This is a genomic window from Aeromonas sp. 604282, from assembly GCF_049170575.1.
Classification (GTDB): Bacteria; Pseudomonadota; Gammaproteobacteria; order Enterobacterales; family Aeromonadaceae; genus Aeromonas; species Aeromonas veronii_A.
In genome coordinates, this window is the sequence record NZ_JAAKMV010000021.1 from 1 (window position 1) to 57598 (window position 57598).

General features: G+C 59.8%; 54 protein-coding genes. 23 read left to right on the forward strand and 31 right to left on the reverse strand.

What is annotated here, in order from left to right:
• The 3 genes from G5367_RS19310 to trhA form a co-directional block, all read right to left on the reverse strand.
• The coding region (locus G5367_RS19310) for a retention module-containing protein (RefSeq protein WP_421294888.1) at positions 1–2003 on the reverse strand (2003 nt) is incomplete at its 3' end.
• Positions 2004–2232: 229 nt separating this feature from the next.
• Positions 2233–3894, reverse strand: a complete 1662-nt coding sequence (locus G5367_RS19315) for a putative transporter (RefSeq protein WP_216952965.1) — start codon at positions 3892–3894, stop codon at positions 2233–2235.
• Between the two features lie 127 nt (positions 3895–4021).
• A complete protein-coding gene (gene trhA / locus G5367_RS19320; protein WP_005335337.1) occupies positions 4022–4657 on the reverse strand; it encodes a PAQR family membrane homeostasis protein TrhA in 636 nt (211 codons plus the stop codon).
• A 174-nt stretch (positions 4658–4831) separates the two neighbouring features.
• On the opposite strand from trhA, the gene G5367_RS19325 reads away from it, so the two are divergent.
• The 3 genes from G5367_RS19325 to G5367_RS19335 all read left to right on the forward strand — a co-directional run bounded on the left by G5367_RS19325 (position 4832) and on the right by G5367_RS19335 (position 7330).
• Positions 4832–6355 carry an aminotransferase class V-fold PLP-dependent enzyme gene (locus G5367_RS19325; RefSeq protein ID WP_421245028.1) on the forward strand — a complete coding sequence of 508 codons (1524 nt, stop codon included), beginning with the start codon at positions 4832–4834 and terminating at the stop codon, positions 6353–6355.
• A 90-nt stretch (positions 6356–6445) separates the two neighbouring features.
• Entirely contained in the window at positions 6446–7009 is a 564-nt protein-coding gene (locus tag G5367_RS19330) for a septation protein A (RefSeq protein WP_337073317.1), read from the forward strand.
• Positions 7010–7033: 24 nt separating this feature from the next.
• Positions 7034–7330, forward strand: coding sequence for a YciI family protein (locus tag G5367_RS19335; RefSeq protein ID WP_033112808.1), 297 nt, complete (start codon positions 7034–7036; stop codon positions 7328–7330).
• Between the two features lie 80 nt (positions 7331–7410).
• On the opposite strand, the gene cysQ is transcribed toward G5367_RS19335, so the two are convergent.
• The gene (gene cysQ / locus G5367_RS19340) at positions 7411–8166 is read right to left on the reverse strand and encodes a 3'(2'),5'-bisphosphate nucleotidase CysQ (protein ID WP_421245027.1); all 756 of its coding nucleotides are present in this window, start codon (positions 8164–8166) and stop codon (positions 7411–7413) included.
• Positions 8167–8213: 47 nt separating this feature from the next.
• Positions 8214–9074 carry a DeoR family transcriptional regulator gene (locus G5367_RS19345; RefSeq protein WP_203975054.1) on the reverse strand — a complete coding sequence of 287 codons (861 nt, stop codon included), beginning with the start codon at positions 9072–9074 and terminating at the stop codon, positions 8214–8216.
• Between the two features lie 274 nt (positions 9075–9348).
• Between G5367_RS19345 and kbaZ the strand changes: the two genes are divergently transcribed.
• The 10 genes from kbaZ to G5367_RS19395 all read left to right on the forward strand — a co-directional run bounded on the left by kbaZ (position 9349) and on the right by G5367_RS19395 (position 19312).
• A complete protein-coding gene (gene kbaZ, locus G5367_RS19350; RefSeq protein ID WP_421245026.1) occupies positions 9349–10662 on the forward strand; it encodes a tagatose-bisphosphate aldolase subunit KbaZ in 1314 nt (437 codons plus the stop codon).
• Between the two features lie 12 nt (positions 10663–10674).
• Positions 10675–11844: an SIS domain-containing protein gene (locus tag G5367_RS19355; RefSeq protein WP_421294892.1), complete on the forward strand. Its 1170-nt coding sequence runs from the start codon at positions 10675–10677 to the stop codon at positions 11842–11844.
• Positions 11844–12317, forward strand: a complete 474-nt coding sequence (agaV, locus tag G5367_RS19360) for a PTS N-acetylgalactosamine transporter subunit IIB (protein WP_005340902.1) — start codon at positions 11844–11846, stop codon at positions 12315–12317. Before G5367_RS19355 ends, agaV begins: the two co-directional genes overlap by 1 nt.
• A gap of 15 nt (positions 12318–12332) precedes the next feature.
• A complete protein-coding gene (agaW, locus tag G5367_RS19365) occupies positions 12333–13106 on the forward strand; it encodes a PTS N-acetylgalactosamine transporter subunit IIC (protein WP_421245024.1) in 774 nt (257 codons plus the stop codon).
• The gene (gene agaE, locus G5367_RS19370; RefSeq protein WP_005354370.1) at positions 13096–13974 is read left to right on the forward strand and encodes a PTS N-acetylgalactosamine transporter subunit IID; all 879 of its coding nucleotides are present in this window, start codon (positions 13096–13098) and stop codon (positions 13972–13974) included. Before agaW ends, agaE begins: the two co-directional genes overlap by 11 nt.
• Positions 13975–14022: 48 nt before the next feature.
• Positions 14023–14463 (forward strand): PTS galactosamine/N-acetylgalactosamine transporter subunit IIA, encoded by a 441-nt coding sequence (agaF, locus tag G5367_RS19375; RefSeq protein WP_421245023.1) that lies wholly within the window; start codon positions 14023–14025, stop codon positions 14461–14463.
• A complete protein-coding gene (gene nagA / locus G5367_RS19380) occupies positions 14463–15662 on the forward strand; it encodes an N-acetylglucosamine-6-phosphate deacetylase (protein WP_421245022.1) in 1200 nt (399 codons plus the stop codon). The genes agaF and nagA overlap by 1 nt, the downstream gene beginning before the upstream one ends.
• Positions 15653–16507, forward strand: coding sequence for a tagatose bisphosphate family class II aldolase (locus G5367_RS19385; RefSeq protein ID WP_041210622.1), 855 nt, complete (start codon positions 15653–15655; stop codon positions 16505–16507). Before nagA ends, G5367_RS19385 begins: the two co-directional genes overlap by 10 nt.
• A gap of 104 nt (positions 16508–16611) precedes the next feature.
• Positions 16612–18081, forward strand: coding sequence for a maltose/glucose-specific PTS transporter subunit IIBC (gene malX, locus G5367_RS19390; RefSeq protein WP_421245021.1), 1470 nt, complete (start codon positions 16612–16614; stop codon positions 18079–18081).
• Positions 18068–19312: a MalY/PatB family protein gene (locus G5367_RS19395; protein ID WP_421245020.1), complete on the forward strand. Its 1245-nt coding sequence runs from the start codon at positions 18068–18070 to the stop codon at positions 19310–19312. The genes malX and G5367_RS19395 overlap by 14 nt, the downstream gene beginning before the upstream one ends.
• A gap of 95 nt (positions 19313–19407) precedes the next feature.
• On the opposite strand, the gene pdxJ is transcribed toward G5367_RS19395, so the two are convergent.
• The 10 genes from pdxJ to rpoE all read right to left on the reverse strand — a co-directional run bounded on the left by pdxJ (position 19408) and on the right by rpoE (position 28112).
• The gene (gene pdxJ / locus G5367_RS19400; RefSeq protein ID WP_005335389.1) at positions 19408–20145 is read right to left on the reverse strand and encodes a pyridoxine 5'-phosphate synthase; all 738 of its coding nucleotides are present in this window, start codon (positions 20143–20145) and stop codon (positions 19408–19410) included.
• Positions 20146–20229: 84 nt separating this feature from the next.
• On the reverse strand, positions 20230–20940 hold the full coding sequence (gene recO, locus G5367_RS19405; protein WP_421245019.1) for a DNA repair protein RecO: 711 nt from the start codon (positions 20938–20940) through the stop codon (positions 20230–20232).
• Positions 20941–21840 carry a GTPase Era gene (era, locus tag G5367_RS19410; protein ID WP_005335393.1) on the reverse strand — a complete coding sequence of 300 codons (900 nt, stop codon included), beginning with the start codon at positions 21838–21840 and terminating at the stop codon, positions 20941–20943. It abuts the gene before it with no gap.
• The gene (gene rnc, locus G5367_RS19415) at positions 21837–22508 is read right to left on the reverse strand and encodes a ribonuclease III (RefSeq protein WP_005335394.1); all 672 of its coding nucleotides are present in this window, start codon (positions 22506–22508) and stop codon (positions 21837–21839) included. The genes era and rnc overlap by 4 nt, the downstream gene beginning before the upstream one ends.
• Positions 22509–23432 (reverse strand): signal peptidase I, encoded by a 924-nt coding sequence (lepB, locus tag G5367_RS19420; RefSeq protein ID WP_005335395.1) that lies wholly within the window; start codon positions 23430–23432, stop codon positions 22509–22511. It lies immediately after the preceding gene.
• Between the two features lie 3 nt (positions 23433–23435).
• Positions 23436–25229, reverse strand: coding sequence for a translation elongation factor 4 (lepA, locus tag G5367_RS19425; protein ID WP_005335396.1), 1794 nt, complete (start codon positions 25227–25229; stop codon positions 23436–23438).
• A 116-nt stretch (positions 25230–25345) separates the two neighbouring features.
• Positions 25346–25807 (reverse strand): SoxR reducing system RseC family protein, encoded by a 462-nt coding sequence (locus G5367_RS19430; protein WP_421245030.1) that lies wholly within the window; start codon positions 25805–25807, stop codon positions 25346–25348.
• A gap of 93 nt (positions 25808–25900) precedes the next feature.
• Complete coding sequence (locus tag G5367_RS19435) at positions 25901–26881, reverse strand: MucB/RseB C-terminal domain-containing protein (protein WP_005340930.1); 981 nt, start codon at positions 26879–26881, stop codon at positions 25901–25903.
• Between the two features lie 21 nt (positions 26882–26902).
• Positions 26903–27508 (reverse strand): sigma-E factor negative regulatory protein, encoded by a 606-nt coding sequence (locus tag G5367_RS19440; protein WP_421245018.1) that lies wholly within the window; start codon positions 27506–27508, stop codon positions 26903–26905.
• Between the two features lie 22 nt (positions 27509–27530).
• A complete protein-coding gene (gene rpoE / locus G5367_RS19445; RefSeq protein WP_042062096.1) occupies positions 27531–28112 on the reverse strand; it encodes an RNA polymerase sigma factor RpoE in 582 nt (193 codons plus the stop codon).
• Between the two features lie 182 nt (positions 28113–28294).
• On the opposite strand from rpoE, the gene nadB reads away from it, so the two are divergent.
• Positions 28295–29902: an L-aspartate oxidase gene (gene nadB, locus G5367_RS19450; RefSeq protein ID WP_216980204.1), complete on the forward strand. Its 1608-nt coding sequence runs from the start codon at positions 28295–28297 to the stop codon at positions 29900–29902.
• 154 nt (positions 29903–30056) lie between these two features.
• Here the strand turns inward: nadB and G5367_RS19455 are convergent, their stop codons facing one another.
• Positions 30057–30449, reverse strand: a complete 393-nt coding sequence (locus G5367_RS19455) for a protein YgfX (RefSeq protein ID WP_421294899.1) — start codon at positions 30447–30449, stop codon at positions 30057–30059.
• Between the two features lie 19 nt (positions 30450–30468).
• On the reverse strand, positions 30469–30738 hold the full coding sequence (locus tag G5367_RS19460; RefSeq protein ID WP_236348725.1) for a succinate dehydrogenase assembly factor 2: 270 nt from the start codon (positions 30736–30738) through the stop codon (positions 30469–30471).
• 111 nt (positions 30739–30849) lie between these two features.
• On the opposite strand from G5367_RS19460, the gene ygfZ reads away from it, so the two are divergent.
• Positions 30850–31758, forward strand: coding sequence for a tRNA-modifying protein YgfZ (gene ygfZ, locus G5367_RS19465; protein ID WP_421245016.1), 909 nt, complete (start codon positions 30850–30852; stop codon positions 31756–31758).
• 6 nt (positions 31759–31764) lie between these two features.
• Here the strand turns inward: ygfZ and G5367_RS19470 are convergent, their stop codons facing one another.
• Entirely contained in the window at positions 31765–32646 is an 882-nt protein-coding gene (locus G5367_RS19470; RefSeq protein WP_021229472.1) for a LysR family transcriptional regulator, read from the reverse strand.
• Positions 32647–32771: 125 nt separating this feature from the next.
• Here G5367_RS19470 and G5367_RS19475 point away from each other — a divergent pair, with 125 nt between their 5' ends.
• Entirely contained in the window at positions 32772–33218 is a 447-nt protein-coding gene (locus G5367_RS19475; protein WP_421245015.1) for a PACE efflux transporter, read from the forward strand.
• A gap of 162 nt (positions 33219–33380) precedes the next feature.
• On the opposite strand, the gene G5367_RS19480 is transcribed toward G5367_RS19475, so the two are convergent.
• Positions 33381–33737, reverse strand: coding sequence for a hypothetical protein (locus G5367_RS19480; protein WP_216980201.1), 357 nt, complete (start codon positions 33735–33737; stop codon positions 33381–33383).
• Between the two features lie 245 nt (positions 33738–33982).
• Between G5367_RS19480 and cutA the strand changes: the two genes are divergently transcribed.
• The 3 genes from cutA (at position 33983) to G5367_RS19495 (ending at position 36629) form a co-directional block, all read left to right on the forward strand.
• On the forward strand, positions 33983–34300 hold the full coding sequence (gene cutA, locus G5367_RS19485; RefSeq protein WP_337073329.1) for a divalent-cation tolerance protein CutA: 318 nt from the start codon (positions 33983–33985) through the stop codon (positions 34298–34300).
• Positions 34297–36084: a protein-disulfide reductase DsbD gene (locus G5367_RS19490; RefSeq protein WP_337073330.1), complete on the forward strand. Its 1788-nt coding sequence runs from the start codon at positions 34297–34299 to the stop codon at positions 36082–36084. Before cutA ends, G5367_RS19490 begins: the two co-directional genes overlap by 4 nt.
• A 131-nt stretch (positions 36085–36215) precedes the next feature.
• Positions 36216–36629 (forward strand): hypothetical protein, encoded by a 414-nt coding sequence (locus G5367_RS19495; protein WP_058058537.1) that lies wholly within the window; start codon positions 36216–36218, stop codon positions 36627–36629.
• Between the two features lie 54 nt (positions 36630–36683).
• On the opposite strand, the gene G5367_RS19500 is transcribed toward G5367_RS19495, so the two are convergent.
• The 11 genes from G5367_RS19500 to G5367_RS19550 form a co-directional block, all read right to left on the reverse strand.
• On the reverse strand, positions 36684–37271 hold the full coding sequence (locus G5367_RS19500; RefSeq protein WP_337073331.1) for a hypothetical protein: 588 nt from the start codon (positions 37269–37271) through the stop codon (positions 36684–36686).
• Positions 37272–37500: 229 nt separating this feature from the next.
• A complete protein-coding gene (locus tag G5367_RS19505) occupies positions 37501–38805 on the reverse strand; it encodes an NAD(P)/FAD-dependent oxidoreductase (RefSeq protein WP_421245014.1) in 1305 nt (434 codons plus the stop codon).
• 159 nt (positions 38806–38964) lie between these two features.
• Positions 38965–40044 (reverse strand): class II fructose-bisphosphate aldolase, encoded by a 1080-nt coding sequence (fbaA, locus tag G5367_RS19510; RefSeq protein ID WP_005340963.1) that lies wholly within the window; start codon positions 40042–40044, stop codon positions 38965–38967.
• Between the two features lie 115 nt (positions 40045–40159).
• Positions 40160–41323 carry a phosphoglycerate kinase gene (locus G5367_RS19515; RefSeq protein ID WP_120415498.1) on the reverse strand — a complete coding sequence of 388 codons (1164 nt, stop codon included), beginning with the start codon at positions 41321–41323 and terminating at the stop codon, positions 40160–40162.
• 61 nt (positions 41324–41384) lie between these two features.
• Entirely contained in the window at positions 41385–42395 is a 1011-nt protein-coding gene (gene epd, locus G5367_RS19520; protein WP_421245013.1) for an erythrose-4-phosphate dehydrogenase, read from the reverse strand.
• Positions 42396–42455: 60 nt separating this feature from the next.
• On the reverse strand, positions 42456–43385 hold the full coding sequence (locus tag G5367_RS19525; RefSeq protein ID WP_421245012.1) for an ROK family protein: 930 nt from the start codon (positions 43383–43385) through the stop codon (positions 42456–42458).
• Between the two features lie 110 nt (positions 43386–43495).
• The gene (hemE, locus tag G5367_RS19530) at positions 43496–44563 is read right to left on the reverse strand and encodes a uroporphyrinogen decarboxylase (protein ID WP_005335440.1); all 1068 of its coding nucleotides are present in this window, start codon (positions 44561–44563) and stop codon (positions 43496–43498) included.
• Positions 44564–44743: 180 nt separating this feature from the next.
• Positions 44744–45523, reverse strand: coding sequence for an NAD(+) diphosphatase (gene nudC, locus G5367_RS19535; protein ID WP_421245011.1), 780 nt, complete (start codon positions 45521–45523; stop codon positions 44744–44746).
• A 246-nt stretch (positions 45524–45769) separates the two neighbouring features.
• Positions 45770–48934, reverse strand: coding sequence for a bifunctional proline dehydrogenase/L-glutamate gamma-semialdehyde dehydrogenase PutA (putA, locus tag G5367_RS19540; RefSeq protein WP_042053897.1), 3165 nt, complete (start codon positions 48932–48934; stop codon positions 45770–45772).
• A gap of 332 nt (positions 48935–49266) precedes the next feature.
• Positions 49267–49872: a TIGR04211 family SH3 domain-containing protein gene (locus G5367_RS19545; protein WP_005340977.1), complete on the reverse strand. Its 606-nt coding sequence runs from the start codon at positions 49870–49872 to the stop codon at positions 49267–49269.
• Between the two features lie 145 nt (positions 49873–50017).
• Complete coding sequence (locus G5367_RS19550; protein WP_005340978.1) at positions 50018–50767, reverse strand: potassium channel family protein; 750 nt, start codon at positions 50765–50767, stop codon at positions 50018–50020.
• Between the two features lie 101 nt (positions 50768–50868).
• On the opposite strand from G5367_RS19550, the gene G5367_RS19555 reads away from it, so the two are divergent.
• Positions 50869–52119: a methyl-accepting chemotaxis protein gene (locus G5367_RS19555; RefSeq protein WP_005340980.1), complete on the forward strand. Its 1251-nt coding sequence runs from the start codon at positions 50869–50871 to the stop codon at positions 52117–52119.
• Between the two features lie 131 nt (positions 52120–52250).
• Here G5367_RS19555 and gltX read toward each other — a convergent pair whose 3' ends face one another.
• Complete coding sequence (gltX, locus tag G5367_RS19560; protein ID WP_421245010.1) at positions 52251–53666, reverse strand: glutamate--tRNA ligase; 1416 nt, start codon at positions 53664–53666, stop codon at positions 52251–52253.
• A gap of 260 nt (positions 53667–53926) precedes the next feature.
• On the opposite strand from gltX, the gene G5367_RS19565 reads away from it, so the two are divergent.
• From G5367_RS19565 to G5367_RS19575, 3 genes are all read left to right on the forward strand, one after another.
• Positions 53927–56029, forward strand: coding sequence for a methyl-accepting chemotaxis protein (locus G5367_RS19565; RefSeq protein ID WP_421245009.1), 2103 nt, complete (start codon positions 53927–53929; stop codon positions 56027–56029).
• A 99-nt stretch (positions 56030–56128) separates the two neighbouring features.
• Positions 56129–56797, forward strand: a complete 669-nt coding sequence (locus G5367_RS19570) for a LysM-like peptidoglycan-binding domain-containing protein (RefSeq protein WP_236348708.1) — start codon at positions 56129–56131, stop codon at positions 56795–56797.
• A 275-nt stretch (positions 56798–57072) separates the two neighbouring features.
• On the forward strand, positions 57073–57282 hold the full coding sequence (locus G5367_RS19575) for a cold-shock protein (RefSeq protein WP_005338972.1): 210 nt from the start codon (positions 57073–57075) through the stop codon (positions 57280–57282).
• Positions 57283–57598 lie beyond the last annotated feature (316 nt).

A 57598-nucleotide genomic window follows, 5' to 3' on the forward strand; every position in this document is an offset into this window, starting at 1 on the left:
ATGGTGGCGCTATCGCTGCCCGGCAGGGAGACGTTGCCCGCCGCGTCGACGATGGTGGCCGTCACGGTGAGCTGCACCCCGTCCGCCGGACGGTCAAACTCGTAGCCCACCTTGCCGGCAGTGATGTCGGCATCGGTCAGCACCCGGTCGGCCTGGCCGCTCACCTTGAGGGTGTCCCCCGCCTTGGCATCGCCCGGCAGGCCCACTTCCACGTTCACCTTGCCGCTGATCTCGGTGCGGTCGATGGTGCCGTCGTTATTGCTGTCTTCGGTGATGACCACGGTCGGCGCACCGGTCGCGGTGGTGTCGGTGGCCGCGCTGTCGCTGCCACCGGTGCCCTTGTTACCCGCCAGGTCGCTGTAGCTGTTCTCTTTCACGGTCACGCTGGCGTCGCCGGTATAGCCCGGGGTCGGCGTGAAGGTACCGGTCCAGGTCTTGCCGCCATCGGCGGAGGTCAGCCCGGTCACGGTGCCACCCACCACGGTCAGGCTGTTCTCGTCAAAGCCGGTGACTTGTTCACTGAAGGTGAAGGTGACCTTGCTGGTCTCACCCACTGTCAGCTGCTCGTCAACGATGTCGACCACCACGCTCGGGGCCTGGGTGTCCACGCGATAACCTTCGCTGTCGGTCGCGGTGGCGCTGTTGCCCGCCACGTCGGTGCTGGTCACGCTGGCATCGATGGTGCGGTCGCCATCGGCCGCCAGGTCGCTGCCCGCCACCAGGATGGTGAAGCGGCCATCGGCATCCACCGGACCGGTGAACGGTTTACCGTTGACGGTCAGGGTGACGATGTCCCCTGCCTTGAACTCGCCCGTCACGGTGCCGCTGACCGGGATCTGCTGACCCGCTTCGGCGGCGTTGATGACGTCGTCGGCGGTGATGTCGGCATCCAGGGTGATGGCCAGGTCAGGGGCCTTGCTATCAACACTACCATCGTCGGTAGAGGTACCTGTGTTGCCGGCCGGATCGGTGATGCTGGCCGTCACCTTATAGCTGCCTTCGGCCAGCGGAGTAGTGACATCTACGCTGTAGCTGCCACCAGGTTGTACCGTGGCGGTCAAATTTTGCTGGTTACCATTGGCATCGGTCACGACCAGAGTGACCGTGCTGCCAGCAGGTGCATCCGTAGTACCCGTGATGGTCGGGGTGGTGTCATTGGTATTGTCAGGTGCATCAACAGTAATCACTGGAGCGGTTACATCCACACTGCCATCATCACTTGCACTGCCGGTATTCCCCGCAGGATCGGTCACTGTGGCGGTGACGGTATAAGAACCCTCGGCCAATGGGGTGACCACATCCACGGTGAAGGTGCCATTAGGTGTGACAATAGCGGTCAGGGTCTGCTGATTGCCGTTAGCATCGGTCACCACCAGGGTCACCGTGCTGCCAGCAGGCGCATCCGTGGTTCCGGTCAGGGTCGGTGTGGTGTCATTAGTGTTATCTGGCGCAACAACGGAAATGGTGGGTGGAGTCAGGTCAAATACTTCATCCTCGCCAGCAGCACCAAGCGGTGGCTCGCCATTGGTGTTGTAAGTGGTATCGAAGGTCGCTTCGGCAATGGTTGCGGAGCCGGTACGGTCGATGGTGACAAAACCGCCGTTGCCACTGGCTCCGGCGACACCACCAACCCCGCCACCACCGGCAGCAGGTGCACCGCCTGCGGCGGAGGCTTCAAAGGCCCGGGTCGGGTCAGCGCCACCCAAAATGGCTTCTTGCAGGGCACTGATATCATCGGGTGTGCCTGCGGCACTGTTTTGCGCCAGCTGGGAAGCATCTTCCTCTTCGGCAGGCTCACTCTGTTCGCTGGCCGGTTGCACATTGAAAGAGTGTCCGCCGCCCATGAAACTGGCGCCATCCGGCGACATGATCACCGCCCCTTTCGGCAGCACATCCCCTTCCACCAGCAACTTGCGGCTACCATCTGCAGCCACCTGATAAACTTGACCTTTGAGCTGGGTGACGGTTACGCCCTGTTCCAGAGTAACGGAATTGGTAATCATGTTCTCTCCTGAATCCTGATTTGCATGCAAAAAGCCACAGCCTACTCTGCACAGAGAGAGAGCAAATAACCAGTTCGAAAATTCGAAAGAATAGACTGATTTGAGGCTGGACCGTTCAGCCAGGCTGAAGGGTGGCGAGGGGATTACCGAAAAATAAAAACTAAAATTATCAATACATTACATTATCATGACAGGAGCATGACAAGGCATGCTCCTGTCCGGTTTAACCCTATGCACCGGCCCAGAGGATGATGGCCAGCAGTTGCGGCGAGATGATCCGCAAGAACATCACCAGCGGGTAGACAGTGGCATAGGAGAGCGCACTGGCACCACTGGTCGGGTGCATGGCGTTGGCAAAGGCCAGCGCGGGAGGATCTGTCATGGAGCCGGCCAGCAAGCCGCACAGGGTCAGATAGTTCATCTTGCCATAGAGACGTGCCAGCACCCCGACCACCAGCAAGGGGATCAGGGTAATGGCTGCCCCATAGAGCATCCAGGAGGGGCCATCGCCGTTGATCAGGGTATCAACGAAACCCGCCCCCGACTTGAAGCCGACCACCGCCAGAAACAGCACGATGCCGATCTCCCGCAGCGCCAGGTTGGCACTGGGGGGCATGAACCAGTAGAGCTTGCCGATGCTGCCAATCCGCGACAGGATCAGCGCCACCACCAGCGGCCCACCCGCCAGACCCAATTTGAGAGCGGCCGGGAAACCGGGCAGGTAGAAGGGGATGGAGCCGAGCAATACGCCTAGGCCAATCCCGATAAAGACCGGCAACATCTGCACCTGTTGCAGTTTTTGCTGCACGTTGCCGACCACATTGGTCACCGCTTCGATGGCATCGAGGCGCCCCACCAGATTGAGAATATCGCCAAACTGCAGGCTGGTCTGGCTGGTCGGTACCAGCTCGATACCGGCCCGGTTGAGGCGCGAAATCACCACGTCATAACGCTGTTTGATGTCAAGATCGCGGATCTTCTTGCCCAGCACTTGCTCGTTGGTCACCACTACCCGCTCCACCCTCAGGTCGGTACCGCGAGTCGAGAGGGAGGTGTCGACCTCTTCTCCCAGCACCAGCAACACCTTGTGCAAGGCATGGCGCTCACCAACTAGGTGGAGCAGGTCGCCCAGCTCGATACGGGAATCAGGGCGCGGCACCATCAGCTCGTCGCCACGCTTGAGGCGTGAGCAGATGACATCAGACTCGTCGAGACTCGGGATCTCGCTCAGCATCAGGCCATGCATGTTTGGGTTGCGTACCGCGATGTTGATGGTCTGCAGGCTCTCCTTGGTTTTACCTGTCTGCAACTCGAACTGGGCGGCTTCATCGTCAATCTTGATGCGAAAGAAGACCCTGACCAGCCACATGGTGAGCAAAATGCCGCAGATGCCGAATGGATAGGCCACTGCGTACCCCATCCCCATCAGCCCGGTTGACCCATGAGGAGCTCCCAGCTCCGCCAGGATCTGCTGACCCGCACCGAGGGATGGCGTATTGGTCACGGCACCGGAGAAGACCCCGAGGATCACCGGTAGCGGCACATCAAACAGTTGATGAAGTGCCGCCGCAACGATACACCCTAGGATCACCAGCAAAGCAGCAAAAGCATTGAGCTTGAGTCCGGAGCTGCGCAATGACGAGAAAAAACCGGGGCCGACCTGAATGCCGATGGTATAGACAAACAGGATCAGGCCAAACTCTTGAATAAAATGAAGTGTTTGCTCATCGAGCGCCAGCTCTGACACACCGGCAAAGTGACCCACTATGATGCCGCCGAACAGTACCCCCCCTATCCCCAAGCCAACGCCATAGACTCGCCAGTTTCCCAGCCAGAGTCCCAGCACTGCCACCAGCGACAACATGCTGATGGAAAGCGCGATTTCACTCATTTCGTGCATCCTTTGCGAATTGAACTGGCCCTAGCTTGTCAGCAAACTCAGTCGCCAACTGTGTGATACCGCACGAATTTATCCTTTTACGCGCTAAAAATACCAATTAAGGGCTAGTTGCAAGACGTTAGGCGACGTAGCCGTAAATGGCCATAAAGTGACAAACGCTGCCACCCAGCACAAAGAGATGCCAGATGGCATGGTTATAGGGGATCTGCTTGGCCACATAGAAGATGACTCCGAGGCTGTAGATAAGGCCGCCAAGCCCGAGCAGCAACAGCCCCTCACCGGCCAGATGGATGTAGAGCTGGTAGATGACCACCAGCGACAGCCAACCCAGCATCAGGTAGGTAAAGAGCGACAACTTCTTGAAGCGGTTGATAAATACCAGCTTGAACACCACGCCAGCCAGCGCCAGGGCCCAGATCACCACCATCAATCCCTTCGCCAGCGGCGTGTCGAGTGCAACCAGCAGGAAGGGGGTATAGGTGCCGGCAATCAGCAGATAGATGGCGCAGTGATCAAACACCTTGCACCAGCGTCTGGCCCGCCCTTCCGCCATGCTGTGGTAGAGGGTAGAGGCGAGATAGAGCAATACCAAACTGCCGCCATAGAGGCTGTAGCTCACCAGCGCCTGCGTACCCTGTCCCCATCCCTTGATGAGCAACAGCACCAGCCCGACAATCCCCAGCAACAATCCCGCACCGTGGCTCAGTCGGTTGGCCAGCTCTTCCCGGGGGGAGTAATCCATCACACCACTCATAACTTTCACTCCGTCATCATTGGCGACACTCTACCCAGCGCCATTTCAGAGTACAAGTGTTCGCTTAAAAAATGGGGTGGCTGTCACCCGCCCCCCTTTGGTGTATGCTCTGCCGCCGATGCCCGACAGAAGCGGCATAGACACCAACACCGGTGACCTGGTCTGGAGAACCTGATGACGTTGACTGAGCTGTTTACACAAGCGGATCCCGCCTTTGGCGAGGCGATGAACACCTTGCTGGAGAGCTTCCACCACTCCGACGACAGTCAGGCTCTCTACCAGCGCGACCAGTTCACCCACCAGCTCGCTCAATCCCGAATGCCTGCGGTCGGTCTCTCCATCGATGAGTATCTGGCGCGGCTGGCCACCCTGGTACCCGGCGCATCCCATCTCACCTCGCCACGCTACATGGGTCATATGACAGCACCATTGCCGGCCTTCACTGCCGAGCTGTCGCGCCTGCTGGTGATGCTCAACCAGAATCCGATGAAGATGGAGTCCTCCCGACTGCTCAGCTTTCTGGAGCGGGAGGTGCTGGCCAAGCTGCACCGCCTCATCTATGGCAGGGACGATGCTTTCTACGGCGAGCAGATGCATGCCAAGGATGCCGCCCTCGGCGTCATGACCAGCGGCGGCACCATCGCCAACGTCACGGCGCTGTGGCTGGCCCGCAACCGTGCCTGCGGCGACAACCTGTTCGCCCTCTATGAGCAGGGCTATCGCGGCGCCGTCATTCTGGGCTCCCGGCTGATGCACTACTCCTTCGACAAGGGGATGGATCTGTTGGGACTGGGCGCCCGCAGCGTCTGGCGCCTCGAGACCGACGAACAGAACCGGCTCAGTCTGGCCGCGCTGGAGCAGGCGCTGATCCAGTGCAAAGAGCAAAAATTGAAAGTACTGGCGCTGGTCGGCGTGGCGGGCAGCACAGACTTTGGCTCCATCGATCCCCTGCCGGAGCTGGCGGCCATCGCCGAACGCGAGCAGATCCACTTCCACGTGGATGCTGCCTGGGGTGGCCCGACCCTCTTCTCCCCCCGCTATCAAACCCTGCTGGCCGGGATCGAGCGAGCCGATACCGTCACCCTGGATGGCCACAAACAACTGCTGGTGCCGCTCGGTACCGGCATGCTGCTTTGCCGCCAGCCAGACCTGATGATGGCGGTCAAGCGGGAGGCCCCTTACGCCATCCGTGCCACCTCGTTCGATCAGGGCCGCTTTACCCTGGAGGGCACCCGCCCGGCCAACGCCCTCTATCTGGATGCCGCCTTCCAGCTGTTCGGCCAGCAGGGCTATGCCGACCTGATCGAGGCCAACTACGACCGGGCCAGACTGATGGCCGAGCTCATCGAAAGTGACCCCGCCTTCGAGCTGATGTCTGCTCCGGTGATGAACCTGCTCTCCTATCGCTGCATCCCGCCCCATCTGCAGGGCAAGGTGCTGGATGAAGCGGCCAACACGCAGATCAACGACTTCAACGTGGTGCTGCAAAAAGCCCAGCGGGCCGAGGGACACAGCTTTGTCTCCCGTACCCAGCGGGCGGTGGTACGCTACGGTGCCCAACCGCTCACCCTGCTGCGCGCCGTGCTGCTCAACCCGCTTATCGAAGAGCGCCATATCCGCGACCTGCTGGCCGATCAGCAGCGACTGGGGATCTCGATTGCACGCCAACTGTTTGGCGACAGCGCGGAACCGGCGTAAAAATGAGCGGTCTTATTCATTTGCCGTTGTCCACCGTACAGGTAGACTGGGCAAAATTTGCAGGCCATCTTTGAGGACTAGGCGCCAACAATGAAGCAATTTATTGAATTTATTCCACTTATCGTTTTCTTTGCGGTCTACAAGTTCTACGACATCTATACGGCCACCGGCGCACTGGTGGTGGTCACCGGTCTGCAGCTCGCCTATAGCTGGATCCGCTATCGCAAAGTCGAGAAGATGCAGCTATTCACCTTCCTGCTGGTTGGCTTCTTCGGCGGCCTCACAGTTTTCTTCCACGATGACACCTTTATCAAGTGGAAAGTGACCGTCATCAACGCCCTGTTTGCGCTGGGTCTGCTCATCAGCCGCTACGGCTTTGGCAAGAATCTGATCAAACAGATGCTGGCCAAGGAGCTGCAAGCCCCCGATGCAGTCTGGGACAAGGTCAATCTCGGCTGGGTCGGCTTCTTTACTGTTTGTGGCCTGCTCAACCTCTACGTGGCGTTCAACATGCCGCAAGAGATGTGGGTCAACTTCAAGGTATTCGGCCTGCTGGGGATGACGCTGGTCTTTACCCTGCTGAGCGGCGTCTATCTCTATCGCCATATCCCTGCCGAGCAGTTGTCCCAGCAAAAAGACGAACCCAAAAAATAACCCTCATCAGAAAAGGATTGTCTCATGTGGTATCTCATCTACTCCGAAGATGTTCAGGGCAGCCTGCCGCTGCGCAAGCAGGTTCGCCCCGCCCATCTGGCTCGCCTGCAAGCCCTGCAGGATGAGGGTCGGCTGCTGACTGCCGGCCCCAACCCGGCCATCGATGCCGAGGATCCGGCCGATGCCGGCTTTACCGGCAGCACCGTCATCGCCGAGTTTGCCTCGCAGGCGGACGCCCAGGCCTGGGCCGATGCCGATCCCTATGTGGCAGCTGGCGTCTATGCCAAAGTGACCATCAAGCCGTTCAAGAAGGTCTTCTGACCGCAAAGCGCATAGCGAAATAAAAAAGGCCGGACTGGAAGTTCATTCCAGTCCGGCCTTTTTGCATCCCGATATCTCGTTTATGCCTTGGCGACAAACCAGGGATTGAGGATATCGGGCTTGTTGTAGGCAAGGGGTGAACCATCGAGTTGGGTGACGCTGCCCCCCGCCCCCTCCAGCACCGCCTGCGCCGCGCCGGTATCCCACTCGCAGGTGGGTGCGAGGCGCGGATAGAGCTCGGCGCCCCCCTCGGCGATGATGCAGAACTTCAGCGAACTGCCCATAGAGACCAGCTCGATTTCACCAAAGGGAGCCAAGAAATCGAGGGTCTCCTGCGACAGGTGGTTGCGACTGCCCACCACTCGCCATGCAGTTCCTTCACGATGAGGCCGGGTCTGGATGGACTCGCGCTTGCCACCAGCGATACGCCAGGCCCCCGCGCCCTTGCCGCCATACCAGAGCTTGTCCAGCACCGGCGCATAAACAAGTCCCCAGCGCGGCGCCCCCTCTTCAATCAGGGCGATATTGACGGTGAACTCGCCGTTGCGGGAGACAAACTCCTTGGTGCCATCGAGGGGATCCACCAGCCAGTAACGGGACCAGCCGTGGCGCGCCGCCATCACCTCGGGCCCCGACTCCTCGGACAATACAGGGATGTCGGGAGTCAGCCGTGCCAACGCCTGAACGATCACCTCATGAGCCCCCTTGTCGGCCGCGGTCAGAGGACTCTCGTCGCTCTTGTACTCCACCGCGAAGGGCTGGCTGTAGATGGCCATGATGGCCGCCCCCGCCGCGCGGGCGACAGGTTCAAGTTCGGTGATATCGGGGTGGTACATAACAGGCTCGATCAGTGAGTGAGAAACTCAGTCTATCGCGTTTGTCATCAACCGCTTATAGCTGATTGCACTGGATTATATTGCCCCCGCGTCTCTTGTCCCGTGCTGCCATCGGCCGGTACCAGCAGCACTTCGATACCGGCATTGCGCAGGCCGGAAAGGATATCGGCAGGCACGGCATCGTCGGTGATCAGGGTGTGAATACGCAGGGTATCGATGATCTTGTGCAGGCTGCGCCGGCCAAACTTGCTGGAGTCGGTGACCACCACAATCCGCTCGGCCACCTGACACATGCAGCGGTTGAGGCGTGCCTCATCCTCATGATGGGTGCTGACGCCGCGCTCCAGATCGATGCCATCCACCCCGAGAAACAGCATGTCAAAGTGGTAGTTTTGCAGGGACTGCTCCGCTTGCGCACCGTAGAAGGAGAGCGACTTGCGGCGCAGATGTCCGCCTGTCATCAGCAGCTCCACCCCTTCTGCTTCGAGCAGTTCATTCGCCACGTTCATGCCGTTGGTCATCACCAGGATCTCCTGATGTCCCTTCAGATGTCGCGCCACCTCCAGTGTTGTCGTCCCCGAATCGAGGATAAGGCGACAACCTGAGGGCACCAGGGTCGCCGCCAGCGCGCCGATCCGCTGTTTCACGGGAGTATTGAGCACACTCTTGTCGGCAATAGTGCGCTCCGGCACCGTCTGGCCCGGCTCGCACAGCAGGGCGCCGCCATAAGCGCGCACGGCCACCCCCTGCTTCTCCAGAAAGGCCAGATCGTTGCGGATGGTCACGGTAGAGACCTGATAATGAGTCGCCAACTCGTTGACCTGAACGCTGCCATTGCTGCGCAGCTGCTGAATAATCCGCTCCCGCCGCTCGCTGGTTCCGAGCGCACCTTTTTCGCTTGTTTGCATAGTTCTTCTGCCGGAATGCTGTAGTGAAAGATCGCTTTCACTTCGTTACGTTTGCATATTAACGCTCAGCGAAGGTGCCAAATCAAGCCTTCATTACGCTTTACCACCACGCTACCCATCTTTACTCATCATTCACAGCCTTTCGATATCTTTCTTTTTGTGATCCCTTTCAAGATCTGGCGACTCTTTTGTTTCGTTTTCTTTTCCTCCCCACTACCGTAAAGAAAAGAAATCGAAAGAACATTTCCATACGCAGCAACCAAGGGACATCAAAATGAAATCCATGCTGGCACTGGTCGAAAGACATAAACAGGGAGAACAGACCGGGATCTACGCCGTCTGCTCCGCTCACCCGCTGGTGCTGGAGGCCGCGCTGCGGCTGGCCGCCGAAGGGGATGAGCTGCTGCTGGTCGAGGCCACATCCAATCAGGTGGATCAGTTTGGCGGCTATACCGGCATGACCCCCGCTGACTTTCGCGATCGCCTCTACGAGCTGGCGGCACAGTGTCACTTTCCGGCGCAGCGCCTCATTCTGGGGGGCGACCATCTGGGCCCCAACCGCTGGCAGGGGGAACCGGCCGAGCAGGCCATGGCACATGCCGAAGATCTCATCGCCAGCTATGTCGTTGCCGGGTTCAAGAAGATCCACCTCGACTGCAGCATGTCCTGTCAGGGCGATCCCGTTCCCCTGACCGACGAGCTGGTCGCAGAGCGAGCAGCACGGCTGGCGCAGATCGCCGAGCAAACCTGTCTGGCCACTTTTGGCGAGAGCGATCTGGTCTATGTGATTGGCACCGAGGTGCCGGTGCCGGGCGGTGCCCATGAAGATCTTGCCGAGCTGGCGGTCACCACGCCGGAGGCGGCACGCCACACCCTCGAGGCCCATCAAGAGGCCTTCAGCAAGGCGGGGCTGGCCCATATCTGGCCCAGAGTGATCGGTCTGGTGGTGCAACCCGGCGTCGAGTTTGACCATACCCGCGTCATCGATTACCGGCCCGAAAAAGCGGCGCCCCTTAGCCGGATGATCGAAGCCTATCCCCACATGGTGTTCGAAGCCCACTCCACCGATTACCAGACTCCCGAGGCCTACCGCCAGCTGGTACGCGACCACTTTGCCATTCTCAAAGTCGGCCCCGCCCTCACCTTCGCCCTGCGCGAAGCGTTGTTTGCCCTCGCCGCCATCGAGGAGGAGCTGGTGGTGGCCAAGGCCTGTTCAGGTCTGCGCAAGGTGATGGAAGAGACCATGCTGGAGCGCCCCGACTTCTGGCGCAGCCACTACCAGGGCAGTGCCAACGAGTGCCGGCTGGCCCGTGGCTACAGCTATTCGGATCGCATTCGCTACTACTGGCCCGATAGCCGGGTCGATGAGTGCTACGCCAGATTGCTGGCCAATCTTGCGGCGGAGCCCATCCCGCTCCCCCTGCTGAGCCAGCATCTGCCCCTGCAGTATCGCAAGGTGCGTCAGGGCGCGCTCTCGGCCAATCCCCATGACCTCATTCTCGATCAGGTGCAGGAGGTGCTGCGGCACTACGCCAGCGCCTGCACTGCGGCCTCTCGCCGCCATTCCCAGCTCGACCCTGTTGTATAAGGAGTTGCAGACATGATCCTTGCTTATTCAGAAGAGATGTTGCGCAGTGCCAATGGCTTGGCGACTGCCCGTGAAATTCGCCAGCAACCCGACACCTGGCGCGAGACCCTCGCCATGGTCGAGGAGTGCCGTCCAGCATTGACCCGTTTTCTGACCCCCCTGCTCGCCCGGCAAGAGCTGCGCATTATCCTGACCGGGGCTGGCACCTCCGCCTTTGCCGGTCGGGCGCTCGCCCCCTACCTCTCGGCCCACCTGCATGCCCGGGTCGAGGCGATCGCCACCACGGATATCGTCACCGATCCGGCCGAGTATCTGGCCGAAGATTGCCCGACCCTGCTTATCTCCTTTGCCCGCTCCGGCAACAGCCCCGAGAGCGTGGCGGCGGTCGAACTGGCCAGCCAGCTGCTCAGCCACTGCCACCATCTGGTGCTGACCTGCAACGGTGAAGGGGCGCTCTATCGCCGCTGCCAGCAAGATGCCCACTCTCTGGCCCTGCTGATGCCACCCCAGACCAATGATCGCAGCTTCGCCATGACCAGCAGCCTGACCAGCATGATGCTGAGCTGTCTGTCTCTCTTCCTGCCAGAGCGGTTCAACCGCCAGCGCTGCGAGCAACTGGTCACCACCAGCGACGCCATTCTGGAGCAGGTTGTGCAGCGCGTACCGACATGGAATGAGCCGTTGCCCGAACGGGTCATCTATCTTGGCAGCGGCAGTCTGCAAGGGGTGGCGCAGGAGGCGGCCCTCAAGCTGCTGGAGCTGACCGCCGGCCATCTGGTCGCCATGTTCGACTCCCCCACCGGCTTTCGCCACGGCCCGAAATCGGTCGTCAACGAACAGACGCTCATCGTGCTGCTCATTTCCAACGACCCTTACACCCGACAATACGATCTGGATCTGCTGCGCGAGCTGCGAAGCGATGGCAAGGCCGCCCGGGTGGTCGCCATCGCCGACCAGCACCATCCTGCCATCGAGGAGGGGGAACATATCTACCTACCCCACACCCTGCATGGCGACGATGCCCAGCTCGCCTTCTGCTACCTGCTCTATGCCCAGTACTACGCCTTCCATACCTCGCTGGGACTGGGGATCAGCCCGGACAATCCCTGCCCCACCGGTCAGGTCAACCGGGTCGTACAGGGGGTCAATATCTATCCGTTCCACCAAGAAGGAGTGCTGTGATGCCCAATATCGTATTGAGCCGGATCGATGAGCGCCTGATCCACGGTCAGGTCGGTGTCCAGTGGGTCGGTTTTGCCGGTGCCAATCTGGTGCTGGTCGCCAACGACGAAGTGGCAGAGGACCCCATCCAGCAGAACCTGATGGAGATGGTGCTGGCCGAAGGTATTGCGGTGCGGTTCTGGCCGCTCCAGAAGGTGATCGACAACATCCACAAGGCGGCGGATCGCCAGAAGATCCTGCTGGTCTGCAAAAACCCGACCGATTTCAACACCCTGGTTCAGGGAGGTGTCCCCATCTCCCGGATCAACGTCGGCAACATGCATTACGCCGACGGCAAGCGTCAAATCCACAAGACCGTATCCGTGGACGAACAGGACATCACCGCATTTCGCGCCCTACGGGACGCCCATGTCGAGTGCTATGTCCAGGGCGTGCCGACCGAACCGGCACAGGACATTTTCAATTTGCTCTGATTAAGGACAATTGTGATGGAAATCAGTTTGTTACAAGGTCTGCTGCTTGGCATCCTGGCGTTATTCGCCGGACTCGACCTGTTCAACGGTCTGACCCACTTCCACCGTCCCGTGGTGCTGGGGCCGCTGGTTGGCCTCATCCTCGGCGACCTGCCCACCGGTATTCTGGTGGGCGGTACTCTGGAGCTGGTCTGGATGGGGTTGGCCCCGCTAGCGGGGGCGCAACCGCCCAACGTCATTATCGGCACCATAGTCGGCGCCACCTTCGCCATCACCACCGGGGTCAAACCGGATGTGGCGGTCGGGGTTGCCGTTCCCTTCGCCGTTGCCGTGCAGATGGGGATCACCTTCCTCTTCTCGGTGATGTCGGGGGTGATGTCCCGCTGCGATCGCATGGCCGAAGCGGCTGACGTGCGCGGTATCGAGCGGGTCAACTACCTGGCGCTGCTGGCTTTGGGCACCTTCTACTTCCTATGTGCCTTCCTGCCAACCTACTTCGGGGCCGAACATGCCAAGGCGGCCATCGACGTGCTACCTGCCCGCCTCATCGACGGCCTCGGCGTTGCTGGCGGCATCATGCCCGCCATCGGTTTTGCAGTGCTGCTCAAGATCATGATGAAGAACGTCTATATCCCCTACTTCATCCTCGGTTTCGTCGCTGCCGCCTGGCTCCAGTTGCCGGTGCTGGCCATCGCCGCCGCCGCGCTGGCCATGGCCCTGATCGACTTCATGCGCACCACCACCCCGCAAGCTCGTCCTGTTCAGGAGGAAACCGAAGATGGCATCTAACAACACAGCTGCGCGGATCATCTCCAGCGCCGAACCGCACAATACCCGGCCACAATCCGACGACACCTATGAAGATCAGCAGCTTGGCGCCGAGCTGACCAAGCAGGATATCAACCGCTTTGCCTGGCGCTCCCTGCTGCTGCAGGCCTCCTTCAACTATGAACGGATGCAGGCCTCCGGCTGGCTCTATGGATTGCTGCCGGCACTGCAGAAGATCCACACCAATCCGCGGGATCTCTCCCGGGCCATGAAAGGGCACATGGGCTTCTTCAACACCCACCCCTTCTTGGTCACCTTCGTGATGGGGATCGTGCTGGCGATGGAGCGCTCCAAACAGAACGTCAACAGCATCCAGAGCACCAAGATTGCCGTCGGTGCACCGCTTGGCGGGATTGGCGATGCCATGTTCTGGCTCACCCTGCTCCCCATCTGTGGCGGCATAGGGGCAGATCTGGCACTGCAAGGCTCCATCATGGGTGCCGTGGTCTTCTTCCTGCTGTTCAACGTGGTCCACTTCGGCCTGCGTTTTGGTCTGGCGCACTACGCCTACCGCATGGGGGTAGCGGCCATTCCGGTCATTAAGGCCAATACCCGCAAGGTGGGCCATGCCGCCTCCATCGTCGGTATGACGGTGATCGGCGCGCTGGTCGCCACCTATGTGCGCCTTGGCACCACGCTGGAAATTACTGCTGGTGATGCAGTCGTCAAACTGCAGGCTGATGTGCTCGACAAGCTGATGCCCGCCTTCCTGCCGCTGCTCTACACCCTAGCGATGTACGCCCTGATCCGCAAAGGCTGGAGCCCGCTGCGCCTCATCGTCATCACGGTGGTACTCGGTATCGTCGGCAAGTTCGCCGGTTTCCTCTAATCCGGAGCCGGCAGTAAGCCGGCCCCCTTTGCAGTAAAGGAACAGACTATGTTGGGCATCATCATTTGTGGTCATGGCGGTTTCGCCAGCGGTCTGGAGCGCGCCATGCTGCAGATCCTCGGCGAACAGGGAGCGGTTATCGCCATCGACTTTCCCGAGAGCTCCACCACCGCCCTGCTGCAGGCACAGTGCGAAGCGGCGCTGGCAGAGGTCGACAAGGGGGATGGCGTGGTCTTCCTGACCGATCTGCTCGGCGGCACCCCGTTTCGGGTCGCCTCAACCCTCTCACTGCACCAGCCAGAGCGGGAGGTTATTACCGGTACCAACCTGCAACTGCTGCTGGAGATGGCGCTGGAGCGCGATGGCCTCAGCGCCAGTGAATTCCGCAGGCAGGCCCTTGATTGCGGCCACCGGGGGCTCACCTCGCTGGCAGATGAGATGAGTAAAGAGCGTCAGACAGATGTCGCTCTCGCCGAGGAGGGCATCTGATGGCCTCACGGATCCGTGCCCGTCGCCTGCTGACCGAACAGGGTTGGCTGGAACATCAGGAGCTGACCCATGAAGGGGGCATCATCACCGCTATCGACCCCATCACTGATGGCGATCCGGCGCGGGATGTCGAGCTGCTGGTGCCAGCGCTGATCGACGGTCATGTCCACGGCGGTGCCGGTGTCGATGTCATGGATAGCGATGGCAATGCCTTGGCTACCTTGTCGATGGCCAAGGCGGCAGAAGGGGTCGGCGCTTTTCTTGCCACCACGGTCACAGCCCCACTCCCCGAGATAGAGCAAGCCCTTGCCCGCATTGCCGATGGCGTTGCCCGCGGCATGCCGGGCGCAGAGCTGCTCGGCTGCTATCTGGAAGGCCCCTACTTCACGCCGGACAACAAGGGCGCCCACGATCAGGCGCTGTTTCGGGAGCTGGATATAGCCGAACTGACCCACCTGCAACAGCTGGCGCGCGGCAGCCTGAAGGTGGTCGCACTGGCACCGGAAAAGCCCAACGCCATCGCGGCCATTCACCATCTTGCCGCAAACGGCATACGGGTGATGCTGGGCCACTCGGCGGCGGATCACGACACCACCATGACAGCGCTGGCGGCGGGCGCCTCCGGGCTGGTGCACTGCTTCAACGGCATGCGCGGCCTGCACCACCGCGAACCCGGCATGGTCGGTGCAGGTCTTGTCCATCCCGCAGCCTGGCTGGAGCTGATCGCCGATGGCCATCATCTCCACCCGAGCGTGCTCAAGCTCTGTCACTGCTGCGCCGGCCAGCGCCTGCTCTTGGTTACCGATGCGATGCGCGCCGCCGGTATGCCCGACGGTCACTATCTGCTTGGCAACTATCGGGTCGAGATGAAGAACGGCGTGGTACGCACCGACACCGGCGGTCTGGCGGGCAGCACCCTCACCCTGCTTGGCGCCGTACGCAACATGGTGCAGCTGGCGGATGTGCCGCTCGATGAAGCCATCGCAATGGCCTCGCTGGCACCAGCAAAGATGCTCGGTATTGCCGATCGCCTCGGTTCACTGGCAGTTGGCAAACAGGCCAACCTGCTCGCCCTCACCACTGAACTCAATCAACAACATATCTGGGTGGCTGGCCGGGAGATAAACCCGACCCAGCTCTCCTCCCTTTTCTCAGGATCTCGCGTCAATCAGGACGCTCAGGAGTCACTATGTATCTGATCTCTTCCCATGAAATGCTCAAAGATGCCCAGCGCCGCGGTTATGCGGTACCGGCTTTCAACATCCACAACCTGGAAACCGTGCAGGTGGTAGCCCGCACCGCCGCTCGCATGCGCTCTCCGGTTATTTTGGCTGGCACCCCGGGTACCTATCGCCATGCCGGGGTCGAGTATCTGGTCTCCATCTGTCAGGCTGCCGCCCATGAATATCGCATCCCACTGGTGCTGCATCTGGATCACCACGAAGACGAGCAGGACATCCACAACAAGGTCGAAGCGGGGATTCGCTCTGCCATGATCGATGCCTCGCACTTTCCGTTTGAAGAGAACATCGAGAAAGTGCGCAGCGTGGTGACCTTCTGCCATCGCATGGGTGCCAGCGTCGAAGCGGAGCTGGGCCAGCTGGGCGGTCAGGAGGATGACCTTATCGTCGATGCCGCCCATGCCAAATTTACCGACCCGCTCAAGGCGGCCGAGTTTGTCCGTCGCACCGGTATCGACTCGTTGGCGGTGGCCATCGGCACCGCCCACGGCCTCTACAAGGAAGAACCCCGTTTGGACTTTGCCCGCCTCGCCGCCATTCGCGAGCAGGTGGATATTCCGCTGGTACTGCACGGCGCCTCCGGCGTACCGGAAGCCGATGTGCGCCGTTGTATCGAACTCGGAATTTGCAAGGTCAACGTAGCGACCGAGCTGAAGATCGCCTTCGCCGATGCGATGAAAGCCTTCCTTGGCTCTCATCCGGATGCCAGCGACCCGCGCCAGTATCTGGTTCCCGCCATGGCCGCCATGGAGGAAGTCGTCGAGGCGAAAATCCGTATGTGTATGAGCAATAACAAGATTTGATAACAATAAAATGACGGTAACAGGTCTGGGAGATAATAATGATGGCTCGCGCATCCTTGCGAAATAAGGTATGGGAATTTGCCCAGAGTTTGGGAAAAACATTTATGTTTCCCGTCTCTCTGATGGCATTCATGGGATTACTGCTGGGGGTGGGATCATCCATAACCAGCCCCTCCACCATAGATAATTTTCCTTTTCTTGGTGGGGAATATACCCAGCTCCTCTTCAATCTGGTGGCAACCGTAGGCAGCTTCGGCTTTACCTATCTGCCCATCATGTTTGCCATCGGTATTCCGATGGGATTGACCGAGAAGAACAAGGGTGTCGCGGCCTATTCCGGTTTCGTCGGCTATATGGCGATGAATATCGGGATCAACTTCTATCTCGCCAGTACCAATCAACTGGCGTCGCCGGAAAATATCAAACTGGCGGGGCAAGCCATGGTCATGGGGGTTCAGACTCTCTCCATGGGTGTGCTGGGTGGCATAGTGTCGGGGATCGTGACCTACTTCATCCATCGCCGTTTCTATAACCTCAAACTGCACGACGCCTTCTCGTTCTTCAGCGGCCTGCGCTCTGTGCCCATCATCACCGTGCTGGTCATGTCGCTGATAGGTCTCGCCATGCCGCTCTTCTGGCACTATGTGGCGCTCGGTATTACTGCGGTCGGCAACATGATCATCTCTGCCGGCTCTTTTGGTGCCTTCCTCTACGGGGTGGCCATCAACCTGCTCAAACCGCTCGGTCTGCACCACATCATGCTGGCCATGGTGCGCTTCACCCCGGCAGGCGGCACCGAGCTGGTCAATGGCGAAACCATTTCCGGCGCTCTCAATATCTTCTTCGCCCAGTTGAAAGCGGGTGACCCCATCAGCCCGGCAGCAACCGCCTTCCTGTCGCAAGGGTTTATGCCGACCTTTATATTCGGTCTGCCTGCCGCGGCGTTAGCCATGTATATGACAGCCACGCCCGGCAATCGAACCAGAATCAAGAGCCTGATTATCTCCGGGGTACTGGTCTCTATCGTGACCGGTATTTCCGAGCCCATCGAATTCCTGTTCTTGTTTGTCGCACCGGTACTCTATCTGTTCCATGTCTTTATGACCGGCGCCGCGCTCTTTGTGGTGGCCATGTGTGGCGTCACCATCGGCAATACCGATGGCAGTGCACTCGACCTGCTTATTTTCGGCATCATGCAGGGCTGGCAAACCAAGTGGTATCTGATTATTCCCATTGGCCTTATCTGGTCTGCCATCTATTTCACCGTCTTCTACTGGTACATAAAGAAATATGACATCAAGACCCCCGGCAGGGATGAAGTCGATGATATCCAGATTGCGAAACACGACCCGGCCGTGATCCTGAGCGCCCTCGGTGGCAAGGAGAATATCGTCAGCCTGGACAACTGCGTCACACGGCTGAGACTGGTGGTACACGATATGGGCAAGCTGCAGGAGAAGATCCTGAAACAGGCTGGCGCACTCTCCGTCGTCAAGATCGACGAGCACAGCGTGCAGGTCATCATTGGCGCTCAGGTTCAAACCGTGAAGGATAATCTCGATGCTCTCCTGTAAAGATCGGGAGGCCCTGCGCCTCCCCACCCCCTCTGCCGACTTGCAACCCTCCCGTTTCGACGATCTGGCAGATCGCATCAGCGACAAATGCCGCAAGTGGGATATGAAAGTGATCGAGAGCCGCTTTGGCCCCGTTCCCGCCGACTGCATTCCCATGTGGATTGCCGATATGGATTTCAAATCACCGCCGGCTGTGGCTCGCAAGTTCAGCGAAATCATCAGCTGGGGCACCTTCAGCTACACCCACTGCATCGATGATTTCTACGAGTCGGTCATCAACTTCCAGGCCCGTCACCACAAGGTCGCAGTGGAGCGGGAGTGGATCACCCTCTCCTATGGCACCGTCTCTACCCTGCACTACACGGTGCAGGCATTTTGCAAGCCGGGTGACAGCATCATCATGAACACCCCGGTCTATGATCCCTTTGCCAAGGCGGCCGAAAGGCAGGGGGCCAAGGTTGTCGCCAACCCGTTAGCCCTGAGCGAGGGGCGATACCGGATCGATCTGGCGAAGCTGGAGGAGCAGATCATTGGCCACAAGCCAAAAATCTACTTCCTCTGCTCACCCCACAATCCGTCGGGCAGGATCTGGAGTCAGGCCGAACTGGAAGCAGTTGCCGACATCTGCCTGCGCCATCAGGTGTTGATGATGGTCGATGAAGTGCATGCCGAGCACATCATCCATGGCGAGTTCATCTCCTTTCTGGCGCTGGAGGAGCGTTACCGCAACAACATGATGCTGATGAGCTCGCCCAACAAGGCATTCAATCTGGGCGGATTGAAAACCTCCTACAGCATCATTCCAAATCCGCAGATCAGAAGCCGCTTCAGATCGCGCCTTGAGCAGAACTCCATTACCTCTCCGAATGTGTTCGGGCTCTGGGGCATTATCACCGCCTATAACGAGTGCGATGCATGGCTGGCCGACTTGAATCTCTATCTGAGAGAGAACTACGCCCTGCTGGCGTGCTACTTCAGGGAGAACCTGCCCGACTTTCAAGTCATGCCGATGGATGCCTCCTATCTGGTCTGGGTCAATACCAAAGGGAGCGGAATGAGCGCAAGCGAGGTGACCCACAGATGGGCGGTCGAAGCTGGTGTCATCATCGAAGATGGCTCCCACTACGTCAGCGATGGCGAAGATTATGTGCGGATCAACATAGGCACCTCTCGCCAGCTACTCGGTGAGGCGCTGCAGCGTCTGGGAAAATGGGCACAGCAGCAGGCCTGACGACTGCGATATTTAATCGGCAGAAACAACAAAAGGGACGCCATGGCGTCCCTTTTGTTTCATATGGCCACTGTGCGTTGCCAGTGCGCGAAGCATCAGATCCCCTGACGGGCTTCCTGCATCAGCAGGCGCATATCGCTCACCGCCTTGGCCAGACCGTCGAAGGCGGCGCGGCCGATGATGGCGTGGCCGATGTTGAGCTCATAGAGCTCGGGGATGGCGGCGATGGCCTTGACGTTGTGGTAGTGCAGACCGTGGCCGGCATTGACCTTGAGCCCCTTGCCAGCGGCATAGGAGGCGCCGGCGGCGATGCGCTTGAACTCGGCGTTGCGCTCGGCATCTGTGGTGGCATCGGCATAGCGGCCGGTGTGGATCTCGATAAAGGGGGCGCCACTCTCAGCAGCTGCATCGATCTGGATTGGGTCGGCGTCGATAAAGAGGGATACCTGAGCCCCCACCGCGGAGAGGCGGGCAACTGCGTCAGTCACCTTGTCCAGCTGACCGGCCACGTCCAGACCGCCCTCGGTGGTCACTTCGGTGCGCTTCTCCGGCACCAGACAGACGAAGTGGGGCTTGATACGGCAGGCGATGCCGATCATCTCTTCGGTCACCGCCATCTCCAGGTTCATTCTGGTCTGGATAGTCTGGCGCAGGATCTCCACATCGCGATCGGTGATGTGGCGGCGATCTTCACGCAGATGCACGGTAATGCCATCGGCCCCTGCCTGTTCTGCCACAAAAGCGGCCTGTACCGGATCCGGATACTGGGTGCCACGGGCGTTGCGCAGAGTCGCGATATGGTCGATGTTCACACCCAGATAGATTTCACTCATTGAGAACTCCTTGAAAGGCTTCATCTGTTGACTGCGCGGTCAGCGAATCACACCGCGCCAATATCCGTATGTCTGTAATCTGTGTCAGCCTTGCATACTGGCTTTGCGTTTTAAAAACAGCTCCCGGCTCTTTAGCTGACGTTTGCCCAGATAGGGTTGCAGTGCCAGTCGGCTGAAACGTTTGGCCGCCTGCAGCAAGGGAGGGGAATCGAAACGTCCCTCGGCAAAGGCGAGCAGGTGGGCACCGAGAAACAGGGTACGGGGATCCGGCGCCCGCTCGCAAGCAACAAAGCCCAATTCACGCTCGAAGCCATAGAGCAAGGTCGGCTCGATGGGCGACTCGTCGTCCGCCGTGTATTCGAAATCCACCGCATAGCCGAGCGCCTGCAACAGCAGGAACTCGAAGCGGCGCAGCGGCAGCTCCGGCGTCTCGCCATCGGCCAGCGCCATGATGGCACGGGCATAGGCATCGAACACTTCGGGGAACGGGGTGTGCGCTTCCAGCAGGTAGTAGACCAGCTCGTTGAGATAGAGGCCGTAGAAGAGGCGATCGCCGCCGAGTCGCAGGGAGTGATCCGGGCATTCGACCTGGGTGAGGTTCTTGAGATCGCCCTTGCCGCGCCAAGCGATGGTGAGCAGGGTAAAGGGTTGCAGCAGCCCCTTGAGAGGGGAGCGTGGCCCGCGAGAACCGCGAGCCACCAGAGTAAATCGGCCACTATCCTGGGTGAAGATCTCGACCAGCTGGCTGGTCTCCCGATAGGGCCGACTGTGGATGACGAAAGCCGGGGTCAGCAATCAGTCGTCACCATACCCGAGGCTACGCAGGGCGCGCTCATCATCAGCCCAGCCCGACTTGACCTTGACCCACAGCTCGAGGTGCACCTTGTTCTGGAACAGACGCTCCATATCGAGGCGCGCCTCGGTGCCGATGGTCTTGATCTTCTCACCCTTGTTGCCGATGACCATCTTCTTCTGGCCATCGCGCTCGACCAGGATCAGGCCGTGGATGTGGTAGAGACCGTTCTCTTCCACCTTGAAGCGCTCGATCTCCACCGTCACCGAGTAGGGCAGCTCCTCGCCGGTGAAGCGCATCAGCTTCTCGCGGATGATTTCGGAGGCCATAAAGCGGGACGAGCGGTCGGTCACGTAATCTTCCGGGAAGAAGTGGACGTTTTCCGGCAGCAGATCCTTGGCCCACTCGCGGATCTTCTCCACGTTGGTGCCCTTTTCGGCACTGATGGGCAGAATATGGGCAAAGTTCATCTGTTGGCCCAGCCACTCGAGGTGGGGCAGCAGATCTTCTTTCTCTTTGACGTTGTCAATCTTGTTGACCGCCAGCACCACCGGGCACTTGAGATTGCGCAGCTTGCCCAGCACCATCTCGTCGTCTTTGGTCCAGTGGGTACCGTCGACCATGAACACCACCATGGCCACATCCCCCAGCGAACTGGTGGCGGCACGGTTCATCAGGCGGTTGATGGCCCGTTTCTCTTCAATGTGCAGACCCGGGGTATCTACATAGATGGTCTGGTAGTTATCCTCTGTGTCGATCCCCAAAATCCGGTGACGGGTGGTCTGGGGTTTCTTCGAGGTAATGCTGACCTTCTGGCCAAGCAGCTTGTTGAGCAGGGTGGACTTGCCCACGTTCGGGCGGCCCACGATGGCGACAAAGCCGCAGTAGGTAGTATCTGTCATGACAGTTTTTCCAATGCTTGCTGCGCCGCGGCCTGTTCGGCCTTGCGACGGCTGGTGCCGACCCCGACGAGAGGACCATCCAGACCTTCCACGTCACACTGGACAGTGAACTCCTGATTGTGGGCCTCGCCCTTGACGTTGGTCACGGTGTAGGTCGGCAGGGATTTGCGGCTTCCCTGCAAAATTTCTTGCAGACGGGTCTTGGGATCTTTCTGCTCGATGCCCGGCTTGATCTCTTCCAGGCGGCTGGCATACCAGCTCAGCAGCAGTGTCCGCACCGTCTCAAGATTGGTATCCAGATAGACGGCACCGATCACCGCCTCGACCGTATCGGCCAGAATGGATTCGCGGCGAAAACCGCCGCTCTTGAGTTCGCCGGGGCCGAGGATCAGGTGATCACCAAGGTCAAACTCCCGGCCCAGTTCGGCCAGGGTCTTCTCACGCACCAGGGTGGCGCGCATCCGGCTGAGATCCCCTTCCGCCGCTTGCGGGAAGCGGTGGAAGAGATCGTCGGCAATCACCAGACTCAAAATCGAGTCACCCAGAAATTCCAGTCGTTCATTGTGACGGGAACCGGCGCTGCGGTGAGTCAGCGCCCGGGTCAGCAGTTCCAGATCCGCAAAGACATGCCCGAGACGGGACTGCAGTCTGTTCATCTTGATATTCATTTACTTGATTCCGCCAATGCGGTTGAAGCGCACACCTGTCGGTACCCAACTTGGCAGCAGGGAGCCTTCTTCGCGCTCGAATTCAAAACTTATCCAGATAGCGACCGCCTTGCCGACCAGATTCTGCTCGGGCACAAAGCCCCAGAAGCGGCTGTCGGTGCTGTTGTCGCGGTTGTCGCCCATCACGAAATACTGGCCTTCCGGTACCACCCACTCGTCGGGGTAGGTGCCGGGCTGGCGATAGTAACGGCCAACCATGTCGGGCATCAGCGGATTGCGCAGGGTCTCGTGGGAGACATCACCCAACTGCTCGGTATAGCGGTCAAGGGGGATCCCCATCTGGGTAAATTCGCCTCTTTGTTCAAACTTGACGTCGAGCTTCTTGAAGCCCGGGCACGTTTTCCCTTCCTGCTCCTCGCACTTGGGCCGAATCATCAGCTCCTTGTTGCGATAGATAACCCGATCACCCGGCATGCCGACCACCCGCTTGATGTAGTCAACGCGCGGTTCAAGGGGATACTTGAACACCACCACGTCGCCACGCTTGGGCTCGCCAGTCTCGAGGAACTTGGTGTTGGTCACCGGGTCCCGCAGACCATAGGCAAATTTTTCCACCAGGATGAAGTCGCCCACCAGCAGGGTGGGCATCATGGAACCTGACGGGATCTGGAACGGTTCAAAAATGAACGAACGCAGGATCAGCACAAAGGTGATGACCGGGAAGACCCCGGCGGTCTGCTCAATCCAGACCGGCACGGGGGCGACCTTGGCCAGGGTCTTCTCATCCAGGTGGGCACCGCCATGGGCACGAGCCACGGCAATCTTGGCGGCGCGCTGCTTGGACCAAATCATCTTGTCCAGACACCAGATAACACCGGTGATCGCGCAGACCACCACCAGGATCAGGGAAAACGTGCTTGCCATCTATTAATCCTTTCCGACGTGGAGAATCGCGAGGAAGGCTTCCTGCGGCACGTCGACACGGCCGAGGGACTTCATCCGCTTCTTACCTTCTTTCTGCTTGTTCAGCAGTTTCTTCTTACGACTCACGTCACCACCGTAGCACTTGGCGGTTACGTCTTTACGCAGAGCCTTGACGGTGCTGCGTGCGATGATCTGGTTGCCGATGGCCGCCTGAATGGCGATATCGAACATCTGGCGCGGGATCAGCTCGCGCATCTTCTCCACCACCTGACGACCGCGATACTGGGCGTTGTCCTTGTGGGTGATGATGGCCAGGGCATCGACGCGCTCACCGTTGATCATGATGTCCAGACGGACCATGTCGGAGGTTTCGAAACGCTTGAAGCCATAGTCCAGCGAGGCGTAACCACGACTGGTGGATTTCAGACGGTCGAAGAAGTCGAGCACCACTTCCGCCATCGGGATTTCATAGGTCAGTGCCACCTGCTTGCCGTGATAGACCATGTTGGTCTGCACGCCACGCTTCTCGATACAGAGGGTGATCACGTTGCCCATGTACTCCTGCGGCAGCAGGATGTGGCACTCGGCGATCGGCTCGCGCATCTCCTTGATGCTGGTGATGGCGGGCATCTGGGCCGGGCTGTCGATGTGGATGGTGGAACCGTCGGTCAGCTCGATCTCGTACACTACGGTCGGTGCTGTGGTGATCAGATCCAGATCGTATTCACGCTCCAGACGCTCCTGAATGATCTCCATGTGCAGCATGCCGAGGAAGCCACAACGGAAGCCGAAGCCCAGCGCAGTGGAGCTCTCCGGTTCGAAGAACAGGGAGGCATCGTTCAGGGAGAGCTTGTCGAGGGCGTCACGGAACGACTCGTAGTCATCGCTGGAGATGGGGAACAGACCCGCATAAACCTGCGGCTTCACCTTCTTGAAGCCAGCCAGCGCCTTGTCGGCACCGTTCTTGGCCTGAGTCAGGGTATCGCCCACCGGTGCACCGTGGATGTCCTTGATACCGCAGACAACCCAACCTACCTCGCCACATCCCAGCCCCTGGGTATCCACCTGCTTGGGTGTGAAGATACCGATACGATCGACACCCCACACCTGACCGGTGCTCATCACCTTGATCTTGTCGTTCTTCTTCAGGGAACCGTTCTTGATCCGCACCAGAGAGACAACACCCAGATAGGAGTCGAACCAGGAGTCGATGATCAGCGCCTGCAGCGGGGCATCCGGGTCACCTTCCGGTGCCGGGATCTTGGCGACGATCTCTTCCAGCACCAGATCAACACCCAGACCGGTCTTGGCGGAGCAGCGCACTGCATCAACCGCGTCGATACCGACGATGTCTTCGATCTCCTCGGCAACCCGCTCGGGCTCTGCGGCTGGCAGGTCAATCTTGTTCAGCACCGGCACCACTTCCAAATCCATTTCCATGGCGGTATAGCAGTTTGCCAGAGTCTGTGCCTCAACCCCCTGGCCGGCATCCACCACCAGCAGCGCCCCTTCACAGGCCGCCAAAGAGCGGGAGACCTCGTAGGAGAAATCCACGTGGCCCGGGGTGTCGATAAAGTTCAGCTGGTAGGTGTTACCGTCTTGTGCCTGGTAGTTCAGGGTCACACTCTGTGCTTTGATGGTAATGCCGCGCTCGCGCTCCAGATCCATGGAGTCAAGCACCTGAGCCTGCATCTCGCGGTCGGACAAGCCACCGCAAGTCTGGATCAGACGGTCCGACAGGGTCGATTTACCGTGGTCGATGTGCGCAATAATCGAAAAGTTACGAATGTGTTTCATCGAGCAAGAGTCACTCAAAATTAGTTAAGGTCAGTTATGGAGGCGCGATTTTACTGGATAACCCGGCTGACGGCCATTCTTTAGTCGCCAGCGCCAGTGAAATAGCGCCTGTTCAGTCAGGGGAGGATGCGGACAGGGACTACCACGCCGAGCATCTGCGGGCCGTAGCGCCCCTGATCCAGGCGGTTGGAAAAGTAACGAACCAGTAAAAAGCCCAGCACGCCCCCCAGCAGGCAGCAGAGAATGGTGATCCCCTCCCCGCCCGAGAGCAGCGGTGCCAGCCAGAGCTCCCCCAGCAAGGCGCCGGCCAACAGACAGAACAGCGGCAACACGTAGACCAGCGCAGCTCCGCGCAGCAGACTCTCCTGCGGGATACCGAGCCTCACTTGCTGGCCAACCCGCACCTCGGCGGTCAGCCTGACCCGCAAGCGGGGAGCTTTCAGGGGAAATGCCTTGGCCACGGTGCCGGTACCGCAGTTGGATTGCTGCTGACAACCACTGCAGGCGGAGCGACGCTCGCACTCCACCCAGGCATGGTCACCCTCAATGGCCACCACGGTCGCCAGCTCTTCACTCATCTCATTCACGGCAACACCTCGGGTTCACACAATCAGGGGATCTGACCACGACTCGCCACGCTCGGCAAGCGGGGAAGAACCCCGCATCCCCCGTTACTGCACCGCTTCGTTGCGGGCCAGCGGCTGGACCGACTCGGCGATACGCTTGGCGGTCTCGGCCGGCACCTCACCGACCACGGTGATCTCGACCCCCACCTCGTTGACATAGCTCACCAGCGAAGTCGCCCCCTGGCGGATCAGCTGCTGGCGCACCGCCTGCTTGGGATCAACCCGGGAGACGTAGACCGAGAGATCCACCAGCCCGTCGGAGAGCATCATGTAATCCACCGGCATACTGGTGGTCACCAGCTGGTGCCGGTCTTGCGACAGCACCTTGAAGCCATCGGGCAACCAGGTGATCTGCCAGTTCAACTGCTGTTGCGGTGCTGGATAGGCATCCTCCAGTGCAAGCGCTGGAGGCTGCTTGCTGTTTGCCAGCCTAACCAACCAGGGGGACGGTTTCTGTTGCAATTGCAAATCAACTCCCAGCACCTGCTCCACCAAACTGCCCTCCCGCTCCACCATATCGACTCGCAGCAACAGGTGACTACGCTCGTCAATCCAGAGTACAAAACCATATTTGTCAGCTTCTTTGGGCACTAATCTGACGACTTGAGTGACCTCGCCAGCCACCCGGCTACGGCCAGCCAGCACAGGATCATAACTCTCCAGCACCTGTGCCAGCGGCATCTTTACCAGGGTCGACCAGATACCGGGGAAGCGGGCATCCTTCAAGGTGTAGGGGTCATGGCTGTTCTCGAAAAAGGTGAACTCGTTCTGACGCTGGAGATACTCGATGGCCTTGCCGTCAAGGTAACTGAGGTGGGCTACCTCCTTACCATCAATCACGGCATGGCTGATCCGGATCGGCTCAAGACGCCCCTGACGGGCCTTGACCATAGACAACTCGAAATTCTGTTGCTGCACGGCACTCTGCATCTGCTGCAACAAGGCCTCGGCCGACTTGTCGTCGGCCGAGGCCTTGGCGCTGATCAGCAGGAGAGAGGCCAGCAAAATACGGCTGTACTGGCGCACGTTTATATCCCTGACAACTCGTTATTGTTGGATCTGTCTGTCTTGCAACAGGCGCTGCTGTAACTGGTGATCACGCAGGAAGGCATTGATACGTTCACGCTGCTCCTGCATCTGCTGTTCGGTCATTCCCTGTTGCGGCCGAACGCGGTTACCCTCTTGCGGATAGTGGACGCTCACTGGCGCAGCACTGCCACCGATAGGTATGGTATTGAGCACAGGGTTGTTCGGTACGCCGTCCTGACCCTGGTACTGTTGCACCCCGAAAATCACGGCCGCGGCCACAGAGGCTGCGATGGCATATTGTCCCAGCTGCTGGCCGACCCGACGAAACAGGGGCACCACATTGTTGGAATCTGTCTTGATCGGTGCAACGACCGGTTGTACCACCGACGCAGTCTCAACCGGCTTGGGTGCCAGTATGGTGGGCTCATCTTCCAGTGCAGCCATGATGCTGTCACTGAGATCCAGTTGCAGATTGACCGGCAGGTCACCCCGCATGGCATCGCCGATCAGGTGGTAACGACCCCAGGTAGCTTGCAAGTCGGAGTCCATCTCCAGCTCGTTCAGTACCTCTACGTCACTCAGGTCACCATCCATCAGGGCAGAGATTTGCTCTTTATTTGCCATAAGTTAACCCGTCTTTCCCCAGTTAATTCTCGATCAGAGGTTGCAGCTTTTTATCGATTGCTTCCCTCGCCCGGAAGATACGGGATCTGACCGTACCCACAGGGCAATCCATGATTTCGGCAATCTCTTCATAGCTCAGCCCTTCCAGTTCGCGAAGGGTGATCGCTGTCCTCAGGTCTTCCGGCAATGCCTCTATGGCTGAAAACACGGTGCGTTTGATCTCGTCAGTCAGCGCCAGGTTTTCGGGGGTTGAGACCTCTTGCAAGGCTTCACCACCGCCATAAGACTCCGCTTCGTCAGCCTCCACATCACTGCTGGGCGGCCTGCGCCCCTGGGAGGTCAGATAATTCTTCGCCGTGTTCACGGCAATTCGGTACAACCAAGTGTAAAAAGCACTCTCGCCACGGAATGTCGGCAATGCCCGGTAGGCTTTTATGAAGGCCTCTTGTGCCACATCGGGCACATCGCCGGGATTGTTGACATACCTGGCAACCAAGTTGACCACCTTTTGCTGGTATTTTTTTACCAACAGGTTGAAAGCTGCTTTATCGCCGCGCTGGACCCGTTCAACCAGTTGTTCGTCCAGTAGATTCTGGTCGCTCATCAGAGCCGTAAAACCCCCATCAGGTTATCGTTCTTCTTTTCCGGCCCTTCCTAAGCGCACAAGTTCAGACAGGGAGAATCAGAGAAAGTTCGCTTCAATTGAAAAAAATGTGATGCAGGCTGCATCCTCGCCCTCGCTTGGGCTACCATGGTGCCAGTTCTTAATCCAGGCCAATGATACTTATGAAAGCAAGTGTTGAATACCTTTGCGATGTACTGATCATTGGCAGCGGTGCCGCTGGTTTGTCCCTCGCGTTGCGATTGGCAGACCACGCCAAAGTCCTGGTTCTGAGCAAGGGGCCCATCAGTGAAGGGGCCACTTTCTATGCGCAAGGAGGCATCGCTGCCGTTTTCGACGAAACCGACAGCATCGAATCCCACGTGAGCGACACACTCAACGCCGGGGCAGGGTTGTGTGACCCGGCCGTGGTCGAGTTCACCGCCCGCCACGCCCGCGAGTCCATCCAGTGGCTCATTCAGCAGGGGGTCCCCTTCGATCAGGAGGAGAATGCCGAGGGCGAGTCCCAATACCACCTCACCCGGGAAGGGGGCCACAGCCATCGCCGCATCTTCCACGCGGCGGATGCCACCGGCAAGGCGGTACAGCTCACCTTGATCGATCAGGTGCGCGCTCACCCCAACATCCAGCTGATGGAGCGCTTCAACGCGGTCGACCTCATCACCACCCGCAAGCTCGGCCTGCCGGGCAACAAGGTGCTGGGCGCCTACGTCTGGAACCGCAACGCCGAGCAGGTCGAGGTGATCCGCGCCCGCTTCGTGGCACTGGCCACCGGCGGTGCTTCCAAGGTCTACCAGTACACCTCCAACCCCGATGTGAGCTCTGGCGATGGCATCGCCATGGCGTGGCGGGCCGGCTGCCGGGTGGCGAACCTGGAGTTCAACCAGTTCCACCCCACCAGCCTGTTCCACCCGGATGATCCCAACTTCCTGCTGACCGAAGCACTGCGTGGCGAGGGGGCCTATCTGCGCCGCCCGGACGGCAGCCGCTTTATGCCGGAGTTTGACGAGCGGGCCGAACTGGCGCCACGCGATATCGTCGCTCGCGCCATCGACCACGAGATGAAGCGGCTCGGGGCGGATTGCATGTATCTGGATATCAGCCACAAACCGGCCGATTTCATCATCAAGCACTTCCCGACCATTTATGAGCGCTGCCTTGCGGTCGGTATCGACATCACCAAGGAACCGATGCCCATCGTCCCAGCCGCCCACTACACCTGTGGCGGAGTGATGATCGACAGCAACGGCCAGACCGATATTCCCGGCCTCTACGCCATCGGTGAAGTGACCTACACCGGGCTGCACGGTGCCAACCGCATGGCCTCCAACTCCCTGCTGGAATGCGTGGTCTATGCCCATCAGGCGGGGGCCGACATTCTGGCCAAGCTGCCGATGAGTGTGGAGCCGCCGCGCCTGCCGGTGTGGGACGAGAGCAAGGTGGAAGATTCCGACGAACTGGTGGTGATCCAGCACAACTGGCACGAGCTGCGGTTGATGATGTGGGACTACGTGGGGATAGTGCGTACCAACAAACGCCTGGCCCGCGCCAAGCGCCGCATCGACCTGCTCAAGCAGGAGGTGCAGGAGTACTACGCCAACTTCCGCGTCTCCAACAACCTGCTGGAGCTGCGCAACCTGCTGCAGGTGGCCGAGCTTATCGTCAACTGCGCTCTGCAGCGCAAGGAGTCCCGCGGCCTGCACTACAACCTGGATTATCCGGATATGCTGCCGGACTCCAAACCGACCGTGCTGACCCCGGAGCGGGATTAATCCCCTTCCCGCAAAGCGTTACAGCAATCAGTGACCCCGCCCCGGCGGGGTCACTTGTTTTCAACCGCTTTTCAGCCATAAAAAGAGTGCCGCCAACCACATGGCAGCAGCTTATCGCGCTAAATCAGCGCATGGTCATCACGGGAAGCAGGGGTCAGCGCCGGGATGGCAGAAAGTGGATGGCTCGCGCCAGCAGGCGGTAATGTTCGGGGGGAAGGGCGTCGGAGAAGAGCCACAGTTGTCGTGGCGACACGGCTCCACTCTCTTGCGGCTCGGGGCAAAGCACCAGCCTGAGCACACCGGGCAGAATGCGGCTTTTCTTGCCGAGCTGATAGCGACGCCCTTGCCACTGCAGCCACTGGCCATCCCAAACAAGCTCCAAAGGAGGCTCGACGAGCGTCCGCCAGCTCAGCCAAAGCGCCACCAGCCAGATGGGCAGCAACAGGGCCCACTGCCAACCGGTAATCAGGCCAGCCACCGGCCAGAGCAACAACAGAAAGAGGGCCACCAACAGATATCGCTGATGGCGGGAGGGGTGAACCGTCATGATCACCCGCTCCACGGTATTACCCCTGGCGATCGTGACGAGCCTGATTACGCTCCAGGATCATCTTGATCATCGTGGCGAAAGCTGGATCACTCGGGATGGCATGACCCATGGTCCAACGGAACAAGTCCGGATCATCGCTCTCCAGCAAGCGGATAAAGGTCTGCTGATCGGCTTCGCTCAGGGAGTCGAACTCGTGTTCGAAAAAGGGCATAAAAACAACATCCAGCTCGAGCATGCCACGGCGGCAGGCCCATTTCAGACGGGATTTTTCAACTGGGCTCAACATGGAACTCTCCTTACAAAGACCCGAGGATGGTACCAGCTGGATTTTCCGGCTGACAAACATTAGTTACGTCTTTACCATGCAGGTCACATACTTTCTCTCTGGAATACCATCGTGAGCCTGCAACCCCCTGTATTTCCTGCCGAGCCGACCCGCTTCGCCCTGACCAAGATAGCCATCACCCGACTGAGTGGTCAGGATCGCGTCAAATATCTCCAAGGTCAGGTCACCTGCGACGTCAACGCCCTGCAACCGGGGCAGAGCACGCTGGGTGGTCACTGTGATCCCAAGGGCAAACTGTGGAGCGATTTTCGCCTGCTCTGCCTTGAAGAGAGCCTGCTGCTGCTGACCAGCCCCTCGGTGCTGGAGCGCCAGCTGCCGGAGCTGAAGAAATTTGCCGTCTTCTCCAAGGTCGAGATCGCCGCCGACGAACGCCACGCCACCGGCCTAGCTGGCAAGGGTACCGATGCGTGGATCGCCGCGCAGTTTGGTCTGGAGCAAAGCGGCCTTATCGCTGGCGGCATGGCGGTGAAGATCGAACAGGATCGCTGGCTGCTGGTGAGCAGTGAGCAAGTCGATGCGCTGCCGGCGGGTGACGAATCCCTCTGGTGGGGTCTCGAGATCAAGGCCGGCCTGCCGCACATGGAGGCGGTGCATCAGGGCGAGTTCATCCCGCAGATGCTCAACCTGCAGGTGCTCGACGGCATCTGCTTCAACAAGGGCTGCTACATGGGGCAGGAGACGGTGGCTCGCGCCAAATATCGCGGCGCCAACAACCGCGCCCTGTTCCTGCTGGCGGGCACTACCGGCGAGCAGGTCGCCAGCGGCGATACCCTTGAGCTGCAACTGGGTGACAACTGGCGCCGTAGCGGCATGGTGCTCAACGCCTGGCAACAGGCCGGGCAGGTGTGGCTCACCGCCGTGCTACCAAAAGATACCGAGGCTGACGCCCAATTCCGCCTCAAGCAGGACGAAGGCTCCCGCCTCACCCTGCAACCCCTGCCTTACGCCCTGACCGAGTAAGGTCGGCTAGCGAGGCACCCGCGCCAGCAGTGCCTCCTTCAGCCAGCGCCCCGCCTGCCCCAGCGGGCGGGCGCGATGCCACTGCAACTCCAGCGCCAGCGCGTGGCTGGCGATAAAGTCCGGCTCCAGCACCACCACTTCACCCCGCTTCAGCGGCTGATGCAGCAGAAATTCCGGAATGGCGGACCAGCCAAGACCCCGTTTGACCAGCTCCAGTACCCCGAGATCCCCCTCGACCCACCACACCTGAGCCGAGATGCGAAAACGCTGGCGCTCGCTCCCTTCCCGTCGGCCGGTCACCATCAGCTGGCGTGCCCCCTGCAGATCGACCTCCCGCAGCGGCTGCTTGCGGGCCAGCGGATGATCCGGTGACACCACCAGCGGCATGGTCACCTCCCCCAGCGAATGGGCGACAATCTCTCTCTGGGGATGCACCTTCTGATAACTGATGCCGAGCTGGGCCCGGCCGGTCACCAGCATCTCGGTCACATCCTCCATCAGCGGGAAGAGCAGCTCCAGCTCCACTGTCGGGTAACGAGTGGCGAACGCCTCCAGCAGGGTGCCGAGCCAGGGGAGGTGGGAGTCATCATCGATGGCCAGGGTGAGGCGCGTCTCCACCCCGGCCGCCAGCTCTCCGGCAATGGATTGCAACCGTTCACTCTGCGCCAGCAGGATCCCCGCCTCCTGCACCATGCGGGCCCCCGCCTCCGTCAGCTGCGGATAGCGGCCGCTGCGGTCAAACAGGGTGAGCGCCAGATCGATCTCCAGATTGGCGATAGCGCTGCTCACTACCGACTGTGCCTTGCCCAGCTTGCGGGCGGCAGCGGAAAACGAGCCGGTTTCGGCGGCCGCCAGCAAGATCCTCAGTTGTTCCAGTGATGGCGTCATCTTGTTGCCCTCCGGCAAGCCCTCTCACCCATCTATTTTAGCGATGGATACCAACATGAATCTATCGCAAAAGTTCTATAGATTAACCTGCAATTCGTGAATGAACCTGATTGAGAGAGTGACTTATGCGTACCCGTAACGATCGCCTGCGCCATGCCATTGGCTTTGAATTCATTGGCCTGCTGATTGCCGCCCCGCTGGCCAGCTGGGTTACCGGGGTCGGGCTCAACCATATGGGCCCGCTGGCACTGTTCTTCTCGGTGCTGGCCACCGTCTGGAACTACATCTACAACATCGGGGTCGACAAGCTGCTGCTCAAATATCAGGGCCATACCCACAAAACACTGTGGCAACGGGTGCTGCATACCTTCGGCTTTGAGGGCGGTCTGCTGATCGTCGCGCTGCCGGTCATGTCCTGGTGGCTGAGCGTCAGCATGCTGGAGGCGCTGGTGCTGGATCTGGGCTTCGTCGTCTTCTACCTGATCTATGCCTTCGTCTACAACTGGGGCTATGACAAGGTGTTCCCCATCCCCCGCGAAGTGCCACACGGCATACCACAAGAGGCTCGCTAAGGCACGAATCAGTTGGATTGAAACCGAGAAGTGAAGGTCAACAAGGGAAGGCAACAGAAGAAACGACACGGCCCCATCATGGCAGACATGATGGGGCCGCAAGAGGGGTCAGCGCTGGCAGGCCGGCTGATTCAGAGGTAAGGATTCAGGCCTGCCCGTCGCTCAAGCCCGGGCCTTGAGCTCTTCGCCGCTCTCGTCAGTTGCGACAGCCTCTTCAGGCTGCGCCTGAGCGGCCTGCAGCGCTTCCAGCTCGCTCTGATAATCGCTCAGGATCTGCTGGGCAACCGCCATATCTCCCTTGTGTTTGCGCTCGAACAGATGGTGCTGCACCACGCCGTTGAGATACTCCACCGTGATGGGCTGATCAAGGGTTCCCATCAACTCCTCTTTCTCCAGCTCGGCATTGATTTCATCGGCGGTAGTGCGCAACAGCCCGGCCAATTGAACCAACATGCGGCGCTCACCTTCGCGCAGCAGGCTCAACATGCGGTTTCTCTGCTGCTCATTCTGTTGGGTCATACATATCCTTACGTCAATTGGGAACAAGCCCGCCCATTCTGCCCTGTCCCCATGACAGCGTCTATCTCATGCCCCCCACAAATTTTTAGCGCTGGCTCACAAATGGCTACAGATGCTATTTGAAGCGGCTCTGGGGTATAGTAGCCGCTGATTTTCGGGCGCTTTTTACCTTCATCCGCATAGACAAGGGATGACACGGCAAGGGCGCCTACCCGGTTTACCCCAACGAGGTGAAGATCCGCTTTATGACCGACGCCATTGTGGTGCTCTGCACCTGCCCAGACCAAACCCGTGCCGACCTTCTCTGCGAACAGTTGCTGAACCAGCGGCTGGCCGCCTGCATCAATCAGCTGCCGGGCGTCACCTCCGTCTATCGCTGGCAAGGCAAGGTGGAGCGCACCACCGAGATCCAGCTCATCATCAAATCCCGCCAGTCGCGCTTTACCGAGCTGCAGGCATGCATTCAAGCCCATCATCCCTATGATGTGCCCGAGCTACTGGCCCTGCCGGTGAGTGGCGGACTGCCCGCCTATCTCGACTGGCTGAATGAGGAGACCTCATGACGCTCACCCGCCTGCTCTCTCCTCTGCTGCTCTGTGCCCTGTTGATGACGACAGTGGGCAGCTCCCCGGCCCACGCCAGCGGCTCCGATCTGCTCAGCTCGCTGGGCATTGAGGCCAATGCCAAGCCCAAATTTTTGCAGGTCGATGAGGCCTTTCAGATCGAAAGCGAACAGCGCGGCGATCAGTTGCTGCTGACCCTCCACATCGCCGACGATTACTACCTCTATCGCCACAGCCTGCATTTCAAGGGGAACAACCTCAGCTTCAGCGAGCCGACCCTGCCAGAGGGGACCGAGCATGAGGATGACTTCTTCGGCAAGACCCGGGTCTACTACCAGCAGGTGAGCATCGCGGTGCCGCTAAAGGAGGTGGGGGAAAACGCCACCCTGCGGGTGCGCTATCAGGGCTGTACCGACGGCCTCTGCTACCCGCCGACTGACAAGCTGATCGATGTGGCCCCGCTGGTCACGGCAACCACAACGTCCACTGCTGAAACGGCACAAAGCGTCGCATCTGTGAGCCAGCAAGATCAGCTGGCCGCCGCCCTCAGCCATCAGGGGTTCTGGCTCAGCATCGTCGCCTTCTTCGCACTGGGGCTGGGGCTCGCCTTCACCCCCTGCGTCTTCCCCATGTACCCGATCCTGACCGGCATCATCGCCGGTGCCGGTCATCGCCTCTCCACCGGCCGTGCCTTCCTGCTCTCTCTGGTCTATGTGCAGGGGATGGCGGTCACCTACACCCTGCTGGGGCTGGTAGTGGCCTCGGCGGGTCTGAAATTCCAGGCGGCGCTGCAACACCCCTATGTGCTGATCGGTCTATCGGTGATGTTCGTGCTGCTGGCCCTCTCCATGTTCGGGCTCTACACCCTGCAACTGCCGAGCAGTTTGCAAACCCGTCTCTCCGGCCTCTCCAACCGCCAGCAGGGGGGCTCTGTGGTCGGGGTCGCCATCATGGGGATGATCTCCGGACTGGTCTGCTCCCCCTGCACCACGGCGCCGCTCTCGGGGGCGTTGATCTACGTGGCCCAGAGCGGCGATCTCTGGCTCGGCGGCGCCGCGCTCTATGCGCTCTCACTGGGGATGGGCCTGCCACTGCTACTGCTCGGCACCTCGGGTGGCAAGCTGCTGCCCAAGGCGGGCGCCTGGATGGATGTGATCAAGCAGCTGTTTGGCTTCGCCCTGCTGGCGGTGCCCATCCTGCTGCTGTCACGACTCTGGAGTGATCAAGTTACTACCCTCGCCTGGCTCGCCTGGGGGCTGCTGCTGTGCGGCTATCTCTATCACCACAACCAGCACCAACCCCACTCGGTGGCCAAAAGCGTACGCGGTTTCGTGCTGTTGCTGGCGATGATCAGTGCCGTGGTGGTGGGCAAGGATCTGCTGCAACCGGCCGCCCCTGCTGCCGTCACGGCGGATGCCAGTCAAACGGCGCCGCAGTTTGTCCGCATCAAGACCCTGGATGATCTCAAGGTGCAGCTGGCCGCCGCCCGCGGCAAGCCGGTTCTGCTCGACCTCTACGCCGACTGGTGCGTCGCCTGCAAGGAGTTTGAACACAAGACCTTCAGCGACCCCGCGGTGCGGGAGCGCTTCAGCCAAATGGTGCTGCTGCAGGCGGATGTCACCGCCAACGACGATGCCGATATCGAACTGCTCAACAGCCTCAATGTACTGGGGCTGCCGACCCTCATCTTCTTCGACCGCGAGGGCAAGGAGCTGACAGGCCAGCGGGTCACCGGTTTTATGGGGCCGACCGAGTTTCTGGGCAAACTTGATCAGCTACGCTGACCAACGGCGCCCCTGTCGACAGGCAGGGGCCGCCTCATGCGTTACGCACTGATTTTTCTGGCAATCCCTTGTATATGACCGGCAGCATGGCAGAATTTGCCCTTCGATTGTCTCGCCCGTCCGGAGTTTTGATGAAAAAGTGGTTCATCCCCCTGCTAGCCCTCTGGCTTTATGGCTGCAGTGCAGGGCCCGGTGAAGAGGATATCCGGAGCCAAGTTACCGCTAAGTTGCTGGCCGAGACAGACGCCAACCTGTTCGATATCAGCGACTTCACCATCCTCGGCAAGGAGGAGCGGATGGAGGGGGTCTATCTGGTCAAGGTAAGTTACCAGCTCCACTTCAAGCAGGGACTCGATCAGTTGCAGGTGTTGCACGACGAGGATCTGGTCTACGACCGGGTTGGCCCCTTCCAGCAGGAGATGGGGCTGATGGAGCTCGAGCGCAAATATGGCGAGTTCGAGGCGGGCCAGGTGCTGCCACAAGAGGCCGAGGTGTGGATGATGAAGGACGAACAGGGGTGGCGGCTGGCGGAACCGGCCCAATAAAGCGCTTTCCGCCCCTTATGCTCTGCAACGGCGAGGCTGCCGTTGCCAACCAGCTCAAACCTGGGTATCGACCCGATACCCTTTTCGCTCTGCAGGTTCGTTCGGCAGCTTGCTGGCCAACCCTGACAGCACCTCCTTGAGGGTTACCCCTCTCTCTGCCGCACCGCTGCTCTCCAGCAGCTTGGTCAGCTGGCTCTGCAAGGGATTGACCGCTTCGATCTCGGCTCCTTGCTCGCTCTCTTTTTCCTGTCCGCCCTGTTGCTCCAGCGTCTCCAGCAGGCGCTCCAGATCCCGCTTGAGCGGGTTTTCGCTGCTGTCGGCGATGGCGAGTTTGCGCTGTTCCTGCTCTTGCCGCTGTTGTTGCTGCAATGCCAGCTGTTGCTCCTGCTGCTGTTGCAGGGAGCCCATCATGGTGTTGATGAACGCTTCCAGCGAATCCCTGATTGAAACAGTGCCACCGCCGCTGCTCTCCCCTTGGGATGACAGCCCCAGCTCATCCAGCACAGCGCCAAGGTCGCGCACCAGGCTGTCACTGCCCGTTGATGGTGAAGTTGCAGCCCGCTCCTGTGCCTGCACAGCGGGAGAACCCTGCCGTTGCGACAGCGGGCTCAGCCCGCCTGACGCGACTACATTTATCTCCATCTTGGTCCTCCTCCCCCCGTCTTCGGCCCTTTCTCGGCGAATATTGCGGCAATCTGACAACACCTTGGCAGATAACCGCTCTCACACCTAAAAGATAGCGCCAATCGGACGAGATTGGCGCGAATGCATCTTTTGGTCTATCGGGCGGAACGATAGTGCCAACCCGCTATAAACAAGGGCTGGCAAGGGGGCTTCGTTCAGCCAGCACTGCACAGGCTGACAATCAGAGTCAGAGGATATCCTTCATCCGGTGCCACAGCATACCCAAAGCCAGCAACGGAGAGCGCAGCGCCGGGCCGCCGGGGAAGGTGATATGGGGCACGCTGGCAAAGAGATCGAAACCCCGGCTCTCGCCGCAGATCGCCTCGGCCACCAGCTTGCCCGCCATATGAGTGGCGTTGAGGCCGTGACCCGAATAGGCCTGGGCGTAGAGCACGTTGGGGTGTTCCTTCAAGCGACCAATCTGCGGCAGCCGGTTGGCGCCGATCCCGATCATGCCGCCCCACTGAAACTCGATGGCGGTGCCAGCCAACTCGGGGAAGACCCGCAACAACTTGGGCAACATAAAGGCCTTGATATCCTTCGGGTCTCGCCCCGAATAGTTGCAAGCGCCGCCAAACAGCAGGCGACCGTCGGCTGAGAGGCGGTAGTAGTCGAGCGCCACGTTCTGATCGCATACCGCCATGTTTTGCGGCAGCAGGTGCTGGCGCAAGCGGCGATCGAGCACCTCGGTGGCGAGGATATAGGAGCCGGCCGGCAGCACCCGCCCCCCCAGCTCCGGATTGAGGTCGTTGAGATAGGCGTTGCAGCCGATCACCAGATAATCGGCAGTGACCCGGCCGTGGGCGGTGGTCACCTCCACCTGCTTGCCGTACTCGATATGGGTCACTCTGGAGTGTTCAAACAGGGAGACCCCGAGGCTGGCGGCGGCACGTGCCTCGCCGAGCGCCAGATTGAGGGGATGGAGATGGCCGGAGCCCATGTCGATGAGGCCGCCGATATAGCGATCCGACCCCACCACGCTATGGATATCTTCACGCGGCACCAGCTTCAACTCGTGCTCATACCCCAGACTCGCCAGATGGTCGAGCTCCTCTTCGAAGCCGGCCAGATGACGCTGACGGGTCGCGAGGTCGCAGTAGCCCCAGGTAAGATCGCAGTCGATATTGAAGCGTTCGACCCGCTCGCGCACCAGCTGCACCGCCTCCAGCCCCATCAGGTCGAGTTCGCGCACCCCATCCTCACCAATCCAGCGGGCAAACTGGCTGGTATCGTGGCCGATACCGCGAATAAGCTGACCGCCGTTGCGCCCCGACGCCCCCCAGCCGATGCGGTTGGCCTCCAGCAGCACCACCTTGTAGCCCGCATCAGCCAGATTGATGGCGGTGTTGAGGCCAGTAAAACCGCCGCCGATAATGCAGACGTCAGCCTTGTGCTCCCCCTCCAGCTCGGGCCACTGTTGCGGGTCGTTACGGGTGGCCGCGTAGTAGGAGGCGACGTGCTCCTGATATCCGTTGTGCTTTCCTGCCTGCATACTCAGCATCCTGCCTTGGTTGCAAATTGTTTAATAAAATAAGCAAAGTTGTTTCGATAATACCCAGTTCCTCCTCCACTCACCAACCTGTGCGGATCACAGAAATGCAAAAGGCGCCCCGAAGGGCGCCTTTTCATGCAATCAAGGTGCTGTAACGAATTACAGTACGTCGATGGCGTTCAGGTCGGAGAATGCTTTCTCCAGACGAGCGATCATGGAAGTCTGGCCTTCACGCAGCCATACGCGCGGATCGTAGTACTTCTTGTTCGGCTTGTCGGCGCCTTCCGGGTTGCCCAGCTGGCCTTGCAGGTAAGCTTCGTTCTTCTTGTAGAAGTTCAGCAGACCTTCCCAAGTTGCCCACTGGGTGTCGGTGTCGATGTTCATCTTCACTACGCCGTAGGAGATGGACTCGCGGATCTCTTCCAGAGTGGAACCTGAACCACCGTGGAATACGAAGTCCAGAGACTTGGCTGGAACGCCGAACTTCTCGGAAACGTACTTCTGGGAAGCGTCCAGAATGGACGGGGTCAGTTTGACGTTACCCGGCTTGTATACACCGTGTACGTTGCCGAAGGAGGCTGCGATGGTGAAACGCGGGCTGATCTTGGACAGACGCTCGTAAGCGTAGGCAACATCTTCCGGCTGGGTGTACAGAGCGGACTGATCCATGTGGCTGTTGTCGACGCCGTCTTCTTCGCCACCGGTGCAACCCAGTTCCAGCTCCAGAGTCATGTTCATCTTGGCCATGCGGGTCAGGTACTCGCAGCAGATGTCGATGTTCTCTTCCAGAGACTCTTCGGACAGATCCAGCATGTGGGAGGAGAACAGCGGCTTGCCGGTTTCAGCAAAGTGCTTCTCGCCCGCTTCCAGCAGACCGTCGATCCACGGCAGCAGCTTCTTGGCAGCATGGTCGGTGTGCAGGATTACCGGCACGCCGTAGGCTTCGGCAACAGCGTGAACGTGCTTGGCACCGGAGATGGCACCCAGGATGGCAGCTTTCTGACCTTCCAGCTTCAGACCCTTACCGGCGGTGAACACGGCACCACCGTTGGAGAACTGAACGATAACCGGTGCTTTAACCTTGGCGGCAGCTTCCAGTACGGCGTTAACGGAGTCGGTACCAACGCAGTTTACGGCCGGCAGAGCGAAGCCGTTCTCTTTAGCGATGGCGAACACTTTCTGAACGTCATCACCAGTGATCACGCCGGGTTTTACGAAGTCGAAAATTTTCTTAGACATGTTTAATCGTCCTGTCTCGTATGCCGTTAATAAAAAATGGGGGGTTCATCATGAACCGGCACAGCGGGCACATGATAAACGAAACGGGAGGCTTTTGCCCCCCGTTCCGGGTCAATTAGGCTTTGGCGCGCTGTTCCAGAATCTCAACAGCCGGCAGAACCTTGCCTTCTACGAACTCCAGGAAGGCGCCGCCGCCAGTGGAGATGTAGGAGACTTTGTCAGCGATGCCGAACTTGTCGATGGCAGCCAGGGTGTCACCACCGCCAGCGATGGAGAAGGCCGGAGAAGCAGCGATGGCTTCAGCGATAACCTTGGTGCCTTCAGCGAACTGGTCGAACTCGAACACGCCAACCGGGCCGTTCCACAGGATGGTCTTGGCGTTCATGATGATGTCAGCCAGAGCCTTGGCAGAATCCGGGCCGATGTCGAAGATCATGTCGCCGTCGGTCACATCGTTAACAGACTTGATAGTGGCCGGAGTGGACTCGGAGAACTCAGCACCTACCACCACGTCGGTGGTCACAGGAATGTTGGTCTCGGCAGCCAGTTTCTTGGCGGTGTCGATCAGGTCGTGCTCGCACAGGGACTTGCCGACGTTGTGACCGGCAGCAGCGATGAAGGTGTTGGCGATGCCACCACCGACAACCAGCTGGTCAGCGATTTTGGAGAGGGATTCCAGAACGGTCAGCTTGGTGGAGACCTTGGAGCCGCCAACGATGGCAACCATCGGGCGCTCGGGCTTCAGCATGGCTTTGCCCAGCGCTTCCAGTTCACCCGCCAGCAGCGGGCCGGCACAAGCGACCGGAGCGAACTGAGCCACACCGTAGGTGGAGCCTTCGGCGCGGTGAGCAGTACCGAACGCATCCATTACAAAGACGTCACACAGGGCGGCGTATTTTTTGGCCAGCTCTTCGGTGTTCTTCTTCTCGCCTTTGTTGAAGCGGCAGTTTTCCAGCACAACCAGCTCACCGGCAGCGACTTCTACGCCATCCAGGTAATCCTTGGCCAGGCGAACCGGGCAGGACAGAGCGTCTTTCAGATAGTTGACAACCGGAGCCAGGGAGAATTCTTCGTTGTATTCACCCTCGGTCGGACGACCCAGGTGGGAGGTGATCATCAGCTTGGCGCCTTTTTCCAGAGCCAGCTTGATGGTCGGCAGAGTCGCAACGATACGTGCATCGGAGGTGACCTTGCCGTCTTTTACCGGCACGTTCAGGTCAGCACGGATCAGAACGCGTTTACCCGCCAGATCCAGGTCAGTCATCTTGATAACAGACATATTCAGTCCTCTATATTTTCAGGTAATGTTAAAAACAGTAACCTATTCGCCCGGGGCAGGCTCAGCCTGCGGCCATCATGGCCCGGGTGGTATCCAGCATCCGGTTTGCGAAGCCCCATTCGTTATCGCACCACATCAACATCTTGACGAGGTTGGCATCGCTCACCCGGGTCTGAGTACCATCAATGATGCAGGAGTGTGCATCATGATTGAAGTCTACGGAGACCAGAGGTTCTTCCGTGTAATCCAGAATACCGTGTAATGTACCTCTGGATGCCCGTTGCAGGGCTTGATTTACGTCACTAACTGTCACTTTTTTACGAACAGTAATACTGAGATCCATCGCTGTTACATTGATGGTCGGCACCCGCACCGCGATCGCCTCGAACTTGCCGGCGAAGTGGGGCAGGATACGCTCCAGCCCCTTTGCCAGCTTGGTATCCACCGGAATGATGGACTGACTGGCAGCGCGGGTTCGGCGCAAGTCACTGTGGTAGGCATCGATGACTTGCTGATCATGCATGGCCGAATGAATTGTCGTAATAGTACCACAATTTATCTCGAATTCTCGATGCAATGTTTCAATCACCGGCACCACGCAGTTGGTGGTACAGGAGGCGTTGGAGACGATCCGCTCGCACCCCGTCAGCACCTGATGGTTGACCCCGTAGACCACGGTGGCATCCACATCCGCATCCGCCGGGTGGGAGAAGAGCACCTTACCCGCCCCCGCCGCCAGATGCAGCTCGGCATCGGCCCGCGAGCCGAATACCCCGGTGCAATCGAGCACCACATCGACTCCCAGCGCCCGCCACGGCAGCTTTGACGGATCCCGCTCGGCAAACAGGGAGATGAGATCCTCCCCCACCAGCATGCTGTTACCCGCCAGTTGCACCGGATGGTGGAAGCGACCGTGACTGGTATCGTAACGGGTCAGGTGCACCATGGCCTCGGGGGCCGCCAGCTCGTTGATGGCGACGATCTTGATGGTCTTGTCGCGCCCGCTTTCATAGAGGGCTCGCAACACGTTGCGACCGATCCGCCCGTAACCATTGATGGCAATCTTGATCATCGAGAATCCGTTTCCTTGAACCAGCAACAGGGCGGCGCACCGGCCCCCCGGGAGACCCGGCTACGACAGCAGGGCCTCCTTGAATTCACCGCGGGCCAGCAGTGCGGCCCCGAATACCCCGGCACTGTCGCCAAGGGCAGGAGCAATAATGGGGGCACTGAAACGGGGATTAAAGAGGAAGGGCAAAATTGTCTGCCGTCCGGCGCTGTAAAGGCTCTGCACATTGCCCACCCCGCCGCCGATGACGATCACGTCCGGGTCGAGAATGTTGACGACGTTGGCCAGCGCCTGACCAAACAGCAGATGCAGCCGGTCGATGGTGAGCTTGGCCACATGATCATGGGCGGTGGCAGCCGCGATTTGCGCCAGCGAGAGACGACGCTTGGCCTTGGCCTCGTACCAGGCCTCCAGCGCCGGCCCACTGATCAGGGTCTCGACGCAGCCGCGTTTGCCGCAGTAGCACTCGGGACCATCGGGGGAGAGCACATTGTGACCCCACTCGCCGGCGATGCCATGATGACCGTTGAGAATGCGGCCGTTGATGACGATGCCGGAGCCGACCCCGGTGCCCATGATGATGCCGAACACCACTTTCGCATCGGGGTGGTGCTGGCGCACCGCCCCCAGATGAGTTTCTGCCAGCGCGAAGCAGTTGGCGTCGTTGGCGATCAGCACCGGCACGCCCAGCTTGCGCTCCAGATCTTCCTTGAACGGCTTGCCATTGAGCTCGGTGGTGTTGCAGTTCTTCATCAGGCCGGTCTGTGGATCCCGCGCCCCCGGCGTGCCCATGCCGATGACGGTTGGGCGCTGGCCAATCTTCGCGGCACACTCAGCTACCAGCTTGGCGATCTGGCCGATCATGTGCTCATAACCGCCAGCCCGCTCGGTGGGAATGCGGTGGCGCAGCAGCACCTCATCGCCATCCAGCACCACGCATTCACACTTGGTACCGCCAAGATCGATACCCCAATCCAGTGACTTGCTGCTCATCTTGCCTCCTGCACTGGCGCCACGCACTCGTCGTCGCGACGCCTTTTAAAATGTAAAACGGGGCCTGACGGCCCCGGATTTCAATCAGTTTCTCTTCGCTCGCCCCGGCCTTAGCGGCCGTGGTACTGGGCGGAGAGCTCGTGTACCGCGTTGACGAACACACCAGCGTGTTCCGGGTTCACATCCTGATGGATGCCGTGGCCGAGGTTGAAGACATGGCCATTACCGTGACCGAAACCGGCCAGAATGGAGGCGACCTCTTCACGGATGCGAGCCGGGGTGGCGTAGAGCATGGAGGGATCCATGTTGCCCTGCAGCGCCACCTTGTCACCGACCCGACGCTTGGCGTCGGCGATATCGGTGGTCCAGTCCAGACCCAGCGCATCGCAACCAGTGGCGGCGATCTGCTCCAGCCACTGACCGCCGTTCTTGGTGAACAGGGTGACCGGCACGCGGCGACCGTCGTGCTCGCGGATCAGGCCATCGACAATCTTGTGCATGTACTGCAGGGAGAAGTCGCGGTAATCGCGCGGGGTGAGCACGCCGCCCCAGGTGTCGAACACCATGACAGCCTGTGCACCCGCCTTGATCTGGGCGTTGAGGTAAGCAATCACGCTGTCGGCCAGCTTGTCGAGCAGCAGGTGCAGGGTTTGCGGCTCTGCGTACATCATCTGCTTGATCTTGGTGAATGCCTTGGAGCTGCCCCCCTCCACCATGTAGGTGGCCAGGGTCCATGGGCTGCCGGAGAAGCCGATCAGCGGCACTTCGCCCTTCAGCTCGCGGCGGATGGTGCGCACCGCGTTCATCACGTAGCCCAGCTCATCTTCCGGATCCGGAATGGGCAGCGCCTGCACGTCGGCCATGGAGGTGATCGGACGCTCGAAACGCGGGCCTTCACCCTGCTCGAAGTAGAGACCCAGCCCCATGGCATCGGGCACGGTCAGGATGTCGGAGAAGAGGATGGCGGCATCGAGCGGGTAGCGGCGCAGCGGCTGCAGGGTGACTTCACAGGCCAGCTCGGCATTGCGGCACAGGGACATGAAATCCCCCGCCTGGGCGCGAGTCGCCTTGTATTCCGGCAGATAGCGCCCTGCCTGGCGCATCATCCATACCGGCGTCATGTCTACATCCTGACGCAGCAAAGCGCGCAGGTATCGATCGTTCTTCAGCTCTTTCATCCCAGTTCCTGAATTCATATCACGCATAAAATGGCGGTCATAATACCACTTTGCCCAGTCAAGCGGACTGCCCAAAACGTGGCAAATGGGTGATCGGTTGCAAAGATGTGAAGGGGCGCAAACCAGAGCGCCCCGTTTTTATAAAGAAGTGCAAAAAGGTTGGCGAAAAGATAAGCGCCGTTACCCCTCGCCAGCCAGTGACAACTCGATCAGCCGCCGGGCAATGGTGCCGTGGGGCGGCAAGCGCGGCAGCCGGTCGGCGGCAAAGAAAGCGGCGGCCACCAGTTCGTCATCCTGCACCTTGATCTCGCCGCTCTCGTAGTCGGCGGTAAAGCCCATCATCAGGCTGTGGGGGAAGGGCCAGGGCTGGCTCGCCACATAGCGCACATTGCGCACCCGGATGCCGCTCTCCTCGAACACCTCCCGTGCCACGCACTGCTCGAGGTTCTCTCCTGCCTCCACAAAGCCAGCCAGCACGGTATACATGGGATCGTCCGCCTGATAGTGACGGCGATGGGCTGCCAGCAGGATCTCCGGCCCCTTGCGCACCGCCACTATGATGCAGGGGGAGATACGCGGATAGACGCTGTGGCCGTGGTGGCACACCTGCGCCCACTCCCCCGCCTTCGGGGTCATGGGGGCGCCGCACTCGCCGCAGAAACGGTGGGTGCGGCGGAAGGTGGCGAGCTGCCAGGCGCGGCCCGCGAGGCGAAAGCCCTCCTCGTCCCCCGCCACCATCAGCTGGCGTAGCGGACTCATGGCGCTCGTGTCGGCCTCATCACCCAGATCCAGCAGATAGCAGGGCAGCCCCTGCCACTCATCAAAACGCTCGAAACGGGCAGCGGCCAGCGCTGCGGGCAGGCACGCTTTACTTCCTTGTGGCACCTCTCCCTGCTGATCGAGCAGTACCAGATGATCGCCCCCCAGCACGAACCAGCGGGCTTGTTCGGTTAATGACATCAGATGACCACTCTCACTTAAGTCCAATTACACAAAGTCCAGTTAAACAGAACCCTGACCACGGCTGGCCGAGCAAAGGGCAAACGCCGCGCGAATGGCTCCCATCTTACGACCAGCACGGGTCGCTGACGACCCCGCCGAGGCCGATTGTTCCATTCGTAAAAAACGGATGGTGCAAATAAAGAGGCCGCCCGAAGGCGGCCCGCTGTTATCCGGCATCCCGTATCCAGCCTCTATCGACGCGGATCAGGCATCGCCCATCGCCAGCAGGGTGGCGTTGCCACCCACAGCCGTAGTGTTGATGGTGCGGGTCTTTTCAGTGACGAAACGGCTCAGGTAGTGCGGGCCGCCCGCCTTGGGGCCGGTGCCGGAGAGCCCTTGGCCGCCGAATGGCTGCACCCCGACCATGGCGCCGATCTGGTTGCGGTTGATGTAGACGTTGCCCACGTTGATGCGGCTCGCCAGCTCCTCCGCGTGGGATTCATTGCGGCTGTGGATCCCGAGCGTGAGGCCATAACCGGTGCCGTTGATGTCGCTGATCACCTTGTCCAGATCCCGGGTGGCGTAGCGCACTACGTGCAGGATGGGGCCGAACTGTTCCTTGGCCAGCTCGCGGATGGAGCCAATCTCCAACGCGGTCGGCTGGACGAAGTGTCCCTCCATGGTCGCAGCGGGCATCGGCGCCTGCGCAATCAGGCGAGCGCGCGACATCATGTAGGCGAGGTGAGCATCGAGACCGGCCTTGGCATCGGCATCGATCACCGGGCCGACGTCAGTGTTGTGCTCGGCCGGGTTGCCCACTTTGAGCTCCTGCATGGCGCCGGTGAGGATCTCCAGCACCCGCTCGGCGATCTCCTCCTGCAGGTAGAGCACCCGCAGGGCCGAGCAGCGCTGACCGGCGCTCTGGAAGGCGGCGCTCACCACGTCGCGCACCACCTGCTCCGGCAGGGCGGTGGAGTCAACAATCATGGCGTTTTGGCCACCAGTCTCGGCGATAAGCGGCAGGATGGCGCCATCGCGCTGGGCCAGGGTCATGTTGATGAGCTTGGCAGTCTCGGTGGAGCCGGTGAAGCAGACGCCGCCGATGCGCGGATCGGCTGTCAACTTGGCACCGACGGTGGCACCGTCACCGGGCAGCAGTTGCAGCACGTCGCCCGGAATACCGGCCTGATGGGCCAGCGTCACCGCCAGATGGGCGATAAGGCCGGTCTGCTCCGCCGGTTTGGCGATAACGGTGTTGCCGGTGGCCAGCGCAGCAGCGACCTGGCCGAGGAAAATCGCCAGCGGGAAGTTCCACGGGCTGATGCAGACAAACACCCCGCGCCCCTGCAGGAACAGCTCGTTCTGCTCGCCGGTGTAACCGGGCAGCAGGGTCGCCTGTCCCATCAGGCTGCGGGCCTGCACCGCGTAGTAGCGGCAGAAATCCACCGCTTCACGCACCTCGTCGATGCCATCTTGCAGCAGCTTGCCCGCCTCGCGGGTACAGAGGGAGACAAACTGCTCGCGGTTCGCTTCCAGCAGATCCGCCAGCTTCTCCAGCGCGGCAGCACGCTCGCTTACCGGGGTGTCACGCCAGCGCGGGAAGGCAGCGTGGGCGGATGCCAAGGCCTGCTCCACCGCCTGCTCGTCGGCCCAGTGGATCTTGCCGACGGTGAGACTCACATCCTGCGGGCTCAGCACGGTGCGTGCCTCGCTGCGTTTGAGGGTCTCGCCATCGACGATGGGGCCCGCCAGCCACTGCTTGCTCTCCAGCTCTTTCAGGCGGGCGAAGAAGGGGCGCTGGATGGAGAGGATGTTCATGTTGACGCCACTGGAGTTCTTGCGGTCGGTGAAGAGGTTCACCGGCTGCGGAATCCGGTCGTTGGCAAAGCCGGAGTAGCGCTTGAGGGTGCGCAGCGGATGCTCGGCCAGCGAATCCACCGGGGTGTTGGGGTCCACCAGCTTGTGAACGAAGGAGGTGTTGGCCCCGTTCTCCAGCAGGCGGCGCACCAGATAGGGCAGCAGATCCTTGTGGGCGCCGACCGGCGCATAGATGCGGCAGTGCAGACCGGGATTGTCGTTCAGCACGGCGTTGTGCAGCTCCTCCCCCATGCCGTGCAGACGCTGGAATTCAAACTGGCGATCACCGGCCATCTCCAGAATGCTGACCACGGTATTGGCATTGTGGGTGGCAAACTGGGGGGCGATAAAGCCGCGAGTCGGCTCGCTCAGCAGGTAGCGGGCGCAGGCGAGGTAGGAGATATCGGTGCCCGCCTTGCGGGTAAAGAGCGGGTAGCCGGGCAGGCCCGCCTGCTGGGCATATTTCAGTTCGCTGTCCCAGTAGGCGCCTTTTACCAGTCGCACCGGAATGAGGTCACCCTGCTCGCGGGCCAGCGCGGTGAGCCAGCAGAGTACCGGCAGGGCGCGCTTGGAGTAGGCCTGCACCACCATGCCGAGCTTACCCCAGCCACGGTTGGCATCGGAGCGGTAGAGCTGCTCGAACAGATCCAGCGACAGCTCGAGTCTGTCCATCTCCTCGGCGTCGATGCTGATGGCCACATCCTTGTCGCGGGCGAGACGCACCAGCCCCACCAGCCGCTCGCACATTTCGCCGAGTACCCGTTCGCGGTTGGCCACGTCATAGCGTGGATGGAGTGCCGAGAGCTTGATGGAGATGGAGGGGGCCGGGCCGCCGTCGCTGATCCGCTCGTTGCCCACCGCCTCGATGGCGTTGCGGTAATCGGTCAGATACTTGTCGGCATCCTGCATGGTCAGCGCCGATTCACCCAGCATGTCGTAGGTGTGGGTGTAGCCCAGCTCGCGGGATTTGCGGCTCGCCTTGAGCGCCTCTTTCATGTCGCGCCCCAGCACGAACTGCTTGCCCATGATCTTCATGGCGGCGTACATGGCGGAGCGCACCACCGGCTCGCCCAGCTTGTTGACCATGCGCCCCAGCAGGTTGGCCGGGTTGCCGTCGAGCTTTTTGTCGAGCTTGATAATCTTGCCGGTCAGCATCAGCCCCCAGGTGGAGGCGTTGACCAGAGTAGAATCGCTCTTGCGGAAATGAGATGACCAGTTGGCGCCGGAGAGCTTGTCCTTGATCAGGGCGTCAGCGGTCTCGGCATCGGGAATGCGCAGCAGCGCCTCGGCCAGACACATCAGGATGATCCCCTCTTGGGTATCCAGGCTGTACTCCTGCAGGAAGGCATCGATACCGTCGCCAGAGCCGCTCTCCTTGCGCACCTTGGTCACCAGAGTACGGGCACGCTGGGTCACCTGCTCCAGCGAGGCGCCATCTCCCGGCAGCATGGCCGACAGTTCGGCCAGATAGGCATTTTCATCCACCACGTAGTTTTGGGTGATGGCTTCGCGCAGGGCGGCCAGATCGGAGGGGATATAGTCAGCGGCAAGCACTTGAGTAGCTTTGAACATATGGGGTCTTCCTGTACGCCCTAAGGCTGATATCGACAAAGGCGGTCGCACCGCCGAAACGCCGACAATGTATACAATATCCTCCCCTATATGAAATGAATTTGTTGCCACTCCTTAACAAAGATCGCTAATTCACCTCATTTATTCCCTTTTGAAGCCGGCCTACCAGTAAACATGAGGGTCATCTGACTTCATTTTGTATACGATCTGCCACCGCCCGTCCTGTCGCAAAGCAGCCACGCATCCCACCCAATACCGGATGTCCCAATGCGCCCAAAAAAAGAAGGGCCGCCACGGCGACCCTTCTCAGCAATTCAGTCAGCCAGAAGCTGTCAGTTCATCCAGCGATCGCCACGGCTGCGACGGCGGGGCAGCATGGGCAACAGGATGCCGAGCAGGATCCCCGCCCCCACCATGGCGCCACCACGGATAAACCAGTCCATCTGCATGTCGTGCTCCTGGTTGTCGTAGCTCTGGGTCAGGGCATCGTTCTGCTCTTTGAGATTGTTCATCTCTTCACCCTGGCTGGCCAGCTGAGCCTTGAGGGCGGCGATCTCCTTGCTCTGGGCCGCGATCTGGCCATCCTTCTCGGTGAAGCGTTTTTCGTTGTCACCGTTGAGATTTTGCAGGCGCGCCTTGAGCTCATCCCGCTCCTTTTCTACCTGAGGGAGCCGCTCGCGCAAGCTGGGCTCACTCTGCAGTTCATTGCTTTTTATCCACCCTTCGCGACCACGCCCGTCCACCACCTGGGTGAATCCGGCATCGCCGTTCACCGCCTTCACCTCCAGCGGTTCACCAGCCTTGACGCTACCGAGAATCCGGTACTGGGTACCCGGACCATTGTGGATATAGGTAAAGATGTTGTCTGAAACATAACGTGTGTCGGCCAGTGCCTGTTGGGCACACAAGCAGATCAAAATCCCGAGAAGGGCGCGCATGGTCGATCGGTTCTCTTTTTCTGGTTTGGACAAGAGGTTGAATGTTAAGCCGCCAGCAGGTTAAAGGACAAGCAAAGAAAAATCTGCGCCCCCGGATAAATAGCACAGAGTGGCGAGCTACCTCGCCACTTGCCCACCCGCACCCTCACTTGCTTTTTAACTCCCGCACCTCGCTGCGCAGGGCGCGGATCTCCCGCAGCAACTCCTCTTGCTGGTTGTTGTAGTGATGACGCCACTTGTCGGTTTCGCTCTCCTTGGCCGGTTGCAAAAAGATGCTGGCCATAAAACCACTGATGGCACCAAACAGACCGACCCCGAACAGGATCAGCAGGCTGGCAACAAAACGCCCTTCCTCTGTTTTGGGCACCAGATCCCCGTAACCGACTGTGGAGAGGGTCACCAGCGTCCACCAGAATGCGTCATAAGGTGTCTCAATCTGGCTGCCGGGCTGACCAGACTCAATCCAGTACATGACACCGGATCCCAACCCCAGCAGCAGGAAAAAGAGGAACAGGATGCCGGAGAGGGTTGTCTCGTTTCGCTCGCGACGGAACATGGCCCAGAGATCCGGGTTCTCCTTGAACAGTTGATAGACCCGCCAAAGCTGTAGCAAACGGGCCCAACGCAGCTGCTCCACCATCGGCAAACTGCCTGGTAGATAGATCCAGTTGGTCTTGAAGAAGGATTTTCGATCAGGGGCCCGAAGCCAACCATAAGCGAAATGGGCAAGGAAGAAGTAACAGATCAGGCTGTCCAGGTCATAGAAGAGTTGCAGGGTTTGGGGAGTGAGGGTTGCCTGCCCCCACCAGCGGGCCGTCACCAGCACAACCGAGATAATCGACAGAAATGCCATCAGCAGATCCATCGCCCGCAGATGAGTTAAGTGATGTCGCATACATTTTCCAACTTTAAGCACAGTGCAAATTAATAAAAGAGAAGATAATGCCGATAGTCCTGAGGGCAAAGGAAAAAGCGATTTTCAAAGGAGATTTCACGATGCAGTTAAACCTGCTAGAGAAGCGGATGAGCAACATTCGGCTGGTGCCAAAAGTAGTGTTGCTGATGGTGTTCAGTACCATTTTGCTACTGACCAAACTCTGGTTTGATGCCAACAATCTGGAGTCAACTCTGCTCAGCGAAGGGCTTGATCCCGCCAAGGCAGATGCGATCTCCAATCGCTTGCTCTGGACCGGCCTGATGGAGACCACCATCATGGGGCTGCTGTTCGTAATCCTGCTGCTCACCGGCTCTCGCCTGATGGTCAAGCAGGTGCACTATCTGGTGGGCCTGCTGGAGCGCTTCGCCAAGCGGGACCTCAGCCACAAAGTACTGCTCAAGTCTCGTGACGAGTTCGGTGATATCGCCAAGGCGGTCTCCCACTCGCAGGAGAACCTCAAAGCAGTGTTTGGCAACCAGCGCGCCGCCTGCAAGGAGCTCAACGACATCGCCTCTCAGGTTACTCTCTGCATGGAAGAGGCCAACGAAGCGATCAACGAAGAGTTCACCCAGATTGAGCAACTGGCAAGCGCCATGAGCCAGATGGTCGGCGCCATTCGCGAAGTGGCCACCCATGCGGATCAAGCCTCTCACGCCACCGCCGAAACCAGCCAGCTGGCCGAGGAGGGGAGCCGCTGCGTTACCGAGACCGTCAACACCATCGACACCCTCTCCGGCAATATCCAGCGCTCCGCTACCGTGGTCAATCAGGTGGAGCAAGGGGTCGAGCGCATTGGCTCGGTAGTCGATACCATTCGCGGCATCTCGGAGCAGACCAACCTGCTGGCACTGAACGCCGCCATCGAAGCGGCCCGCGCCGGTGAAGCGGGTCGTGGCTTTGCCGTAGTGGCCTCCGAGGTGCGCGAGCTGGCTAACCGCGCCCAGGCCGCCACCGTCGAGATCCAGAAGATGATCGAACAACTACAGGGCAATGCAGCTCAGGCCGCCGAACTGATGGCACATAGCGTGCGCCAGGCCGACAAAGGAGTGGAACAGGTGACCCAGGCCGGTACCCAGCTCGCCACCATAGTGCAGCGGGTACAGGGTGTCGCCGACATGAACCGCCACATCGCCGCCGCCTCCGAGCAGCAGAGCTCGGTCGCCGAAGAGATGCGCGGCAATCTGGAACAGGTCAGGCAGATCGCTGAAGGCTCCGTCGTGGTACTGCGCGAACTGCAAGAAGCCTCCGAGCTGGTCGAACAACACAGCAAGGAGCTCGACAGCCAGATCCAGTCCTTCAAGCTGGCCTGATCGGGCATGACCACCATGGTGCCCCACCGCAGCTCCCGGCCATAAAAAAATCCGAAACCAGTGGTTTCGGATTTTTGCTATTCAGCATGTGGCAGAACGGGGGCTCTCCTCGCCTGCTATATCGGCAGCACTTACTCGGCAGCCATCCGGGCTTCAATGTAAGCGAGAGCTCGGTCGATACGTGCGAGAACACGCTCTTTGCCAACCAGCGCCATCACGGCGTCGATGGCAGGAGATTGACCCAGACCGGTGACAGCCACGCGCAGCGGCATGCCGACCTTGCCCATGCCTTGGCCCAGCTCGGCGGCAGTCGCTTCAATCAGCTCGTGCAGCGCTTCGGTGGTCCAGCTATCCAGTGCAGCCAGCTTGGTCTTGGCCAGAGCCAGCGGCTCGGCAGCCACACCACGCAGGTGCTTCTTGGCGGCCGCTTCGTCGATCGCCTCAAAATCTTCGAACAGGTAGCGGCTCTGGGCGGCCATCTCGACCAGGGTGTTGCAGCGCTCGGCCAGCAGGGTGACCACGTCGGCCAGCGCCGGGCCATTGCTGGTGTCGATCTTCTGGTTTTCCATGTGCCATGCCAGATGCTTGGCAACATAAGTCGGATCCAGGCTGCGCATGTAGTGGTTGTTCAGCCACAGCAGTTTGTCGGTGTTGAAGGCAGAGGCAGACTTGGAGATGGCATCCAGGCTGAACAGCTTGATCATCTCTTCCAGGCTGAAGATCTCCTGATCGCCGTGGGACCAACCCAGACGCACCAGATAGTTCAGCAGCGCTTCCGGCAGGTAGCCGTCATCGCGGTACTGCATCACGGAGACTGCACCGTGGCGCTTGGAGAGCTTGGCACCGTCGTCACCCAGGATCATGGAGACGTGGGCAAATTCCGGTACCGGCGCGTTCAGCGCCTTATAGATGTTGATCTGGCGCGGGGTGTTGTTGATGTGGTCTTCGCCACGCACCACGTGGGTGATCTCCATATCCCAGTCATCGACCACTACGCAGAAGTTGTAGGTCGGCGCGCCGTCGGTACGGCGGATGATCAGATCGTCCAGCTCGGTGTTGGCGAACTCGATGCGGCCACGGACGTGGTCATCGAACACCACGGAACCTTCGGTCGGGTTGCGGAAGCGAATCACGTGCGGCGCATCGGCCGAGTGATCGTGGGCATGATCGCGGCACTTGCCGTCATAACGGGGCTTCTCGCCGTTGGCCATCTGGCCTTCGCGCAGCGCTTCCAGACGCTCTTTGGAGCAGTAGCACTTGTAGGCGCGGCCATCGGCCAGCATCTCGTCGATCAGACCGTTGTAGCGATCGAAGCGCTTGGTCTGGTAGTAGGGGCCCTCATCCCAGTTCAGCTCCAGCCATTCCATGCCCTCAATGATGGCGTCGATCGCCTCCTGAGTGGAACGTTCCAGGTCGGTATCCTCAATACGCAGCACGAACTCACCGCCCTGGTTCTTTGCAAACAACCAGGAATAGAGTGCGGTACGGGCACCGCCGACATGCAAAAAGCCGGTCGGGCTGGGAGCAAAACGGGTTTTGACTTTCATCTTTAAGCCTTGTGTAGAGGGCCTTGGGCCAATTCGTTAGAAAAAACCGTCGCATTTTAGCACCGACAAAGACGGATGGGAAAACCATGAAGTGGCAACAGGGCCTGGTAGCGGGGAAAATTTGACCCTTCTCACCTGCCCATCAATCTTTGAAGGGGATCGCAAAACAAAATCCCCATTTCCGATTTGCTATGGGAAGTGTTGGAGAGCTGCCTCCTCCGGCCGATATCCAAATAACGCTCACCAACAAGGAAGAGACGATGCAGTTCCGTTCGATCCAAAACCGCATTCTAGTGATGGCCGGGATTGCCATGACCACCGCCCTGGTCATCCTGATCCTGCTCAACCAATACTCCGGCCAACAGACCCAACAACTGACCATCAGCTCCAGCCGTGAAGCGCTGCAGCAGGAGGCTTGGCAGAAGGTCAGCGCCAATGCCCGCGCCGAGGCGGCCACCATCACCCAACTGCTGCAAAAGGGGCTCTCCTATACCCAACAGATGGCCAGCGCTCTCGCCCTGCAACAGCAGGGCAAACTGCCGCTGGATCGCCAGCAGGCCACCGACCTGCTCAAGGCACAACTGGCGCTGGAGCCGCAACTCTATGGCGCCTTTGCCGGCTTTGAGCCCAACGGTTTCGACGGTCAGGATGCCGCCTTCGTCGGGCAGAGTACGCTGGGCAGTGACGACAAGGGGCGCTTCGTGCCCTACTTCTATCGCGACAAGGATCAAATCGGTACCGATCTGCTGCTCTCCATCGACAAGACCGACCCGGACGAATTCGGCAATCCCGCCAACGACTACTACGCCTGCCCGAAACGGGAAGGGCGCTCTTGTCTGATCGATCCCTTCAAGGTGGATATCAACGGTCAGCAGGTGCTGGTGAGCACTATCACCACCCCCATCATGGTGGATGGTCAGTTCAAGGGGATCGCAGCGCTGGATCTGGCGGTGGACTCCATCAGTCGTCAGGCCAAGAGGCTCAACAACAACATCTATGATGGCCAGGGGGAGACCCTGATCGTCAGCGCCGCCGGTGTCATCACCGGCACCAGCGGCGATGCCAGCCTGCTAGGTAGTAATGCAGGTAAGGTGCTGGGTAACCAGTGGCAGCAGTACCTGAAACCGGAAGTGCAACGTCAGGAGCTGGACGAATCATTCCGTATTTCCGTTCCCATCATGGTGCCGGGAATGAGCCGCAACTGGGCCATCATCGTCACCCTGCCCTACAAGGTGGTACTGGCAGGGGCCGATCAACTGGAGAGCCAGCTCAATGAGATGAACCAGGCAGCGGTGACCCAGCAGCTGGTCGGTGCCTTTATCGTACTGGTGCTGGCGCTGGCCACCATGCTGGTGATTGCCCGCAGTATCACTGGCCCCATCCGTCAGATGGTCAGCCTGGTGGATGACATTGCCGATGGTGAAGGGGATCTCACCAAGCGCCTCGCAACCCGCTCTGTCGACGAGCTGGGGGATCTCGCCAAGGGCATCAACCGCTTTATCGACAAGTTGCAAGGGCTGCTCGGGGATGTGCTCAAGACTGCCAGCGAGGTGAACCGTTACGCCGGTGACACCGACCGCATCGCCGGTCAGACCGACAACAACCTGCAGCACCATCAGGCGGAGATGGAGCAGATGCTGACCGCGGTGCAGGAGATGTCCTACGTCAGTCAGGAGGTCGCCACCCACGCCAACAACACCGCCGACTCGGCCAAACAGGCGCAAAGCGCCGCCGATCAGGGCAAGGAGCGCTTCCAGCAGGTGATCCAGTCGATGCACAAGGTCGCGGCAGAAGCCGGTAAAGGGGCCGAAGTGGTGGAAGGGCTGGCCCACGACAGCGCCCAGATCACCAGCATCCTCACCGTCATTCAGGGGATTGCCGACCAGACCAACCTGCTGGCCCTCAACGCCGCCATCGAGGCTGCCCGGGCCGGCGAGCAGGGGCGCGGTTTCGCGGTGGTCGCCGACGAGGTGCGCAAACTGGCTGGCAATACCCAGCAGGCGGTACAGAACACCCAAGAGCTAATCGAGAAGATCCGCCTGAGCTCCACCAATGCAGTCAACGCCATCACCCAGAGCCAGCAGTTGACCCATCAAGCGGTGGGCGAGGCGGATCTGGCGGAAGAGGCGCTCGGTAGCATCTACCAGGCCATCTCCACCATCAACGACATGACCTATCAGATCGCCTCCGCCGCCGAAGAGCAGAGCTCGGTCTCCGAGACCGTCTCCGGCAACCTCTCAAAAACCAACGCACTGGCCAACGACATTGCTCAGGATGCGACCGAAACGGCCAAAGCCAGTCAGGCATTGCGTCAGGCGGCCGACAAATTGCAGCAATTATTGGGTCAATTTCGTCTCAGCTGATAATTTTCCGCCTCAGGACTCTCCCCCTCGGGGGCGAGTCCGTTTACCATAGGCGACGAATTTGCCTGATGGCAGGCAATGTAGTGAGAGGTAAATGCCGTGCCCACCCCGGACCGTCGCCCACGAGGCCATAACAGACGAGCCCAGCAGCGTCGCCAAGACGAATCACAAGGATCCCTGCTCCATCGCATCAATGCCGCGACCCTGTCCCTGCGCCAACGTTTTGGCCAAGGGATGAGCAACCTCGGCCAACGCAGCCAGGATGCCAAAGCAGGCAAATTCAAGCTGTCCAGCCCGCTGCCGCGTAAAAACACCATAGGTCTGCTGATCCTGATCCCGCTCTGGTTGCTGGTACTGGCCTGGGAACCGGCTCCATCCGCCCCCAAGGCAGCCCCTTCCGGCTCGCTGGAAGTGCCGCTGGCCGTACCTGCTCAGGCTCTAAATGTCGGCAATGGTGCGGCAGGCAGTGCGCCCGCGGCTGCCAAGCCGGTCGAAGAGAAGGTCAACGGCACCTGGTTGCAACACGATGTGCAGGCGGGTGAGACCCTCTACTCCATCTGGCGTAAATTCGAGTTGCCGGGTGCCGAGCTCAGTCGCCTGATCGCCATCGAGGGGCCGGATCGCCCGCTGACACGCCTGCAATCTGGCCGCTCTATCTTCATCCTGGTGGACGACACCCGCCGCATCCAGCGGGTGGAGATCCGCTCCTACGGCCAGGCGGTCTACCGCTACGACCGGCAAGGCGAAGGGTTCGCCCTCAAGGAATAACAAAAAACGGGAGGCGCTGGCCTCCCGTTTTTTTCAGTCAAACCTCTTCAAATAAGCTACTGACTTCACAATATTTTTAGCTTGTTCAAAAAACGAAAGGGGTCAAATTGACAAGGATCGACGCTAACGTACAATCGTTTGTGCTTTAAACAGGGATTGTTCTACGTGCTACTGGGACAAAGAGACGTGGTCAGTCATGAGCCAACCCCTGCTTGCAAGGCAAATGCAGCCCAGCACGGGCTTAGTTTCATTTTGTTATTGATAGGATTTAGCACATGTCTGACATTCGCACCGGCCAGGTAAAATGGTTCAACGAAACCAAGGGTTTTGGCTTTATTGAACAATCCCAGGGTCCGGACGTATTCGTTCACTTCTCCTCCATCCAGAGCACCGGTTTCAAAACCCTGGCTGAAGGTCAAAAAGTCCAGTTCACTGTGACCCAGGGCAAAAAAGGCCCTCAGGCTGAGAACGTTACTCTGGTCTAAGCCCGCGCCAGTGAATCATGCAGGAGGAGCCAAGGCCCCTCCTCTTTTTTGCCCGCAATTCTCGCCTCCCACCACCTGTCACAACCGCTTGCCTGGTACAACCCGCACCATGAGCCCACATCCCCTTCCTGTTTGCAGGAGAGGTAGCAGAGACGCGCTGAGTAAACGCCAGATACGACAAAGCATCGCAACGCGATGTGAAGGGCAATTCAAAGGGATTATGAAAACTTCGAAGAGAGATTGGAGCGGGAAACGAGACTCGAACTCGCGACCCCGACCTTGGCAAGGTCGTGCTCTACCAACTGAGCTATTCCCG

Bases quoted from the DNA above. Each gene is read 5' to 3' on its own strand.
- G5367_RS19315 (WP_216952965.1), bottom strand. From the start codon at position 3,894: ATGAGTGAAATCGCGCTTTCCATCAGCATGTTGTCGCTGGTGGCAGTG.
- trhA (WP_005335337.1), bottom strand. From the start codon at position 4,657: ATGAGTGGTGTGATGGATTACTCCCCCCGGGAAGAGCTGGCCAACCGA.
- G5367_RS19325 (WP_421245028.1), top strand. From the start codon at position 4,832: ATGACGTTGACTGAGCTGTTTACACAAGCGGATCCCGCCTTTGGCGAG.
- G5367_RS19330 (WP_337073317.1), top strand. From the start codon at position 6,446: ATGAAGCAATTTATTGAATTTATTCCACTTATCGTTTTCTTTGCGGTC.
- G5367_RS19335 (WP_033112808.1), top strand. From the start codon at position 7,034: ATGTGGTATCTCATCTACTCCGAAGATGTTCAGGGCAGCCTGCCGCTG.
- cysQ (WP_421245027.1), bottom strand. From the start codon at position 8,166: ATGTACCACCCCGATATCACCGAACTTGAACCTGTCGCCCGCGCGGCG.
- G5367_RS19345 (WP_203975054.1), bottom strand. From the start codon at position 9,074: ATGCAAACAAGCGAAAAAGGTGCGCTCGGAACCAGCGAGCGGCGGGAG.
- kbaZ (WP_421245026.1), top strand. From the start codon at position 9,349: ATGAAATCCATGCTGGCACTGGTCGAAAGACATAAACAGGGAGAACAG.
- G5367_RS19355 (WP_421294892.1), top strand. From the start codon at position 10,675: ATGATCCTTGCTTATTCAGAAGAGATGTTGCGCAGTGCCAATGGCTTG.
- agaV (WP_005340902.1), top strand. From the start codon at position 11,844: ATGCCCAATATCGTATTGAGCCGGATCGATGAGCGCCTGATCCACGGT.
- agaW (WP_421245024.1), top strand. From the start codon at position 12,333: ATGGAAATCAGTTTGTTACAAGGTCTGCTGCTTGGCATCCTGGCGTTA.
- agaE (WP_005354370.1), top strand. From the start codon at position 13,096: ATGGCATCTAACAACACAGCTGCGCGGATCATCTCCAGCGCCGAACCG.
- agaF (WP_421245023.1), top strand. From the start codon at position 14,023: ATGTTGGGCATCATCATTTGTGGTCATGGCGGTTTCGCCAGCGGTCTG.
- nagA (WP_421245022.1), top strand. From the start codon at position 14,463: ATGGCCTCACGGATCCGTGCCCGTCGCCTGCTGACCGAACAGGGTTGG.
- G5367_RS19385 (WP_041210622.1), top strand. From the start codon at position 15,653: ATGTATCTGATCTCTTCCCATGAAATGCTCAAAGATGCCCAGCGCCGC.
- malX (WP_421245021.1), top strand. From the start codon at position 16,612: ATGTTTCCCGTCTCTCTGATGGCATTCATGGGATTACTGCTGGGGGTG.
- G5367_RS19395 (WP_421245020.1), top strand. From the start codon at position 18,068: ATGCTCTCCTGTAAAGATCGGGAGGCCCTGCGCCTCCCCACCCCCTCT.
- pdxJ (WP_005335389.1), bottom strand. From the start codon at position 20,145: ATGAGTGAAATCTATCTGGGTGTGAACATCGACCATATCGCGACTCTG.
- era (WP_005335393.1), bottom strand. From the start codon at position 21,840: ATGACAGATACTACCTACTGCGGCTTTGTCGCCATCGTGGGCCGCCCG.
- rnc (WP_005335394.1), bottom strand. From the start codon at position 22,508: ATGAATATCAAGATGAACAGACTGCAGTCCCGTCTCGGGCATGTCTTT.
- lepB (WP_005335395.1), bottom strand. From the start codon at position 23,432: ATGGCAAGCACGTTTTCCCTGATCCTGGTGGTGGTCTGCGCGATCACC.
- lepA (WP_005335396.1), bottom strand. From the start codon at position 25,229: ATGAAACACATTCGTAACTTTTCGATTATTGCGCACATCGACCACGGT.
- G5367_RS19430 (WP_421245030.1), bottom strand. From the start codon at position 25,807: ATGAGTGAAGAGCTGGCGACCGTGGTGGCCATTGAGGGTGACCATGCC.
- G5367_RS19440 (WP_421245018.1), bottom strand. From the start codon at position 27,508: ATGGCAAATAAAGAGCAAATCTCTGCCCTGATGGATGGTGACCTGAGT.
- rpoE (WP_042062096.1), bottom strand. From the start codon at position 28,112: ATGAGCGACCAGAATCTACTGGACGAACAACTGGTTGAACGGGTCCAG.
- nadB (WP_216980204.1), top strand. From the start codon at position 28,295: ATGAAAGCAAGTGTTGAATACCTTTGCGATGTACTGATCATTGGCAGC.
- G5367_RS19455 (WP_421294899.1), bottom strand. From the start codon at position 30,449: ATGACGGTTCACCCCTCCCGCCATCAGCGATATCTGTTGGTGGCCCTC.
- G5367_RS19460 (WP_236348725.1), bottom strand. From the start codon at position 30,738: ATGTTGAGCCCAGTTGAAAAATCCCGTCTGAAATGGGCCTGCCGCCGT.
- G5367_RS19470 (WP_021229472.1), bottom strand. From the start codon at position 32,646: ATGACGCCATCACTGGAACAACTGAGGATCTTGCTGGCGGCCGCCGAA.
- G5367_RS19475 (WP_421245015.1), top strand. From the start codon at position 32,772: ATGCGTACCCGTAACGATCGCCTGCGCCATGCCATTGGCTTTGAATTC.
- G5367_RS19480 (WP_216980201.1), bottom strand. From the start codon at position 33,737: ATGACCCAACAGAATGAGCAGCAGAGAAACCGCATGTTGAGCCTGCTG.
- cutA (WP_337073329.1), top strand. From the start codon at position 33,983: ATGACCGACGCCATTGTGGTGCTCTGCACCTGCCCAGACCAAACCCGT.
- G5367_RS19490 (WP_337073330.1), top strand. From the start codon at position 34,297: ATGACGCTCACCCGCCTGCTCTCTCCTCTGCTGCTCTGTGCCCTGTTG.
- G5367_RS19495 (WP_058058537.1), top strand. From the start codon at position 36,216: ATGAAAAAGTGGTTCATCCCCCTGCTAGCCCTCTGGCTTTATGGCTGC.
- G5367_RS19500 (WP_337073331.1), bottom strand. From the start codon at position 37,271: ATGGAGATAAATGTAGTCGCGTCAGGCGGGCTGAGCCCGCTGTCGCAA.
- G5367_RS19505 (WP_421245014.1), bottom strand. From the start codon at position 38,805: ATGCAGGCAGGAAAGCACAACGGATATCAGGAGCACGTCGCCTCCTAC.
- fbaA (WP_005340963.1), bottom strand. From the start codon at position 40,044: ATGTCTAAGAAAATTTTCGACTTCGTAAAACCCGGCGTGATCACTGGT.
- G5367_RS19515 (WP_120415498.1), bottom strand. From the start codon at position 41,323: ATGTCTGTTATCAAGATGACTGACCTGGATCTGGCGGGTAAACGCGTT.
- epd (WP_421245013.1), bottom strand. From the start codon at position 42,395: ATGATCAAGATTGCCATCAATGGTTACGGGCGGATCGGTCGCAACGTG.
- G5367_RS19525 (WP_421245012.1), bottom strand. From the start codon at position 43,385: ATGAGCAGCAAGTCACTGGATTGGGGTATCGATCTTGGCGGTACCAAG.
- hemE (WP_005335440.1), bottom strand. From the start codon at position 44,563: ATGAAAGAGCTGAAGAACGATCGATACCTGCGCGCTTTGCTGCGTCAG.
- nudC (WP_421245011.1), bottom strand. From the start codon at position 45,523: ATGTCATTAACCGAACAAGCCCGCTGGTTCGTGCTGGGGGGCGATCAT.
- putA (WP_042053897.1), bottom strand. From the start codon at position 48,934: ATGTTCAAAGCTACTCAAGTGCTTGCCGCTGACTATATCCCCTCCGAT.
- G5367_RS19545 (WP_005340977.1), bottom strand. From the start codon at position 49,872: ATGCGCGCCCTTCTCGGGATTTTGATCTGCTTGTGTGCCCAACAGGCA.
- G5367_RS19550 (WP_005340978.1), bottom strand. From the start codon at position 50,767: ATGCGACATCACTTAACTCATCTGCGGGCGATGGATCTGCTGATGGCA.
- G5367_RS19555 (WP_005340980.1), top strand. From the start codon at position 50,869: ATGCAGTTAAACCTGCTAGAGAAGCGGATGAGCAACATTCGGCTGGTG.
- gltX (WP_421245010.1), bottom strand. From the start codon at position 53,666: ATGAAAGTCAAAACCCGTTTTGCTCCCAGCCCGACCGGCTTTTTGCAT.
- G5367_RS19565 (WP_421245009.1), top strand. From the start codon at position 53,927: ATGCAGTTCCGTTCGATCCAAAACCGCATTCTAGTGATGGCCGGGATT.
- G5367_RS19575 (WP_005338972.1), top strand. From the start codon at position 57,073: ATGTCTGACATTCGCACCGGCCAGGTAAAATGGTTCAACGAAACCAAG.